Source organism: Paenarthrobacter sp. GQ52 (assembly GCF_059759005.1).
In genome coordinates, this window is the sequence record NZ_JCAXEJ010000024.1 from 1 (window position 1) to 57,671 (window position 57,671).

Annotated in this window: 48 protein-coding genes and 3 tRNA genes (1 of these 51 running past the window's edge); 35 read left to right on the forward strand and 16 right to left on the reverse strand. The window is 62.1% G+C overall.

Annotated features, from left to right (window positions below):
• Positions 1 to 54: 54 nt before the first annotated feature.
• A tRNA-Ser gene (locus AC6CH8_RS20965) sits at positions 55 to 142 on the reverse strand.
• Positions 143 to 206: 64 nt separating this feature from the next.
• Positions 207 to 2,417, reverse strand: a complete 2,211-nt coding sequence (locus AC6CH8_RS20970) for a prolyl oligopeptidase family serine peptidase (RefSeq protein ID WP_420180181.1) — start codon at positions 2,415 to 2,417, stop codon at positions 207 to 209.
• 59 nt (positions 2,418 to 2,476) lie between these two features.
• Here AC6CH8_RS20970 and AC6CH8_RS20975 point away from each other — a divergent pair, with 59 nt between their 5' ends.
• A complete protein-coding gene (locus AC6CH8_RS20975; RefSeq protein ID WP_498192206.1) occupies positions 2,477 to 4,426 on the forward strand; it encodes an FAD/NAD(P)-binding protein in 1,950 nt (649 codons plus the stop codon).
• Positions 4,427 to 4,538: 112 nt separating this feature from the next.
• Here the strand turns inward: AC6CH8_RS20975 and AC6CH8_RS20980 are convergent, their stop codons facing one another.
• The 3 genes from AC6CH8_RS20980 to AC6CH8_RS20990 all read right to left on the reverse strand — a co-directional run bounded on the left by AC6CH8_RS20980 (position 4,539) and on the right by AC6CH8_RS20990 (position 10,347).
• Complete coding sequence (locus tag AC6CH8_RS20980) at positions 4,539 to 9,068, reverse strand: ExeM/NucH family extracellular endonuclease (RefSeq protein WP_498192208.1); 4,530 nt, start codon at positions 9,066 to 9,068, stop codon at positions 4,539 to 4,541.
• A 190-nt stretch (positions 9,069 to 9,258) separates the two neighbouring features.
• Positions 9,259 to 10,044, reverse strand: a complete 786-nt coding sequence (locus tag AC6CH8_RS20985; protein ID WP_420180184.1) for a VOC family protein — start codon at positions 10,042 to 10,044, stop codon at positions 9,259 to 9,261.
• Between the two features lie 215 nt (positions 10,045 to 10,259).
• Positions 10,260 to 10,347 (reverse strand) — tRNA-Ser (locus AC6CH8_RS20990).
• A gap of 101 nt (positions 10,348 to 10,448) precedes the next feature.
• Between AC6CH8_RS20990 and AC6CH8_RS20995 the strand changes: the two genes are divergently transcribed.
• The 8 genes from AC6CH8_RS20995 to AC6CH8_RS21030 all read left to right on the forward strand — a co-directional run bounded on the left by AC6CH8_RS20995 (position 10,449) and on the right by AC6CH8_RS21030 (position 17,921).
• Positions 10,449 to 11,432 (forward strand): NAD(P)H-quinone oxidoreductase, encoded by a 984-nt coding sequence (locus AC6CH8_RS20995; protein WP_420180185.1) that lies wholly within the window; start codon positions 10,449 to 10,451, stop codon positions 11,430 to 11,432.
• A gap of 48 nt (positions 11,433 to 11,480) precedes the next feature.
• Positions 11,481 to 12,029, forward strand: a complete 549-nt coding sequence (locus AC6CH8_RS21000; RefSeq protein ID WP_420180186.1) for a PadR family transcriptional regulator — start codon at positions 11,481 to 11,483, stop codon at positions 12,027 to 12,029.
• 145 nt (positions 12,030 to 12,174) lie between these two features.
• Complete coding sequence (locus AC6CH8_RS21005) at positions 12,175 to 14,445, forward strand: carbon starvation CstA family protein (RefSeq protein ID WP_498192211.1); 2,271 nt, start codon at positions 12,175 to 12,177, stop codon at positions 14,443 to 14,445.
• Between the two features lie 15 nt (positions 14,446 to 14,460).
• On the forward strand, positions 14,461 to 14,652 hold the full coding sequence (locus AC6CH8_RS21010; RefSeq protein WP_091465449.1) for a YbdD/YjiX family protein: 192 nt from the start codon (positions 14,461 to 14,463) through the stop codon (positions 14,650 to 14,652).
• A 91-nt stretch (positions 14,653 to 14,743) separates the two neighbouring features.
• Complete coding sequence (locus AC6CH8_RS21015) at positions 14,744 to 15,397, forward strand: bacterial proteasome activator family protein (protein ID WP_498192213.1); 654 nt, start codon at positions 14,744 to 14,746, stop codon at positions 15,395 to 15,397.
• 8 nt (positions 15,398 to 15,405) lie between these two features.
• Positions 15,406 to 15,846, forward strand: coding sequence for a hypothetical protein (locus tag AC6CH8_RS21020; RefSeq protein WP_420180188.1), 441 nt, complete (start codon positions 15,406 to 15,408; stop codon positions 15,844 to 15,846).
• Positions 15,847 to 15,984: 138 nt separating this feature from the next.
• The gene (locus tag AC6CH8_RS21025) at positions 15,985 to 16,824 is read left to right on the forward strand and encodes an aldo/keto reductase (RefSeq protein WP_498192214.1); all 840 of its coding nucleotides are present in this window, start codon (positions 15,985 to 15,987) and stop codon (positions 16,822 to 16,824) included.
• A 140-nt stretch (positions 16,825 to 16,964) separates the two neighbouring features.
• The gene (locus AC6CH8_RS21030) at positions 16,965 to 17,921 is read left to right on the forward strand and encodes an Lrp/AsnC family transcriptional regulator (protein ID WP_498192216.1); all 957 of its coding nucleotides are present in this window, start codon (positions 16,965 to 16,967) and stop codon (positions 17,919 to 17,921) included.
• On the opposite strand, the gene AC6CH8_RS21035 is transcribed toward AC6CH8_RS21030, so the two are convergent.
• Positions 17,902 to 19,350 (reverse strand): amidase, encoded by a 1,449-nt coding sequence (locus tag AC6CH8_RS21035; RefSeq protein ID WP_498192218.1) that lies wholly within the window; start codon positions 19,348 to 19,350, stop codon positions 17,902 to 17,904. The genes AC6CH8_RS21030 and AC6CH8_RS21035 overlap by 20 nt on opposite strands.
• 274 nt (positions 19,351 to 19,624) lie before the next feature.
• Here AC6CH8_RS21035 and AC6CH8_RS21040 point away from each other — a divergent pair, with 274 nt between their 5' ends.
• Genes AC6CH8_RS21040 through AC6CH8_RS21060 form a run of 5 tightly spaced genes read left to right on the forward strand, consistent with a single transcriptional unit; the run spans position 19,625 to position 25,169 of the window.
• Positions 19,625 to 20,371, forward strand: a complete 747-nt coding sequence (locus AC6CH8_RS21040) for a DUF5058 family protein (protein ID WP_498192219.1) — start codon at positions 19,625 to 19,627, stop codon at positions 20,369 to 20,371.
• Positions 20,372 to 20,421: 50 nt separating this feature from the next.
• Complete coding sequence (locus tag AC6CH8_RS21045; protein WP_420180193.1) at positions 20,422 to 21,153, forward strand: hypothetical protein; 732 nt, start codon at positions 20,422 to 20,424, stop codon at positions 21,151 to 21,153.
• 48 nt (positions 21,154 to 21,201) lie between these two features.
• A complete protein-coding gene (locus AC6CH8_RS21050) occupies positions 21,202 to 22,431 on the forward strand; it encodes an amidohydrolase (RefSeq protein ID WP_498192221.1) in 1,230 nt (409 codons plus the stop codon).
• 20 nt (positions 22,432 to 22,451) lie between these two features.
• Positions 22,452 to 23,669 carry a CaiB/BaiF CoA transferase family protein gene (locus tag AC6CH8_RS21055; protein WP_420180195.1) on the forward strand — a complete coding sequence of 406 codons (1,218 nt, stop codon included), beginning with the start codon at positions 22,452 to 22,454 and terminating at the stop codon, positions 23,667 to 23,669.
• The gene (locus AC6CH8_RS21060; protein WP_498192223.1) at positions 23,670 to 25,169 is read left to right on the forward strand and encodes a carboxyl transferase domain-containing protein; all 1,500 of its coding nucleotides are present in this window, start codon (positions 23,670 to 23,672) and stop codon (positions 25,167 to 25,169) included.
• A 301-nt stretch (positions 25,170 to 25,470) separates the two neighbouring features.
• Here AC6CH8_RS21060 and AC6CH8_RS21065 read toward each other — a convergent pair whose 3' ends face one another.
• Both AC6CH8_RS21065 and AC6CH8_RS21070 read right to left on the reverse strand, forming a co-directional pair.
• A complete protein-coding gene (locus AC6CH8_RS21065) occupies positions 25,471 to 25,728 on the reverse strand; it encodes a helix-turn-helix transcriptional regulator (RefSeq protein WP_498192225.1) in 258 nt (85 codons plus the stop codon).
• A 151-nt stretch (positions 25,729 to 25,879) separates the two neighbouring features.
• A tRNA-Thr gene (locus tag AC6CH8_RS21070) sits at positions 25,880 to 25,952 on the reverse strand.
• A gap of 233 nt (positions 25,953 to 26,185) precedes the next feature.
• On the opposite strand from AC6CH8_RS21070, the gene AC6CH8_RS21075 reads away from it, so the two are divergent.
• The gene (locus AC6CH8_RS21075; RefSeq protein ID WP_498192226.1) at positions 26,186 to 26,932 is read left to right on the forward strand and encodes an HAD family hydrolase; all 747 of its coding nucleotides are present in this window, start codon (positions 26,186 to 26,188) and stop codon (positions 26,930 to 26,932) included.
• Here the strand turns inward: AC6CH8_RS21075 and AC6CH8_RS21080 are convergent.
• Genes AC6CH8_RS21080 through tmk form a run of 3 tightly spaced genes read right to left on the reverse strand, consistent with a single transcriptional unit; the run spans position 26,929 to position 30,406 of the window.
• Positions 26,929 to 28,566, reverse strand: a complete 1,638-nt coding sequence (locus AC6CH8_RS21080; RefSeq protein ID WP_498192227.1) for an alpha/beta hydrolase — start codon at positions 28,564 to 28,566, stop codon at positions 26,929 to 26,931. The two genes, AC6CH8_RS21075 and AC6CH8_RS21080, sit on opposite strands and share 4 nt — an antisense overlap.
• Before the next feature lie 8 nt (positions 28,567 to 28,574).
• Positions 28,575 to 29,726 carry a DNA polymerase III subunit delta' gene (locus AC6CH8_RS21085; RefSeq protein WP_429331302.1) on the reverse strand — a complete coding sequence of 384 codons (1,152 nt, stop codon included), beginning with the start codon at positions 29,724 to 29,726 and terminating at the stop codon, positions 28,575 to 28,577.
• A complete protein-coding gene (gene tmk, locus AC6CH8_RS21090; protein WP_498192228.1) occupies positions 29,723 to 30,406 on the reverse strand; it encodes a dTMP kinase in 684 nt (227 codons plus the stop codon). Before tmk ends, AC6CH8_RS21085 begins: the two co-directional genes overlap by 4 nt.
• Before the next feature lie 73 nt (positions 30,407 to 30,479).
• Between tmk and AC6CH8_RS21095 the strand changes: the two genes are divergently transcribed.
• On the forward strand, positions 30,480 to 31,664 hold the full coding sequence (locus AC6CH8_RS21095; RefSeq protein WP_498192229.1) for a trans-sulfuration enzyme family protein: 1,185 nt from the start codon (positions 30,480 to 30,482) through the stop codon (positions 31,662 to 31,664).
• Between the two features lie 10 nt (positions 31,665 to 31,674).
• On the forward strand, positions 31,675 to 32,016 hold the full coding sequence (locus AC6CH8_RS21100; protein WP_017198060.1) for a DUF2516 family protein: 342 nt from the start codon (positions 31,675 to 31,677) through the stop codon (positions 32,014 to 32,016).
• A 22-nt stretch (positions 32,017 to 32,038) separates the two neighbouring features.
• Here the strand turns inward: AC6CH8_RS21100 and AC6CH8_RS21105 are convergent, their stop codons facing one another.
• A complete protein-coding gene (locus AC6CH8_RS21105; RefSeq protein ID WP_498192230.1) occupies positions 32,039 to 32,860 on the reverse strand; it encodes a class I SAM-dependent methyltransferase in 822 nt (273 codons plus the stop codon).
• A 96-nt stretch (positions 32,861 to 32,956) separates the two neighbouring features.
• On the opposite strand from AC6CH8_RS21105, the gene AC6CH8_RS21110 reads away from it, so the two are divergent.
• Positions 32,957 to 33,703 carry a phosphoglyceromutase gene (locus tag AC6CH8_RS21110; RefSeq protein WP_420180204.1) on the forward strand — a complete coding sequence of 249 codons (747 nt, stop codon included), beginning with the start codon at positions 32,957 to 32,959 and terminating at the stop codon, positions 33,701 to 33,703.
• A gap of 136 nt (positions 33,704 to 33,839) precedes the next feature.
• Here AC6CH8_RS21110 and phoU read toward each other — a convergent pair whose 3' ends face one another.
• Positions 33,840 to 34,493: a phosphate signaling complex protein PhoU gene (phoU, locus tag AC6CH8_RS21115; RefSeq protein ID WP_017198057.1), complete on the reverse strand. Its 654-nt coding sequence runs from the start codon at positions 34,491 to 34,493 to the stop codon at positions 33,840 to 33,842.
• A 199-nt stretch (positions 34,494 to 34,692) separates the two neighbouring features.
• Here phoU and AC6CH8_RS21120 point away from each other — a divergent pair, with 199 nt between their 5' ends.
• Positions 34,693 to 35,970 (forward strand): sensor histidine kinase, encoded by a 1,278-nt coding sequence (locus tag AC6CH8_RS21120; RefSeq protein ID WP_218649592.1) that lies wholly within the window; start codon positions 34,693 to 34,695, stop codon positions 35,968 to 35,970.
• Positions 35,967 to 36,647, forward strand: a complete 681-nt coding sequence (locus AC6CH8_RS21125) for a winged helix-turn-helix domain-containing protein (RefSeq protein WP_091465482.1) — start codon at positions 35,967 to 35,969, stop codon at positions 36,645 to 36,647. The genes AC6CH8_RS21120 and AC6CH8_RS21125 overlap by 4 nt, the downstream gene beginning before the upstream one ends.
• A gap of 200 nt (positions 36,648 to 36,847) precedes the next feature.
• Here the strand turns inward: AC6CH8_RS21125 and AC6CH8_RS21130 are convergent, their stop codons facing one another.
• On the reverse strand, positions 36,848 to 37,390 hold the full coding sequence (locus tag AC6CH8_RS21130) for a hypothetical protein (RefSeq protein WP_178993436.1): 543 nt from the start codon (positions 37,388 to 37,390) through the stop codon (positions 36,848 to 36,850).
• Positions 37,391 to 37,683: 293 nt separating this feature from the next.
• Between AC6CH8_RS21130 and AC6CH8_RS21135 the strand changes: the two genes are divergently transcribed.
• From AC6CH8_RS21135 to rlmB, 6 genes are all read left to right on the forward strand, one after another.
• Entirely contained in the window at positions 37,684 to 38,166 is a 483-nt protein-coding gene (locus AC6CH8_RS21135) for a CarD family transcriptional regulator (RefSeq protein WP_011690592.1), read from the forward strand.
• Between the two features lie 121 nt (positions 38,167 to 38,287).
• Positions 38,288 to 39,070, forward strand: coding sequence for a 2-C-methyl-D-erythritol 4-phosphate cytidylyltransferase (ispD, locus tag AC6CH8_RS21140; protein WP_420180205.1), 783 nt, complete (start codon positions 38,288 to 38,290; stop codon positions 39,068 to 39,070).
• Positions 39,070 to 39,627 carry a 2-C-methyl-D-erythritol 2,4-cyclodiphosphate synthase gene (ispF, locus tag AC6CH8_RS21145; RefSeq protein WP_498192231.1) on the forward strand — a complete coding sequence of 186 codons (558 nt, stop codon included), beginning with the start codon at positions 39,070 to 39,072 and terminating at the stop codon, positions 39,625 to 39,627. The genes ispD and ispF overlap by 1 nt, the downstream gene beginning before the upstream one ends.
• Positions 39,620 to 39,973, forward strand: a complete 354-nt coding sequence (locus AC6CH8_RS21150; protein WP_498192232.1) for a hypothetical protein — start codon at positions 39,620 to 39,622, stop codon at positions 39,971 to 39,973. The genes ispF and AC6CH8_RS21150 overlap by 8 nt, the downstream gene beginning before the upstream one ends.
• Positions 39,974 to 40,008: 35 nt before the next feature.
• The gene (gene cysS, locus AC6CH8_RS21155) at positions 40,009 to 41,463 is read left to right on the forward strand and encodes a cysteine--tRNA ligase (RefSeq protein ID WP_498192233.1); all 1,455 of its coding nucleotides are present in this window, start codon (positions 40,009 to 40,011) and stop codon (positions 41,461 to 41,463) included.
• An 80-nt stretch (positions 41,464 to 41,543) separates the two neighbouring features.
• The gene (gene rlmB, locus AC6CH8_RS21160; protein ID WP_091465492.1) at positions 41,544 to 42,533 is read left to right on the forward strand and encodes a 23S rRNA (guanosine(2251)-2'-O)-methyltransferase RlmB; all 990 of its coding nucleotides are present in this window, start codon (positions 41,544 to 41,546) and stop codon (positions 42,531 to 42,533) included.
• Between the two features lie 223 nt (positions 42,534 to 42,756).
• Here rlmB and AC6CH8_RS21165 read toward each other — a convergent pair whose 3' ends face one another.
• Positions 42,757 to 43,566: a carbon-nitrogen hydrolase family protein gene (locus AC6CH8_RS21165; RefSeq protein ID WP_420180209.1), complete on the reverse strand. Its 810-nt coding sequence runs from the start codon at positions 43,564 to 43,566 to the stop codon at positions 42,757 to 42,759.
• A 239-nt stretch (positions 43,567 to 43,805) separates the two neighbouring features.
• Between AC6CH8_RS21165 and glgX the strand changes: the two genes are divergently transcribed.
• The 7 genes from glgX (at position 43,806) to AC6CH8_RS21200 (ending at position 51,727) form a co-directional block, all read left to right on the forward strand.
• Positions 43,806 to 45,920: a glycogen debranching protein GlgX gene (gene glgX, locus AC6CH8_RS21170; RefSeq protein WP_498192234.1), complete on the forward strand. Its 2,115-nt coding sequence runs from the start codon at positions 43,806 to 43,808 to the stop codon at positions 45,918 to 45,920.
• A gap of 29 nt (positions 45,921 to 45,949) precedes the next feature.
• On the forward strand, positions 45,950 to 46,429 hold the full coding sequence (locus tag AC6CH8_RS21175; protein ID WP_454809647.1) for a guanyl-specific ribonuclease: 480 nt from the start codon (positions 45,950 to 45,952) through the stop codon (positions 46,427 to 46,429).
• A gap of 8 nt (positions 46,430 to 46,437) precedes the next feature.
• A complete protein-coding gene (locus AC6CH8_RS21180) occupies positions 46,438 to 46,797 on the forward strand; it encodes a barstar family protein (RefSeq protein ID WP_402936300.1) in 360 nt (119 codons plus the stop codon).
• Between the two features lie 348 nt (positions 46,798 to 47,145).
• Complete coding sequence (locus tag AC6CH8_RS21185) at positions 47,146 to 47,472, forward strand: hypothetical protein (protein WP_178993418.1); 327 nt, start codon at positions 47,146 to 47,148, stop codon at positions 47,470 to 47,472.
• Between the two features lie 138 nt (positions 47,473 to 47,610).
• A complete protein-coding gene (locus AC6CH8_RS21190; RefSeq protein ID WP_498192235.1) occupies positions 47,611 to 48,507 on the forward strand; it encodes a hypothetical protein in 897 nt (298 codons plus the stop codon).
• Between the two features lie 164 nt (positions 48,508 to 48,671).
• Positions 48,672 to 49,712 carry a hypothetical protein gene (locus AC6CH8_RS21195; protein WP_498192236.1) on the forward strand — a complete coding sequence of 347 codons (1,041 nt, stop codon included), beginning with the start codon at positions 48,672 to 48,674 and terminating at the stop codon, positions 49,710 to 49,712.
• Entirely contained in the window at positions 49,709 to 51,727 is a 2,019-nt protein-coding gene (locus tag AC6CH8_RS21200; RefSeq protein ID WP_498192237.1) for an ABC transporter ATP-binding protein/permease, read from the forward strand. The genes AC6CH8_RS21195 and AC6CH8_RS21200 overlap by 4 nt, the downstream gene beginning before the upstream one ends.
• Positions 51,728 to 51,846: 119 nt before the next feature.
• Here the strand turns inward: AC6CH8_RS21200 and glgP are convergent, their stop codons facing one another.
• A complete protein-coding gene (gene glgP / locus AC6CH8_RS21205; protein ID WP_429331316.1) occupies positions 51,847 to 54,471 on the reverse strand; it encodes an alpha-glucan family phosphorylase in 2,625 nt (874 codons plus the stop codon).
• A 125-nt stretch (positions 54,472 to 54,596) separates the two neighbouring features.
• On the opposite strand from glgP, the gene AC6CH8_RS21210 reads away from it, so the two are divergent.
• Together AC6CH8_RS21210 and treS are read left to right on the forward strand one after the other, a co-directional pair.
• Positions 54,597 to 56,681 (forward strand): alpha-1,4-glucan--maltose-1-phosphate maltosyltransferase, encoded by a 2,085-nt coding sequence (locus AC6CH8_RS21210; protein WP_420181122.1) that lies wholly within the window; start codon positions 54,597 to 54,599, stop codon positions 56,679 to 56,681.
• Positions 56,681 to 57,671, forward strand: partial view of a maltose alpha-D-glucosyltransferase gene (treS, locus tag AC6CH8_RS21215; protein ID WP_178993423.1) — the 5' portion only. 806 nt of this gene lie beyond the right edge of the window; the window shows 991 of its 1,797 coding nt (coding positions 1-991); its start codon is at positions 56,681 to 56,683; its stop codon lies beyond the right edge, outside the window. The genes AC6CH8_RS21210 and treS overlap by 1 nt, the downstream gene beginning before the upstream one ends.

Sequence of the window (57,671 nt, forward strand, 5' to 3'; positions counted from 1 at the left end):
CCGTGAAGCGGGCTTAACGCAAAAGGTCCCGGTTCGAAAACCGGGACCTATTCGCGGAGACGGGGGGATTTGAACCCCCGGTGGAGTTGTGCCCCACACTTCATTAGCAGTGAAGCCCATTCGGCCGCTCTGGCACGTCTCCCTTTGCTATTGCTAGCCCACCAAGGATACGCAGAAGGTGCCGTCTAGCGCAAAACAGCTTCTTGTCAGTTGCTTCCGGCCAAGGAACGCCACAGGAAGTGGTTGCTCCGGGCCTGGAGCGCTGCCGCCTGCCTGTTGTCGGAGGCGCCCGCGTGACCGCCTTCAAGAGCTTCATGGAACCAGACGTTCGGGATGCCCATGGCCTGCATGCGCGCCGCCATTTTGCGGGCTTGGACAGGTCCCACACGGTCATCGGAGGTGGCTGTCCAAATGAAAGTCTCAGGGTATTCCACACCGTCGTGTAGCAAGTGGTACGGCGAGAAAGTGCGGATGAACTCCCACTGGACCGGAACATCAGGGTCACCGTATTCGGCGATCCAGGAGTATCCGGCGGAGAGCTTGGTGTAGCGGCGCATGTCCAGGAGGGGCACCCCGCAGGAAACAGCCCCGAACAGTTCCGGGTACTGGGTCAGCATGTTGCCCACCAGGAGGCCGCCGTTGGAACCGCCTACGCAGCCGAGTCGACGGCGGCTGGTGACGCCTCGCGAGATGAGGTCCTTCGCCACGGCGGCGAAGTCCTCGTATGCACGGTGCCGGTTCTCCTGAAGTGCTGCACGGTGCCAGGACGGACCGTATTCGCCACCGCCGCGGATGTTGGCAACAACGAAAACACCACCGCGTGAGTGTGCGGCAGCTCCGTCGTCGGAGGATACGCCCAGGGTGCGGCGTTCCAGCCAGGCCCGCCCGATTGTTCCGCTGTAGGCCGGTGTCCTGGAAACTTCGAACCCGCCATAGCCGGAAAGCTGGGTGGGGTTTTGGCCGTCCAAGACCAAGTCCTTGGACGCAACCTGGAAGTAGGGAACCTTGGTCCCATCGTCAGAAACAGCGAAGTGCTGCTGGACTTCGTAGTCGGCCTCGTTGAAGAACGACGGCGACCGCTTCACCTCGGCGTGCCGGCTCGCCGCCCCGGCAACAAGTGTCCCCCTGGTCAGGGTGGTGGGCGTGGTGAAGCCGGTGGCCACCAGCCAGAAGTCGTTGCCTTCAGCGCCAGGGTCTTCGTCATCCACGGCATAGGCATTGACGTCATGCAGTGGAGGGCAGGCGTCCAGGACGGTGGAGGCCCAGCCGCCTTCAGAATCGGGACGGGCCGGGTCCAACACTCGGATTTCGGAAGACACATCGCGCAGGAGGTTCAGCAGGAGGTAGTCCTTGGTCCAGCTCCACGACTGCAGCGACGTGTGGGCATCCGGCGTGAACAGGACCAGCAATGACCGGGAACCCGCCAGGTAAGACTCGAAGTCCGCGGCCAGCAAGGACCCGGCAGGGTAGAGAACACCGGCAACATCCCAGTCCTTCTGCGGACGGAACAGCAGCCAATCCCGGTGGGCGCTGATGTTCACATCCGTGGGGACATCGATGACCACCCAGGAGTCGTCACGCAGCAGCGACGTACTCCGGTTATAGAAGTCGATGTAGTCCACGGCGAAGGTCCGCTCATAGCCCGGGGTGGAATCGTGGGCCACCATGGCCAACATGTGGTCCTCGGGGATTTCGAAGAGGCGCTCTGCCTGGGCCAGCGATTGGCCGCGGCGAAGCTTCACTCCGGTACGGGCGTAGGAGGACGTAGTTGCGGGGAGCCCGTCCGCCGTGCTGGACACCAGCAAAGTGTCGGCATCCAACCAGCTGACATTGCCTTTGGCTGTCGGCACGTCAAAGCCACCCTCCACGAAGGTGCGGGACTCGACGTCGAACTCGCGGTGGCGGTCAGCGTCGCCGCCGTCGGGGGAGAGCGAAACCATGGCCAGGCGGTACTCGGAGCCGTCGGCAGGACGGAGGAAGCCGACACCATGGAAGACCCACTCAACGCCTTCGGCAGCGGCAAGGGCGTCGATATCCAGCAGGACGTCCCACTCCGGCTCCTCAGTGAGGTAGCTTTCCCACGTAGTTCGACGCCACAGGCCCTTGGGATGTTCCTGGTCTTTCCAGAAGTTGTAGTAGAAATCGCCGCGTTTGGAGACCATAGCGATGCGATCGTTGGAGTCGAGGACCTCCAGGATGCCAGCCTCAACGGCCGCGTACTCGGCGTCCTCCAGTAACTCCTCGGTGCGGGCATTCTGCTCGCGGACCCACGCCAGCTGCTCTTCGCCGTGGATGTTTTCAAGCCAAACGTTTTCATCCGTCGGCTCAGGCGCGACGTCCGCTGCATGCCGCGGGCCGGGGGCCGGCGCGGTCTCATTCTCGGGAAGTGGCGACTGATCAGCTTCTGTGGTGGTCATCGCCCCATCCAAGCAACACTCTTCAACAGTAAGCAAGTCACAGGAAGTTAGGCTTGAGCGTGGCTAAATCGCAAACCAACCGTGTTGCCCTGATCGGGGCCGGCCCTCGGGGCACTAGTGTCCTCGAGCGGTTGCTCGCGAACTGGTCTGCGGACAGGACGCCAGGAACCACCCTTCTCATCGATGTTGTGGACCCTTATCCGGCCGGGTCCGGTCATGTGTGGCAGCCGGAGCAGTCACGCCTCTACTTGATGAACACCCAATCGTTCTATCCCACCCTCATTCCTGAGGACCCTCAACTCGCCCCACCGCTCGCGGGTGGTTCGTTCGATCAGTGGCGCGAGGCCCGGCGTCGTGACGGCATGGGACTGAACGATGCCGAGAAAGCGGAACTGGCCACCCTGGAATCGCACGACTTCCCCAGCCGCGCGCTGTACGGGCGGTACCTGCGCCAAACTTTGGCAGGGCTGCTCGAAAGGCTTCCCGACGGCGTCGAGGTCACCTTTCATGAGGCGCTCGCCGTCGCCGCGCAGCCTGTGAAGGGCGAAAAGGATGAGGGGTTCGACGTCGAACTCGACAACGGCGAGACGCTCACCGTCGGTTCCGTGGTCCTCGCTCTGGGCCACATTGAGTCCAGGTTGAACCCGGAGCAGCGGTCCTTCAAGAGCGCCGCGGAGGAGCAGGGCCTGAGGTACTTCCCGCCCGCACCGCCTGCCGACGTTGATTGGCAGGCCGTGCCTGACAACGAACCCGTGCTGGTCCGAGGCATGGGTCTGAACTTCTTCGATGTCATGGGCCAGTTGACGGAGGGGCGCGGCGGTAAGTTCGTCGAGGCTGGTACGCCCGGCACGGGTATCCTCGAGTACCGGGCTTCGGGCCGGGAGCCCAGGATCATTGCAGCGTCCCGCAGGGGCACCCCTTACCGCGCGAAGGCCGGGTTGGCGGGTTATTACCCCAGCAGCATCACCATGCGCTATCTGACAGAAGATGCCGTGGACCGCTTCCGTGCGGCCGGTATCCAGCCGGGGTTCGATCATGACCTCTGGCCGTTGCTTCACCGGGATGCACTTTGGGCCTATTACTCAACACTTGCGCGGTCCCAGCCCGCCGCGATCAAGGACCCCGCACAGTTCCTTGCCGACCTTGAAGATGCGCTCCAACCGCATGCGCACACCACCGCGAACTGGGAAGTCGAAGTGGGAAACGTCGTGGAAAAACACGTCGTCGCTTCCCGCCGGCTGAACCTGAGGGGGCTCGCGGCGCCGCTCGCTGGGCGGACCTTCGCTTCCCGCCGCGAGCTGGACGCCACCATCACGGCCTACCTTGATGATGATGCCCGACGATCGGCACTAGGCGAGGCGGACCCTGTCAAGATGGCGATCGGTGCCCTCCACACCGGGCGGGCGATCCTCAAATCCGTGGTAGCGGACGGGGGCATCACCGATGAATCGTGGCTGGGTGGTTTGCGCGGCTGGTTCGAGTCTTTTGTTGAAGGCCTGGCAAGCGGTGCGCCTGCACTGCGATCGGAGCAGTTGGCCGCTTTGGCGCGTGCCGGCGTCGTGAGTTTCGTGGGACCGGACCCGAAGTTCAGCGTGGACCGTGGAGCCAGGGTGTTCCGGGCGGTTTCGCCGTGGGTCCACGACGCTCCGGTTGAAGCAAGGACTCTTGTGGAGGCGATGTCGCCGGCCAACAGGGTGGGCATCAACCTGTCACCCCTTCTGGAACAGCTCATGGCCGATGGGCTGGTGCGCACCAAGATCATGATGAGTGTTGAAGGCACGCCCATGCAGACCACCGGCCTTGACGTTAAACCGCATCCTTACAGGCCTCTGGCGGCGAATGGTTCCATCACCAGGAACTTGTATGTCCTGGGCCTCCAACTGTCTGCGTCGCAGTGGGGGACAGCCATTGCCGCTGAGGCCCGTCCGCGCACCGGACCTGCCTACGCGAGCGGCCAGAGAACGCTCCGCGATGCCGATGAGATAGCGCGCAGCATTCTTGGCCGGTGACGCACACCAGCTTGGCCGGAAACCGCCAGCAAGTCAGAAAACGCAGGGCCCCTCACGAAGAAGATCGTGAGGGCCCCGCTGTTGCTTCCGGCAGGCCGGATGGCTCAGGGGGTTAGCCCCTCAGGCACCTCTGATACTCCACCCACGCAAAGGCGTACCGGAGCCATCCTGCGATGTCGTACCACTTGGACGGCTTGGTAGGCGCGGTGCACTGCGGCGGGTTCGGACCGCTCTCAGCCACTGTCACCAAGGCCTTCACCACGGTTCCACTTTCGACGGCGGTGAGCACCACTGTGCCGGTGCCTGCAGCCGCCGCGGCGGGAACCTTAAGGTCCACTGTGGCGGCCCCTGAGGTCACGGGGACGGAGCCGAGCGCCACGGCGGCGCCCTTAGCGTCCACGAAGACGGCGTTCAGCGTTGCGTTGGCGGGGCTGCCGATCGAGGTGAGGTTCAGTTTGGTGACGGCCAGGGTAATGGAGTCGCCGGCTTTGACCTCAGCCGCTGTGGTGTTGGCCACGGCAACGGAACGGCGTGCGAAGTCCGGTGAAACAGGATTGTGTTCGCGCAGGTACTTGATCCACGCATCGCGGTCCACCAGGCCTGTGTCCTTTGTGTCCGTGCCCTCCTTGAAGATCCGGAAATTGTCACCGCCGGTAGCCAGGAAGCTGAACGTCCCGATCCTGTACTGCTTGGCAGGGTCGATCACAGCGCCGTTGACCCAAATACCGGTGATGCGGTCACCAGCCGGGCGGGCGGCGTCATGGGTGTAGTTGACGTTCTTGGACACTCCAAGCTGCTGGTACGGGCGGCTGGGGATGGTCCCGTCAGCATTTGTCTGCCACTGCTGTTCCAGGAGTGTCTTGAACTGCGCACCTGTGAGGGAGGTGGTCCAGAGGTTGTTCACGAAAGGCAGGACCGCGTTGGCCTCGGCGTAAGTGATGGTGCCGTCCGGCGCGTAGTACAGCTCGTTACGCAGCCCGCCGGGGTTCACGACGCCGATCTCCGCGGAACCCAGTTCGGGCGCCTTGAGCGTATCCACCAGGGAGTCCGCCACCAGGTTGCCAAGCGTGGATTCGTTCGCGCGATCGTCCCGTTTGGGGGCGCCGCCGGCAGGATCCGGGGTGAAGGCTGTGGTGATATCAGCGGTCACTGCGCCCACCGGCTGATTGCCGATGACGGCAGCCTCGGCGAGTGCCTTGTCCACGATGGTCTTCACAGTAGCCACCCGTGGGTAGGCAGCGACGAGGCTTTCAGCGGTTTCTGTTGTCCGGTCCACGATGGCGGCCTTGTAAGCAGTGACTGATTTGCTTGCGGTATCCACGGTGAGGGTCACGCTGCCCACGTTCTCGCCGTAGTTGCCGGTCTGTACGATGGGTCGGGTCTTGCCGGTCGGCTGGCCGTTGGCGTCCAGTACCGGGGCGTCCCAGGCGTACTCCTTGTGCGTGTGACCCGTGAAGATCGCGGCGACGTCAGGAGTGGTTTCGTTGACCAGCTTCGCGAAGGGTCCGCCGGCTGCAACTTCCTGCTCCAACGTGGCGCCCTCAGGCGTTCCTGAAGCAGCTCCGTCGTGGTTTTCCACGATGATGAGGTCGGCCAGGTTTTCGGCTTTGATCTTCGCGGCCACCCGGTTGATGGCTTCCACAGGGTCGCCGAACTCGAGGTCGGTAATGCCGGCCGGCGTCACCAGGGAGGGAACTTCCTGCGTGACAGTACCGATCACTGCCACCCGCATGCCGTTCATGTCCAGGACCTTGTACTCCGGCAGGACCGGCGTTGTGGTGCCCTTCTGGTAGACATTCGCACCCAGATAGGCGAACTTCGCGTTGGCACCTCCGGCTGCGACGCGGTCGCGCAGGTCCGCCCAGCCGCCGTCGAACTCGTGGTTGCCCACTGCCGAAGCCTGCAGCTCGAGCGCGTTCAGGACGTCGATGGTTGGCTGGTCCTTCGCTACCGAAGAAGCGAAGAGGGAAGCACCGATGTTGTCACCGGCGGAAATGAAAGCGGTAGCGCCGGGGGCAGCTGCAGCGCGGAGCTTCTCAACCGTTCCGGCGAAGAGGACTGTGTTGGAGTCGATCCGGCCGTGGAAGTCGTTGATACCCAGGAACTGCAAGTCAACTGTCGCCGGCTGGTCAGCAGTAAGGTTCAGGCCCACCACCACAGGATCGTGGTCGCTGGCCCGGAACTCGTCCCCGGCATAGTAGTTGGTCACATTGTTGTTATACCTGCTGTACTCCAGCGCGACGGACTCCACGGAGTTGATGTTCCAGATGTCGGTTCCGGTGACCACTTTGTGGGCGGCCGGGGAAGCCAGGATGTGGTCCAGGGAGCCCACCATGCCGCCGAAGAGGTAGGAGTGCTTGCCTGTACCCGCCTCGAGGTCGGTGTAGCCGGCCGTGGTGAGGACGTTGATGGGGTCTTCCTTGGCGTAGGCGTTGAAGTCGCCGATCAGGAAGACCTTGTCCGTGCCCTTGGAGGCCTGGAGGTCCTTGGAGAACGCGAGGAGTGATTCAGCCTGCTTGGTGCGGGCAATGTTCGAGGCGCCCTGGCCCTTGTCCGTGTCATCCGGGGTGGCGGCGGAGCCCTTGGACTTGAAATGGTTCACGATCGCGATGAACTTCTTGTCATCGTCTCCGCCAACCGGCTTGAAGAGCTGTGCGAGGGGCTTGCGCGCACTGGCAAAGGCCACGGTGTCGTTGTGGATGATGGACTCACCCACGGGCTCGGCCACTGCCTTCTTGAAGATGAATGCAGTGCGAATCATGTCCTCGTCGCTGAGCGGGGGAGCGTTGGCGGGTGTGCGCACGTAGTCCCAGACCCCGGGGGTCTTGACGTTGAGGGCGTCCACTAGCTTGGACAGGGCGTCGTCGCGGTTCTTACCGAACTGTGCGGAGTTTTCGATCTCTTCAAGGGATACGACGTCGGCGCCGGACTTGGTGATAGCGGCAACGATCTTGGTCTGCTGGCGCTCGAAGTTCTCGGCGTTGGCAGCACCTCGGGCGTTGCAGCCTTCCTTGACCGTGATCGGGTTGCCGTCGCGGTCGGTGTAGAAAACGCAGCCAGCCAGCTGGTCACCGGTGGTGGGGAAGTAGTTCAGCACATTGAAGGAAGCCAGTTTGAGGTTGCCTCCTACCTCCGCGGGACCTTCGGGCCGGGTTGCAGTAAAGCTTGCCGGCTGGACGGACTCGGCGTTGGCCGGAGTGAGCGCGGTAAGGGGCTGGAACTTCCAGGAGTTGTTGCCATAGCCCAGAATGACGTCGGTCCGGAACCGCGCAGGTGAGCCAACACGTACAGGATCCGATGTGGTCAGATACGGCAACTGCTGAGCCTTGGTGGTGGCGTCCTTGAGGAAGTTGGTGGACGCGCCGTCGTCGAGTTTGATGCCGCGCAGCGCGTTGTCGGCAACCACCGCGGCGTATTCAGGCGAACCGTAGGTGGCCACCGCAGTCGGCTGCACCAACGGCGACGTGCCGGCCGCGAGGCCGATCTCGCCGTACTGGTTCAGGGAGTAGTTGTCCGTGACCGTGAAGTCACCCTGGGGAGCCAGGAGCATGCCCTCCAGACTTTCCCTCGCGGCCTCATTGGCAGGCAGCGTGAACGGCGTGGACTTTACCTCCGGCGCAGCCTCGGTGAGCTTCTGCAACCCCGCCGCCTCAACGGTGAGCTGGGTTTGGCTGGCGAACTCGCTGACGACACCGGTGAGTTGCACGTAGTCGCCGGGCTGGACCGCCGACGTCGTTGAGGGTGAGTAGACGAACAAAGCGTCGGACGCCGTCCTTGCCGCCCCCGCGCTTTCACCGCCGCTTCCGGCGGTCTGCACGTAGTAGCCGTTGAAGCCGCCGGTTGCGTAGACAGCGGTGACCTTGCCGTTGGTGGTCACGGTGCTGCCAACAAACGGACTGGCCGTACCGGTGCCCTGGATCTCGGCAATGGTCTTGACGCCGGGCTCCGGCTGGGGGTCAACCGGCGGGGTTCCGCCACCGTTGGAGGCAGTGGGGGTGATGGTTGCGCTGAGGCTGAAGTCAGCGGCGTTGGAGTCGGTGTCCACACCATTGGCGCGGTTCAAGCTTTTGACGTCCGCGTTGCTGGTAGGTGCGGTGGCAGCGGCGGTCTCAAAGGTGTTGGAGCTGCCATAGCCCAAGAGGTCAGCGATGGCGGCGTTGCCCGTCACCGACCCCGCCGGAAGCGGAGAGACAGCAGTGGCCTGCTTGGCCAGGACGAGTGTTCCAGTGGTTCCGCTGGGATTCAGCGTTCCTGTGGCCTGCACATCGGCCGTGGGAAGCGCCGGTGCCGTGGAAGTCCCGCTGTTGGTGGCACCCTGGACCAGGAAGTACCCCTTCGCGGGAATGCTGCCCGTCAGGGGAGTGATTCCTGTGGGTGCTGCTGTGGCCGTGGCTGCCCGGTATTGCAGCGACCAGCCCGCCAAGCTGACCGGTGCGTCCGAGGAATTGTAAAGTTCAACGAACTTGTTCTTGAAGGCGGCACCGCTGCTACCACCGCTGAGATAGGCCTCGTTGATCACCACCGGGGAAGGGCCGACGGCGAGCTCATCAGCTGCAAAGGCCGGCACGGCCGTCAACGGGGCGGTGATTAACCCAGCCGACAGGACAGTGCCCGCCAAGGATTTCCAATGCATAAGTTTCATCCGCTCGAACTTTCATCAGTGAGCCCTGTGGGGCTCCATGAATGGCGCCCACTGTCTTATGAAGTGGGCGGGTACCGGAAGTTACTCCCGGGTAAAGCTGCCTCGGGCCTAGCTGAACACGAACGGATGAATAGAGGGTTGACCCTGGGTCAACAATGAGGGTCCGGACAAGGACCCGGAAAGCGGCCGATTAGGCGGTCTGCCCCGAGTCCTGAATGACCTTGAAAACAGCTCCCGTGGGGTCGGACAACGTGGCCAAACGCCCGAACGGTGTGTCCTCGGCGGGCTGCATGACCGTGGCACCGAGGGCCGAGGCCTGCTCCACGGCGGCATCCGTATCCTCCACCGCGAAGTAAACGCTCCACATGGAGGGGACCTGTTCGGGCAGGAATCCGGAAGCGTCCATGATGCCTGCCTTGGCGTCGTCGCCGGCGCCGAGGGTCGTATAACGGAACTCGGGAGTATCGCTCATGACCTCCGTGTCCCAGCCGAAGACACGCTGGTAGAACGTGACTGCGGAATCGTAATCCTTGGCCAGTAGTTCATGCCAAGCGGGAGCTCCTGCCTCCGCCGCGATCTCGTAGCCCTTCATTTCACCGAACTGCCAGGCGCCTATAGCGGCGCCTGAGGCATCCCCGTACATGGCCATGCTGCCTTGCTCAGGGACCTCCATGGGTTCCAGGAACACCTGGCCGCCATTGGCGGCAGCGGCCTCAGTGGTCGCCTTGATGTCATCCGTGCGGAGGTAAGTGGACCAAACGTCCGGCATGGCTCCCATGTCCGCCTGCTTCTCCATGATGCCCGCGACCATCCGGCCGTCCTTGGAAGCCGTGATGTAGCCGCCGTACTTCTCCTGGTCTCCGGTTTCATAGGTCCAGCCGAAAAGAGCCGTGTAAAAGGCCTTGGCCTTCTCCGTATCGGACGTCATGAGGTCAATCCAGCAGGGGGAACCGGGAGTGATATCAGGCTTGGGCATAGGTGAGGCTCCTGTTGTTATTCCGCAGCCAAAGCTGCGGCCGATGTCAGCGGGGTGGCGACAGTCAGAACACTATGCGGGGCCTCTGACACTTTCAATGATCTTCCGGGTGTCAGTTCTCAGTTCCGGGCGACTTCGCCGCAGACACGCGTCCGCGGGGCTGGCTCCAAGAGACAAAAATGCCCCGGGTCCTGGAACCCGGGGCATTTCATTCGCGGAAGGTAAGGGATTTGAACCCTTGGTACGGGGTTACCGCACACTGGTTTTCAAGACCAGCTCCTTAGGCCGCTCGGACAACCTTCCTCGCCTAGTAGTGTTTCATAGGGAGTTGGCTGTTCCAAAACATCACGTATTCCAGCCCCTGCCCCGGGTCTGGAAAACACGCAAGAAACCGGGAGTTCTTCATGAAAGCCGTCTATATCTCAGAGCCAGGCGGACCCGAAGTCCTCGAAGTCCGTGAGGTCCCGTCACCAGTGCCGGGCGAGGGCGAGGTCCTGATTGACGTGGTGGCTGCGGGTTTGAACCGCGCCGACGTCCAGCAGCGGCGCGGCTTCTACCCGCCGCCCCCGGGAGCATCGGAAGTTCCCGGACTGGAAGTCTCCGGCCGCATTTCGGCTTTCGGCCCCGGCGTAACCAAAGCGTTCTCCGTCGGCGACAAAGTCGTGGCACTGTTGTCCGGCGGTGGCTACGCCCAGCAGGTCGCCGTTCCGGCGGAGCAGGTACTCCGTATTCCTGAAGGCGTGGACTTGGTTACAGCCGCTGCCCTGCCCGAAGTTGCCGCCACCGTGTACTCGAACCTGATCATGACCGCACAGCTGCAACCCGGCGAGACTGTACTCATCCATGGCGCCACCGGTGGCATCGGCACCATGGCTATTCAACTGGCCAAAGCCTATGGCGCGAAGGTGGCCACCACGGCCGGCACTGATGAGAAGGTCGGCACCGCCAAGGCCTTCCTCGGTGCCGATATCGCCATCAACTACACCGAAGAAGACTTCGCTGAAAGCCTCAAGGCGCACAACGGAGGCAAAGGCGCCGACGTGATCCTCGACGTCGTCGGTGCCAAATATCTGCAACAGAACGTCGAGGCGCTCGCCGAGTACGGACGACTCATCGTCATCGGCCTGCAAGGCGGAACAAAAGCGGAGCTCAACTTGGGTCTGCTCCTCAGCAAGAGGGCAGCCGTTATCGGAACAGCCCTCCGGCCGCGACCGGTCGCCGAGAAGGGAATCATCATGTCCGCCGTGCGCGAGTTCGTGTGGCCCATGCTGACCGACGGCAGGATCAGGCCCCTCGTTGCCAAGTCCTTCCCCTTGGAGAATGTTCGGGAAGCGCACGAGTACTTCGACTCCGGGGAGCATGTGGGCAAGGTCCTCCTGCTCCTCTGATCCGCCGGTTCAACTGTATTTATCCGCCCAACTGCAGCGAGGAGCCATATGTCCATCCGGCACAGCCTGCTGGCCCTGCTCCAGGACCAGCCGCGGTACGGCTATGAGCTGCGAGTCGAGTTCGAGGACCGTACCGGTGCCGCCTGGCCGTTGAACATCGGCCAGGTTTATACAACCCTGGACAGGCTTGAGCGCGACGGTTTAGTCAGCAAGGACGGCGACGACGGCGGCGGGCACGTCGTCTACAGCATCACTGACGCGGGGGCTGAGGAAGTTGAGGCCTGGTTCGCTGGTGCAGTGGACCGGGGCAATCCTCCAAGGAACGAAATTGCCATCAAGCTGGCGCTCGCAGTGACGCTTCCTGACGTGGATACTTCTGCGGTGATCCAGTCCCAACGCGAGGTCTCGGTCAAGGCTCTGCAAGAGCATACGCAGGCGAGAAAGGCCGTCTCCGCCAACCAAAGATCGTCGGATACTGCTTGGCTATTGGTGCTCGATTCTTTGATTTTCCAGGCAGAGGCGGAAGTTCGCTGGTTGGATCTCTGCGAGGCCCGCATGGTGCAAGGGCGCGGGAACGACGGGCGCGGCGTCGGTTAGACACCGCTGGTCGCACGATAGCTACCGTTCACCGCAGCCAATCCATGCTGCGGTGAGTTTCGCCACGCACCAGGGAACCTCTTTGCTAGCTTGCCCGTGACGCGCCTTCGTGCCACGGCAGCGCAGCAGTTCTCAAGGAGGAGATATGGGCAAGATTCCTGACCAGGCCGGACTCGTGGAAGGACTGGATCCTACGGTGCCTGCACCGGCTGTTGACGACTCGGTGCGCGAAGCGGAGGAACGCAGGTGGACCCCCGCCAAGATCGGTCTTTGGATTGCTATCTCCCTGCTGGGAGCAGTGGCGTGGTTCATGCTTGCCCTGGTGCGCGGTGAAACCGTCAACGCCATCTGGTTCGTTTTCGCCGCTGTCTGTACGTACCTGATCGGCTACCGCTTCTACTCCAAAGTCATTGAGCGTTACCTGCTCAAACCGGACGATCGCCGCGCTACCCCTGCCGAGTACAAAGCCGATGGCAAGGACTACGTCCGTACTGACAGGAACGTGTTGTTCGGCCACCACTTCGCCGCCATTGCCGGTGCCGGACCGTTGGTGGGACCCGTCATCGCGGCCCAGATGGGCTACCTTCCCGGCACTATCTGGATCATCATCGGCGTCGTTCTTGCAGGCGCCGTACAGGACTACCTGGTCATGTTCTTCTCCATGCGCCGCGGTGGCCGTTCACTCGGCCAGATGGCGCGCGAGGAACTCGGTGTCATTGGTGGTACGGCAGCCCTCGTGGCCACGCTGCTCATCATGATCATCATCGTGGCCATCCTTGCCCTGGTGGTGGTCAACGCCCTCGGTGAGAGCCCGTGGGGCGTGTTCTCGGTGGGCATGACCATTCCCATCGCGTTGTTCATGGGTGTCTACCTGCGCTTCATCCGGCCGGGCAAGGTGATGGAGGTGTCCATCATCGGCTTCGTGCTCCTGATGGCGGCCATCATTGGAGGCGGCGCCGTCGCCGGTACCGAGTGGGGTGCGGCCTTCTTCCACCTGGACAAGGTCACCATTGCCTGGGGCATCATCGTTTACGGGTTCATCGCCGCAATCCTGCCGGTCTGGCTGCTGCTGGCTCCGCGTGACTACCTCTCCACCTTCATGAAGATCGGCGTGATCGTGATGCTTGCGCTCGCCATCATCGTGGTGCGTCCGGAAATCACCGTCCCGGCGTTCAGTGAGTTCGCCAGCCGGGAGAACGGCCCGGTGTTCTCCGGCGCCCTCTTCCCGTTCCTGTTCGTCACGATCGCTTGTGGCGCCCTGTCCGGGTTCCACGCACTCATCTCGTCGGGAACCACCCCCAAGCTGATTGAGAAGGAACGGCAGACCCGTTTCATCGGTTACGGCGGAATGCTGATGGAATCCTTCGTGGCCATCATGGCCTTGGTGGCTGCGATCTCCATCGACCGTGGCATCTACTTCGCCATGAATGCGCCTCTGGCCCTCACCGGTGGGACGGTGGAATCTGCAGCCCAGTGGGTGAACAGCCTTGGCCTGGCCAATGTGAACATCACCCCGGACGTGCTGGCTCAAACAGCGAAGGACGTCGGCGAGGAAAGCATTATCTCCCGTTCAGGTGGCGCTCCCACGCTGGCAGTCGGTTTGGCTCACATCATGCAGCAGTTCATCGGCGGCCCGGGAATGATGGCTTTCTGGTACCACTTCGCCATCATGTTCGAGGCCCTCTTCATCCTTACCGCAGTGGACGCAGGAACGCGTGTTGCCCGCTTCATGCTGCAGGACTCCATCGGCAATTTTGTCCCCAAGTTCAAGGAAGCCTCATGGCGGCCCGGAGCCTGGCTGTGCACGGCAATTATGGTGGGTGCCTGGGGTGCTGTGCTGCTGATGGGTGTCACCGATCCGCTGGGTGGAATCAACACGCTCTTCCCGCTGTTCGGCATTGCCAACCAGTTGCTGGCAGCCATTGCACTGGCTGTTTGCCTTGCCATCACGGCTAAACGGGGAGTGTTCAAATGGCTGTGGATCGTGGCCGTTCCGCTGACTTTCGCGGCGGTTGTGACCATCACGGCCAGTTTCCACAAGATCTTCTCGCCAGTCCCGGCAGTTGGATACTTCGCCAACAATCAGGCGTTCTCCAAGGCGCTGGCTGACGGCAAGACGGAGTTTGGTACAGCCAAGACCGTTGCAGCCATGGAAGCCGTGGTCCGCAACACCATGATCCAGGGCGTGCTTTCGGTGATCTTCGTGACCTTGAGCATCATCGTGATCGTCGCCGCCCTACTGGCAACCATCAAGGCAATCCGCGCCGGCGGCGGTCAGGACCACGAAGACCCGCCTGTACCTTCCAAGGTGTACGCACCGGCGGGGCTCTTCCCGACGGCCGCCGAGAAGACGTTGCTCGCAGAATGGAACGCCCTGCCTGCGGAGAAACGAACACAGAAGGCCGGCCACCACTAATGAAGGCCGGCACTGATGAATACCGTCGTTAAGGGCCTTCGGGGCTTCGCCACCTACATGGGCTCGCTCATGGGTGCGGACGCGTACCGGAAGTACCTGGAGCATTTTGAAGCTACCGGCCATTCCGGTCCCGCCATGACCGAACGCGAGTTCTGGCGGGACCGGATGGACCGCCAGGACAGCAATCCCCAAGGAAGGTGCTGCTGAGGCGGCATGCGCGACGAAGTTTCGCTACGAACGAAGTCCAAAAACCGGTTGCGGCCTGAGCTTCGCGAGAAGCACGTGAGAGTATGAACGAATGAGCGATCTGAACAACATTCAGCCCACGGATGAGGCTTCGGACGACACCCCCGTGGAGGGAACCACGCTGGACGAGGGCCTGGAGAAGCCCGCGGCACAGCAACCTTTGGCGGAAGAGGTGGCGAAGGGCGCCAAACCCAAGGGAGGTAACCTTCACGAACTCGTTGATGAGCCGGCCAAGGTGATGCGGATCGGCACCATGATCCGCCAGCTCCTGGAAGAAGTTAAGGCAGCGCCGTTGGACGACGCCGCTCGCGGTCGCCTTGCTGAGATTCATGAGCGGTCCATCAAGGAACTTGAAGATGGGCTGGCTCCTGAACTCATCGAGGAGTTGGAACGGATCAGTCTGCCCCTCCCGGACGAAAAAGCCCCTTCTGATGCGGAGCTTCGCATTGCGCAGGCACAACTCGTTGGTTGGCTTGAGGGCTTGTTCCATGGCATCCAGGCGGCGATCGCCGCACAGCAAGCTGCCAAAGAGCACGCTGCCGCTCAGATGCAACTCCGTCAGCTCCCGCCCGGAACTGTGATTGCGCCGGGCATCGTCATCGGCGAAAACGGCCAACCGCAGCGGGCGGCTGCACCCGGTGCACCCGGCGCTGCCACCCAGGGCCGCAGGGAAGACCCCGACCACGGTCCGGGTCAGTACCTCTGAGTTCGCAGGTGGGTTTCTTTGGGGCCGTCCGGCAAGGGCGGAAAGACGATCTGGAGCTTGGCAAGGGGCTGTGGCGCCGTGCCCATGACCGTTTTCATCGGGGATTGGATCGGTACCACCAAGTCCTTGAGGGCGTGGATGATGAGCAGCTCTACAACGAGCTCGTGCAAATAGCCAACGAACTCGCCGAGTTGTCGCCTCGGGTCAGGACCATCTGCGTCGAAGCCCAGAAAAGGTCTCCCAGCGACGGCTTGGACGTCCCGGGAGGACTTTCCGGCGTTCACCGGGCCCTATCCAAAGCAGGAAATTCCCTGGCCACTACGGCTGAGGCCGCAGCTATGTTGAGGTTGGCCGTGGGACCCGTGCCAGTGGGCGCGTTGTCCGTTCGACGCCGGGCGGAATCAGTTTTCGAGCAGGTTGCGGATGCGGAGCGTCAACTGGGAGCCTGAAGCGCAACTGCGCTGAATGCAGCGCGTTAGCAACTACCAGCGCACGCCTTTATTCCCTGCATGCAAGAAGTTAATCGTATAGCTGATCTGCGTAACATTCGGCGCTTTTGGCGACCGCTTGCTGGCAGGATGGCAAACATGACTTCGTCACCAACACTTACTTTCAACGACGGCAACACCATCCCCCAGCTCGGCTACGGGGTGTGGCAAGTTGAAGACGATGTAGCCGAAAAGGTGGTGCGCCAGGCTTTCGAAGCCGGGTTCCGCCACATCGATACCGCCAAGATCTACGGCAACGAGGCAGGCGTCGGCCGTGCCATTGCTTCCTCTGGTCTCTCCGCCGAGGAAATCTTCATCACCACCAAACTCTGGAACGCCGACCAGGGCTACGAATCCACCCTCGCTGCCTTCGAGGAGTCCATGGATCGTCTCGGCCTCGAGACACTGGACCTGTACTTGATCCACTGGCAGCAGCCCAAGCAGGAAAAGTACGTGGACACTTGGAAAGCCCTCATCGAGCTCAAGAAGCGCGGCCGGGTCAAGTCCATCGGCGTCTCCAACTTCACCAAAGAAGGCCTGCAGCACATCATCGATGAGACCGGTGTTGTACCGGCCATCAACCAGGTTGAGCTGCACCCGTTCTTCAATCAGGCCGACCTCCGCGAATTCAACGCTTCCAAGGGCATCCTGACTCAGGCATGGTCCCCGCTGGGCCAGGGTGGCGAGCTGCTCGAAAGCGCTACCGTGGCTGAGATCGCCGCCAAGCATGAGGCCACTCCGGCGCAGGTCATCATCGCCTGGCACCTGGCTATCGGCAACGTCGTAATCCCCAAGTCCGTCACGGAGTCCCGCATCCAGGAGAACTTCGCAGCGCTCAACGTGACACTGGACGCCACCGACGTCGAGGCCATCAACGGCTTGGACCGCGGCGCTGAAGGCCGCATCGGTCCGGACCCGGCAGTCTCCGACTTCGCATAACCCTCGAGTTTTACCGCGGTGCCCCGTCCCCCTTGGGGGCGGGGCACCTGCCGTTAACGCTCGACGACGATACTCACCACAGTGACGAAGTGCGCCGAAGTCTGTGTTGAAATTGATCGACGCGGACGGACGGAGTTGGCATGGTGGCTTTTGACGCATTGGAGCGGCAGATCGTTGCGGCGCTGCAACTGGATCCGCGATGCCCTTGGCGGAAAATCGCTGCCGTTTTAGGGGAAGCGGAGCGCACTGTTGCGCGCCGGGGATCCCAGCTCCTGGAGTCCGGAGCGGTAGCAGTGGTGGGAATCAGGCCAAAGCAAGCGGTGGTGCTGGTGGAGATGCGGTGCATGCCGGGAACGGTGCGGGCAGCCGCCCACGCTCTGTCGCAACGGGCAGACACGACGTTTGTCTACACCACCACCGGAACCGGCGATTGCGTGGCAGAAATCCTCACTGAGCCGGCACGCATGGGTGACGTCTTGTCCGATGAGCTGCCATCTACCCTCGGCTTGCGGGATTCCACCAGCTACCCTGTGCTCCGCTATTTCCGGACCATCAGGGGGTGGCGGCCGGAGATTCTGCCCGCAGACAAGGCGGAGGCCCTCCGCTCGGGTCTCACGCAAGACTCCGGTGTCCTGGTCCCGCGGCAAGACCTGAGCCGGCAGGACAACGAGCTCGTTGATGCACTTTGTGCTGATGGCCGGATGAGCTTCGAAGCGCTGGGACGCAGAGTCGGAGTCTCGGAAGCCACTGCCCGCCGACGCAGTGAATGGTTGTTGGCCAATAACCAGGTTCATTTGAGGGCGATCGTTGAACCGTCATCTTTCGGCCTGGGTGTCGAAGCACTCCTTTGGATCCGGGCTTCGCCGCAGCATGTTGAGCACGTTGGGCAAAGTCTTGCCGAGCTTCACACTGTCCGTTACGCCGTGGCAATCGCCGGTGACTATCAGATCATGGCGGATGTGACCGTGGAGGACATGACGTCCCTCTACCGTTTCATCACCGACTCGGAGTGGGCTCAGGGCGCAGCCGGCGTAGACGTTTCCATCCTTCTCGACGCCCGCAAACGCGGGGGACGGGTTATGCGCTCGCCGTCGTAAGCGGCGCCGCTTCAGCCGTCATCACGGGGGCAACGGCCGCGTAGCCGGTCTGCTGCTCGAAGGCACGGCCATAACGGAGCAACTGCATATCCGCATAGTGGTTGGTGGCGAGCTGGAGGCCGATGGGCAGGCCTGTGGAGCTGAACCCGGCCGGAACGCTGAGTACGGGAAGTCCCGTCGCGGACAGGAGGCAAGCCGATCGCATCCAGTCCAGGTATGTCTCCGAAGGTACCCCTGCAATGTCAGAGGGGTACCTCAGCGTTGCGTCGAAGGGGAGTACCTGGGCGCAGGGGCTGGCGAAGAGATCGTACCGGCCAAAGAAATCCTGGACGCTCAATTCCAACCGGCTGCGGGCGGCTGCGGTTTCAATCAAATCCCGCGCCGTGAGGGCGAATCCCTTCTCCACGTTCCAGTGCACCTCAGGCTTGATGACATCGCCGGCTCGCTCCAGAATCGGCCCAAGGCCCGCGGCGAAGTCCAAGGCACGGGTGTTGCCGAACACCAGGTCCGCTTCGCTGAAGTCCGGGGTGGCTTCTTCCACGACTGCTCCAAGGCCCTCGTAGACCGCCAGTTGACGTTCCAAATGCTCCAGGATTTCGGCTTCCACGGGCACGCCGATGCCAAAGTCGCGGGACCAGCCGATCCGGACTCCCCGCATGTCTGTTTCCAGGCTGGCACGGAAAACTTCGGGATCCAGCCCTGTCGGATGCGGCACGCGCGGATCCTTGCCTGCCGTAACTGACATGAACAACGCAATGTCCTCCACGCTTCGGGCCATCGGTCCAGTCCTCCCCAGCCACGCATAGGCGTTGGCGTCGGACGGCATGGGGATCACCGCCGTCGACGGCCTGAAGCCCACCACATTGCAGAAGGACGCCGGGATACGGAGCGATCCGCCCATGTCGCTGCCGTCGCCGATGCTCTGGACCCGGGCGGCGACGACGGCGGCCACTCCGCCGCTGCTGCCGCCGGCACTCAGGGTGGGAGCGTAAGGGTTGGTAGTGGTTCCGAAGAGATCGTTGAAAGTGTGGGAGCCCGCACCAAACTCGGGAACGTTCGACTTTCCGGTGCTCACCACACCGGCAGCCTTCAAGCGCGCAATGATGAGGTCGTCGGCGGCGGGAACAAAGTCACGCAGGGCGAGTGAGCCCTGGGTGGTACGCATCCCGGCGGTGTTATTGGTGTCCTTGTGTGTCATGGGCAGGCCGTGGAGGGGTGGCAACGCGGCCCCGGAAGCCGTGAGTTGGTCGGCGCGAAGCGCCAGGGCCTGGGCACCCTCCGGGTCGAGGGTTACCACGGCGTTGATTGCGGGATTGACCTCGGAAATGCGCTCCAGGTGATCGGCCAGGGCTTCGCGCGCCGAAACCTTTTTGTCTCGGATGGCTGCGGAGAGTTCGACGGCGGACAGCTCGCCAAGGGTGTCAGGCATGGTGCTCCTTTGCTGGATTGCTACTGCCTGAAAGTGTGCCCGGTCACAGAAAGCGACGGAAGCCTCGAAGCAACCAAAGGCAAGCTTTGACTGATTCGGCCAAACTTGCGGCTGATTCCGTCAGCTATTGCTTGTGATGCGGCTCATAAAGGAGGGTGTTGGTAACCCATTGGCCGATCTGGTCGATGGTAAGGATTAGCCCCCTAGCATACCCAAGCCGCACAGAGTAGTCCGGTTAAGGACCTGTCGAGGGGCCAACACCTGGGAGGTTCCCTTGCACCAACCCCTGGCTCTTCAACCGCTCGCCAACGACGCCACCAACATCATGGCCATCGCCAACAACCCCGTCCTGTGGATCTGCGTGGCAGGCGTCTTCGGCGTGATCATCATTCAGTCCGTTATCTTCATGAAAGCCACCAGACGGGCTGCCCCCTCCGTGGACATGAGCACGCAGGACATCAAGACGTCCTTCCGCTCCGGCGCTGTATCGGCCATCGGGCCCTCCCTGGCGGTGTGCCTCGTTGCCATCGCTTTATTGGGCCTCTTTGGGGCGCCGGCAGTTCTTGTGCGGATCGGCCTCATAGGGTCAGCGGCCTACGAGGTGTCAGCGGCAAGCATTTCCGCGGGCACGATGGGGGCCAAGCTGGGAGATGCCAGCTACACCCAGAGCGTTTTTGCCGTGGCGTTCTTCGTCATGAGCATTGGTGGCGCCATGTGGATGCTCGCTACCTTGATCCTGACGCCGCTGCTCCGCAAGGGCGACGCCAAGATCCGCTCCGTGAATCCGGCCGCCATGGCGATTGTTCCAGCGGCGGCACTGATTGGAGCGTTCTCCTGCCTCGGGCTCACTGAACTGCCCAAGTCCGGGACACACGTCCTTTCCTTCGTTGTCTCCGCGGCCGTCATGGGGGTGTGCCTTCTGCTGGCCAAGAGACTCGGCAGGAGCTGGCTCCGGGAGTGGGGGCTCGGTTTTTCGATCGTCTTCGGACTGGTCGCCGCCTACTTCGCTGTCGGCGCCTGAGGCAAACGACTGCCGCCGTCATTTCCCTGAGCACGAAAGGAACATCCCCAATGTCTTCCATCACTTCCGCTCCCACCTCCAGCAGCACTGGCATGGCGGACTTCAACCGCACAACCTCCCGCTGGGGCCAGATCACCATGATCGCCGGGCTCTTGATCTCCCTTGCAGGTCCGTTGTACTTGGTGTTCTTCGGCGGCCTGGACATAGGTGCCGCCCAGTTGTGGATCGCTTTCGCCGCCGTTGCCGCCACTTTCGGCATCATTTGGATCGTGGAACCCCTCACGTACTACCCGATTTTGGGACCCGCCGGTATGTACCAAGCGTTCATGATCGGCAACATTTCCAGCAAATTGCTCCCCGCGGCACTGATCGCACAAACCAATATCGGTGCAAAGGCAGGCAGCAAACGAGCCGAACTTGCCGCCGTCGTTGCCATCTGCGGAGCAGCAGTGGTGCACCTGTTTTCACTGGCACTCTTCGTGGGATTGTTAGGCACCTGGCTGATCAGCGTCATCCCGCCATCGGTACTGCTCGTCACGCGTCTTTACGTACTGCCCGCCGTGCTGGGCGCTGTCCTGGTGCAGGCCATCGTTTCCATGAAGCAGCCCCGCACCACTGTGTTCGCCCTGGTGGTTTCGGCAGTCGTCGTCTTCGTAGTGCTGCCGCTGGTGCCGTCGCTCGCCATGGTATCCACCGCCATCGCTGTCCTCGGCACCATCCTGCTGGCGTGGTTCTTCCGTGGGGCTCAATCCCCTGCGGCACCTGCAATCCGTGAAGAGTAGCCAATTCACGCCAGCCTGAATACAGAATTCAAGAGGAAGACAAGACCCATGACTTCAACAGTGACCGCCCTCCGACTCGACTCAGACCAGACCACTAAGCTCCATGCCCTCTACCGGCACCTCCACGCACATCCGGAACTGTCCATGCAGGAGTTTGCCACCGCCAAGCTGATCGAGGAACAGCTGGACGGCCTTGGCATTGAGCATTTCCGTTGCGGGGGCACCGGCGTTGTGGGGATCCTGCGCAACGGCGCTGGTCCCGTGGTGGCCTTCCGGGCCGACTCGGATGGCCTGCCCATTGAAGAAGCCACCGGCTTGGAATATGCCAGCACCGACACAGGCACCCTGCCGGACGGCACTACGGTCCCGGTGATGCATGGCTGCGGCCATGACACCCATGTGGCCAGCCTGCTGGGTGCCGCCGAAGTGCTTGCCGGCAACCTGAACGCATGGTCGGGGACGCTGGTGTTGATCTTCCAGCCCGGTGAAGAGACTGCCGCCGGTGCACTTGCGATGCTCGACGACGGGCTGTGGGACAAGGCCCCGCGGCCGGAAGTGGTCTTCGGCCAGCACGTTATGCCCCGGCCTGTGGGTACGGTCGCCATTTCCAGCGGACCGGTGGCCGCGATGGCGGATTCGCTGAGGGTCACCGTCCACGGCCAGCAGTCGCTCGGCTCGCAGCCGCAGGATTCCATCGATCCCATCGTCATGGCCGCGCATATGGTCACCCGGTTGCAGGGCATCGTGTCCCGTGAGCTGGACCCGCGGAAGTCCGCCGTCGTGACCGTAGGGACTTTCCACGCTGGTCTTAAGGAGAACATCATCCCGGCGTCGGCCGAGTTCACCCTCAACATCCGTACCTTCGACGAGGACGTCCGCAGCCAGGTTCTCGCCGCAGTCCGCCGCATCATTGTGGCAGAAGCCGCCGCCTCCGGAGCGCCGCAACCGGACATCGAGGAAATGTACCGCTTCCCGCAGTGCTTTAACGATCCCGACGCCGTTCCTTCCGTTGTGGAGGCCCTGCGACTTGCACTGGGGACCGAAGCTGTCGAAATCACCCCACCGATGATGGGCAGCGAGGACTTTGGGCACTTGGGCACCGCCATTGGAGTGCCTTCCGTGTTCTGGATGTTCGGCGGCACCCCCACAGCCGGCCACGAAGGGCCGGGCCCCGTCCCCGTCAACCACTCACCGTTCTTCGCTCCCGAGCTGGAAGGGTCGCTGGCAGGAGGAGTCTCTGCCGCCGTCGCCGTCCTTCTGTCCCGGCTGGGCAACTGAACTACATATCAAGGAACTCCATGACTTCAGCACTGACAGAAACAGCCCCTGTTCTCCAGGCAGCCGACGGTCCCCTCGCAGGGAGGTTGGTGGTGGACCTCAGCCGGGCGCTCGCAGGCCCGCACGCTGCCATGATGATGGGAGACCTCGGAGCGAGGGTCATCAAGATAGAAAACCCAGGCTCCGGCGATGACACAAGGGGCTGGGGACCGCCCTTTGTGGGACCCGAGGACGAGCCGCAGGCCACGTACTTCATGTCCTGCAACCGCAACAAGGAATCCCTGGCACTGGACCTCAAGAGCGAGGACGGCCAAACCGTCCTCCGCCAGCTCCTGGAGCGGGCCGACGTTGTGGTGGAGAACTTCCGGCCCGGTGTCCTGGAACGGCTCGGCTTCAGCACTGATGCCATGCACAGCATCAACCCGCGCCTGGTCATCTTGTCCATCACGGGCTTCGGCCACGACGGCCCGGAGTCGCACCGCAGCGGCTACGATCAGATTCTTCAAGGCGAGGCCGGGCTGATGTCGCTGACGGGATCCGGTCCTGACGATCCACAGCGCGTTGGGGTGCCCATCGCAGATCTGCTCTCCGGCATGTATGGGGCGTACGGGGTGGTGGCCGCCCTGTTGGAGCGTGAACACACCGGCCGGGGGCAAGTGGTTCGAACCTCGCTGCTGGCATCGCTCGTTGGGGTTCACGCGTTCCAAGGCACCAAGGTCACAGTCGCAGGGGAGGAACCTGAGGCTCAGGGCAACCATCACCCATCCATCGCACCCTACGGCCTGTTCCGATGCCGGGATGGGAGTGTCCAGATCAGTGTCGGCAGCGAAAAGCTATGGGCTGCTTTTACCTCCGCTTTCGGCATCGACACCAACGGCCTCAACACCAACGCCGACCGGGTCCGTAACCGGACCCGCATCATTGAAGTGGTGGAGACCGCGTTCGCAGACTACGACGCAGAGCCGCTGCTCGCCAAGCTTGAAGCCGCCGGAGTTCCTGCCGGTAAAGTGCGCACCCTCAAGGAAGTCTATGAATGGCCGCAACTGGTATCCCAAGGGTTGTTGGTAGACGTCGAGCATCCACGCCTGGGATCTGTGACTTTGCCGGGGCCACCGCTTCGCTTCTTCGACAATGCCGCCGGTGCCGAATCCACCCGCCGCTCCCACACCGCCCCGCCGCTACTGAACCAGCACGGCGACGGTGTCCGGGAGTGGCTGGCCTCAACGGAGGTGGGCTGAATGGCGGCCACTGCCACGCACCGGCGGCTCGGTGCCCACGAACTGCTGGATCACGTCCTCGACGCCGGGACATACGTTTCCTGGGATGGTCCGGTTCGGGGGGTGGCTGGCTCTGCCAACGCCGGGTACGCTGCCGACCTGACCACGGCCCGGGAGAAATCCGGCAGTGACGAATCTGTCCTCACAGGCGAAGGACGCATACGGAACCATCGCATCGCCGTCGTGGTGTCCGACTTTGCTTTCCTTGCCGGGTCAATCGGGCGGGATGCAGCGCAAAGGCTGGTAGCCGCCGTCGAACGCGCCACGGACCTTGGGCTGCCGTTGGTGGCAATGCCGGCATCCGGAGGGACCCGCATGCAGGAGGGAACCAATGCGTTCCTGGCCATGGTAGAAATCGTGGCCGCAGTGCAGGCGCATCGCACTGCAGGACTGCCGTACCTGGTGTACCTGCGGCACCCGACCACCGGCGGGGTCATGGCGTCGTGGGGATCACTGGGACACGTCACCGCTGCGGAGCCGGGGGCACTTTTAGGATTCCTTGGACCGCGTGTCTATGAGGCCCTGCACGGTGAAGCCTTCCCCTCCGGGGTCCAGATCGCGGAGAACCTGTTCGATCATGGGCTGGTTGATGCCGTGGTTCCGCCCGAAGGGGTCCGGGACTACTTCGGACGGGTGCTGGACCTTTTGCGGCCGACTGAGGACTTCGTTGGTGCGCAGACAACCAGCCTCGGCGAACTCTCCGAACCCGCCGAGGGAACTGCCTGGGACTCCGTAGTCCGCTCGCGGGACACTCAGAGGCCATCCACAAGCGAACTCCTTCAACACTCCGCTCGCAGCGTGGTGTTGCTGCGCGGTGCGGGGGATGGCACCAAGGACGACGGAATGCTGGTAGCTCTTGCCCGATTCGGGACCACATCCTGTGTGGTGGTGGGCCATCAACGGAACAATGTGATGGGGCCGGCGTCATTGCGCGATGCCCGACGCGGGATGCGTTTGGCCAAGGAACTCCGCATTCCACTTGTTACGATCATCGACACGCCTGGAGCGGCGTTGTCCAAGGACGCCGAAGAAGGTGGGCTCGCCGCCGAGATCGCCCGGTCCCTATACGACCTCCTCGGCTTGGCAACCCCTACGCTGTCAGTCCTGCTGGGGCAAGGGACCGGGGGAGGGGCACTCGCCCTCCTGCCCGCCGACCGGACCATCGCCGCACGGAACGCCTGGCTCGCCCCGCTCCCACCCGAAGGCGCCAGCGCAATAGTGCACCGGACTACTGTGCACGCCGCAGCGCTCGCAGAAAGTCAGGGCATTACCGCAGCTGCGCTCGCGGCCAGTGGCGTGGTGGACATGGTGATGGAGGAGGGCCCTGATGCTGCGGCCGAACCGGTTGAGTTCTGCCGCCGCCTGGGTGACGTGATAGCCGTCGAACTTCACGTCCTGGCCAACCGGGGCAGGACGGATGGCCAAGGGCGCCGCTCCCGGTACCGGGCCCTGGTTGGCTAGGCTGCTGGGGTCATTGCCGCCTTGCCGGGCCGCCGCTCAATAGACTGCTGTTTGTCGCGAGTCCTCATCGTGCATGCCCCAAGCCACACCCTCACGAATCAAGTGTTCCAGAGTTATATAGCCCAGCCGGATCTGCCCGCCAACGGTGTGGCCCGCGTTGTTGCTTGGTGCATATAGCAGCAAGGTGGGAGCCACATCGTATAGCGGGGCAAGGCGCACTTCACCGCCGTCGAGGAGCGTGAGGGAATAGTAGGCGCGAGCGTACCTGTCCCTCCGGCGACGTTGAGTTTTTTCCTTGGATTCATGGGCGGATCTGAAGCTTCGAGAACCGGGGTACCAGTGCCACGTCCCGGCCGAGAGTCCTGATGGCGTTCATGGCGACCACGAGGGATACGGCTTCTCCTCGCTCCAGCCGGACGATCGTTCCCCTAGTGACCTTTAGCCGCCCGGCAAGCTCCTGCTGGGTCAGTCCGGCTTCTTTGCGTGTCTCGCTGATCGCGCGCCCCAGGGAAGGCCCGTCGACAGCGCGGTAGAAGGGGGTCGCCTCAGCGTGTTCCATATATCGATCATATGGCAAGAATTCCCAGTTGTTCAATATTTCGCACATATCGCGGAATTCCGGCAATGTTCGCTATTTCGACTACAGCAGGCGTATGAGCACAGAAAAGAAGAACCCCCGGAAATCCTTGATTTCCAGGGGTTCTCTACCGAGCTTCCTATCAGAATCGAACTGATGACCTTTTCATTACGAGTGAAACGCTCTACCGACTGAGCTAAGGAAGCACCGCGTTCATCACCGGTTTCCCGGGCGATCACGCAAGACATAACTGTAATAGAGGCACCGCGCCCGGGTCAAAACGAGGGCAGTGGCGGCCGTTGCGGGGATGTTCACCCGCGCGTCGGACCGGGTTCAGGCAGTGGTTTCCCGGCAGCCGGAAGCTGGGGAATCAACTGTGGTGAGATCCATCCGCCATGCATACAAGCGAAGTCGCGTAACAAGCTGAAGGAGCCGCTCCATGACCGGGGACGCGTTGAACGGGAACGAAATTAGCAGGGACGACAGCCATGCACCGAACCGACTGAGGCTAGCCGTCGTGGACATGGTGGGAACCACCATCACCGATGATGGCCGCACAGAGCGGGCCATGTCCAAGGCACTTGTGGAGCACGGCATCGAACCGGGTAGCACCCGGTTCGAGAGCATGCTCGGCTATGCCCGGGACACCATGGGCTTCTCGAAATTGACTGTCTTCAGCCACCTCTTCGAGGATCCCGCGGTGGCCGAAAGCGCAAACAAAATCTTCGAAAAAACCTATGACGAGCTCATTGAGGACGGCGGTATACGCGCCATTGCCGGGGCGGAAGACGCCATTCTGTGGATGCGTGAGTCCGGCATGCAGGTTTGCCTGGCTACGGGATTCGGCCGCCACACACAAAACATGGTGCTTGAATCGCTCGGGTGGATGGGCCTGGCGGACCTTAGCCTCTGCCCTGCCGATGCCGGGCGTGGGCGTCCGTACCCGGACATGATTCTGACAGCCGTGCTGGCACTGGACCTCGATGATGTGCGGGAGGTGGCAGTGGTGGGCGATACCAGCTCTGACATGCTTTCGGGCGTTCGTTCCGGAGCGTCTCTCGTGGCGGGCGTCCTGACCGGCTCGCACTCGGAGGCGACGCTACGCGCGGCCGGAGCCACCGTCGTCGTGGATTCCATCAAGCAGCTCCCGCTCCTGGTGGAGAAGCGGGAAGCCAGGATCCTCTAACATGTGAGGCCGTCCTGCGGCAGCTTTCCGTCTACGAAGTAGTCGTCGACGGCGGTGCTGACGCACGTGTTCGCGCGGCCGTAGGCTGTGTGCCCCTCACCTTCCCACGTGACGAGGGAAGCATTCTCAAGCTGCTTGCGCAGCGACTGGGACCACTCGAGCGGGGTGGCAGGATCACCAGTGGTTCCCACCACCACAATGGGCGCAGATCCGTTGTATTCCACCGGGGCCGGGGTGCGGGTGCTGGGGTAGGGCCAGTCCTTGCAGGTGACACCGCCGTAGGCGAAGAACGCACCGAATGTGGGGGAGTCCTGCAAAAGACGGACTTCCTCCGCCCGCATGCCGGCAGTGTCCGTAACCATCGGATAGTCCAGGCAGTTGATGGCCTGGAACGCGAAAGCGGAATTGGAGCTGTATGTGCCGTTGGGGTCGCGGTCTGCACCCAAGTCCGCAAGCCGCATCATCTGGGAGACGTCACCGGAGAAGGCGCTCTCCAGGGCCTGGGTCAGGGCCGGCCAGCTTTGATCGTTGTAGAGGGGAAGAATGAGGCCGTTGACGAAGTCGTTGGCCGTCACCAAACGCCCGTCCTTGGCGGTTTGGGGATTCTGGTCAACGGCGTTGATGAGATCACGGATTTCCTGAACACCGTTGTCCACGGATCCGCTCAAAGGACACTGTTGTTGTCCCTGGCAGCTGGCCACATAAGTGCGGAGGGCCCTTTCGAAGGCGCGTGCCTGGCCGGCTGTCAGTTCCTCGTTGCTGTTGGCTGGATCCACGGCGCCGTCAAGGACCACGCGGCCCACGTTGTCCGGGAAGAGCGAAGCGTAGGTGGATCCGAGGAACGTGCCGTAGGAGAAGCCCAAGTAGTTGAGTTTGGCATCGTTCGCTACGGCGCGCAGGATGTCCAGGTCCTTGGCGGCGCTCACGGTATCGATATGGCCCAAGACATCACCGGTCTGCTGGGCGCACTGCTCAGCGAAGGCTTTGTTAAAGGCAAGTGCGGCAGCCAGTCCTTCGTCGGTGTTCTTGCGGAACACTTTTTCGCGCGCGGCGTCACGTTCGGCGTCGGTCATGCAGGTCACAGGAGCGGAGCGGCCCACGCCCCGGGGATCAAAACCGACCACATCGTAGTTTGCCCGCAGCTTCTCGGTGAAGTGGGTGTTGCCGGCATCCTTGATGAAATCGACGCCGGAACCACCAGGTCCGCCGGGGTTGACCAGGATGGACCCTTGCTTGTTCCCGGTGCTGGGCAACTTGATGACGGAAAGCGTGATGTCCCCGGAAGCCGGATTAGCGTAGTCCTTAGGCACCTGGACCTTGCCGCAGTGGTAGCCATCCTCGCACGAGTTCCACTCCACGGATTGCGAGTAGAACTTTTCCAAGCCTTCAGGAGCTGAGGCAGCGATGGACGGATCAACTGTGCTGGTGGAGGGCTTGGCTGTTGGGGTTGGCAGGAACGGAAGGGTGCAGGCGCTGAGTACCAGCATGGAAGCAAGGGCAACGCATAGCGCCGCAAACCCGCGGCGGGGCCCACGCCCCGCAACACCCCGGCTTGCCGAACCACCACCCGCATCAAGCTGGGCAGACCGGTCCCTTGAAGGGGTACCGGCGGACCGGCGGGGTGCGGACTTCATGCATTCTCCTATTGCTGGATGAGGCTCGTGGCCATGGACTCGACCGCCAATAGCGGCGCCACGTTGGTGGTGGTGATTCGGACACGGGCCTTGTTGATGGCGTCCATCCGGGCCAGGGTGGTTTCCGGCGTTGAATGGCCCGCGAATTCTTCCAGTTCGCTCTTGAGTTCAACGTTGACCAGTTCCACTGCGTTCCCCAGTTGGATGATCAGGACGTCCCGGTAAAAGGACAGCAGATCCGTCAGCGTGCGGTCCAACGAGTCAGTGATGGAGCGCTTGGCGCGCCGTTTCTGGTCGTCCTCAAGTTGCTTGACCTGGCTACGCATGGACGGTGGGAGGGTGCCGGATTCGGGAGCGCCCAGGCTCGCCAGGAGTGCGATCTTCTCTGCGGCGTCGCGTTCGTCGTTGGAGCTGTTGGCTTCTTCGGTGGCGATCTTGACCAACTTTTCGGCCATCATCACGGCAGCGGTGACGCCTCGCAGGCCAAGCGGGATACGAACGGTATCCATCCGACGTTGCCGCGCATCGGCGTCGCGGGCCAAGCGCCTGGCAATCCCTATATGGCTTTGCGCGGCCCGCGCCGCACGGTCGGCGAGTTGGCGTTCGACGCCGTCGCGCCTCACCAAAAGGTCAGCGACGTCGGAAGCTGGCGGCAGTCGCAGGCTCACGGGACGGCATCGCGAACGGATGGTGACCAGGACGTCGGCGGGGGAGGGCGCACACAGCATCCAGATAGTCCTGGGAGTGGGTTCCTCGATGGCTTTCAGCAGAACGTTGGTGGTGCGCTCGGCCATGCGGTCAGCGTCCTCCACCACGATGATCCGCCACCGTCCCGTTGCCGGCCGGTCGCCTGCTTTGGACACGAGTTCGCGGGCTTCATCGATGGTGATGGTGACCTTCTCGGTGCGCACGAACGTCACGTCAGAGTGCGTCTCACCGAGGATCGTGTGGCATGCCGCGCAGTCGCCGCAGCCACGCATGGTGACGTCGTCCTGCTCGCAGTTCAAGGCGGCGGCGAAGGCCTTGGCAGCGTTCGAACGGCCGGATCCGGGCGGTCCGGTGAAGAGCCAGGCATGGGTAAGTCCGGTCTCGCCCTGCGCCGCCTGCTTGAGTTGGGCAACCACTGGCGCTTGCCCTTGGAGGTCGTCCCAGACGCTCACGGGCGGTCGCCCGAAGTCGTTTCGCCCACTACTAGCACGCCGTTGTCAACGATCAGCGACTCCACCCGCTCCAAAATCCGGGCGGCCAACGTTTCAATGTCGGCCTTGGCGGGCAGCACCAGATAGCTGGTCGGTGAAGCTGCTGCAAGGTCCAGGAAAGCGTGCCGGATGGCGGAATGGAACTCGTCAGGCTCAGACTCCAGCCTGTCCTCGGTGGCGTCCCCTGCGGTGCGGCGTTGGCGGCCATCGGAGGGGTCGACGTCGAGCAGTACCGTCAGGTCCGGATGCAGGCCTTCGGTGGCCCATTCGTTGAGTGACAAAACGCCCTCGGCGCCGAGGCCGCGGCCAGCACCCTGATAGGCAACGGACGAATCAATGTAGCGGTCCGTAATGACAACGGTTCCGTCGGCCAGTGCTGGACGAATCACCTGGCTGGCATGGGCTGCGCGGGCGGCCGCGAACATGAGGGCTTCGGTGCGGGGATCGATGGTGCCGTGCCCGTGGTCCAGGACAAGCGAACGCAGTTTCTCTCCGATGGGGGTGCCGCCTGGCTCGCGGGTGCGCAGCACGGAAAGCCCCCGTGACTCGAGGGCGTCCGAGAGCCGGGCTGCCTGCGTGGACTTGCCCGCTCCGTCTCCGCCTTCAAAGGCAATGAAAAGGCCTGGGCTCTTAATACTCACTCGACTAGCCTACCGATCACCGGCATACGAGACGCCTTTTATCCACAGCATTGCCCACGACTACGCTGAAACCATGAGCCTTTCCGATCAGCACGCCGCCGATTTGTCTCCGGAAACCGTCGTAGTTGCAGCCGGCCGCCCTGACCGCGCCCATGACGAGCCGGTGAATCCTCCCATCGTCCTGTCCTCCACATACTTCGGAACAGGCTCGTTAGGCGAAGGAGACCGCGGTTACGGGCGCTACGCGAACCCCACCTGGGATCCCTTCGAGGACGCGCTGGCCAAACTGGAAGGCGCCACCCTACCGGGCCTGCTCTATGCGTCCGGCCTGGCAGCGGTCAGCTCAGCGTTGTCGCTTGTTCCTGCCGGCGGTGTGGTGGTAATGCCCTCGCACAGTTACGCAGGTTCCCTGGTCATGGCCACTGAATTGGCCGAGAAGGGTTTCCTTGAACTTCGCACCGTGGACATCACGGATACGGACGCAGTGAAGGCGCTCATCAGCCCTGAAAATGGCAAGAACGCGGACCTGCTCTGGCTGGAAAGCCCCACCAACCCGATGCTCGGCATCGCCGACGTCCGCGCGCTCACTGAGGCCGCACACGCAGTTGGCGCGATCGTGGTCACGGACAACACCTTCTCCACGCCTTTGGTGCAGCAGCCCCTCAGCCTGGGTTCCGACGTCGTGCTTCACTCGGTGACCAAGTACCTGGCCGGGCATTCGGACGTTGTCCTTGGTGCGTTGGTGACGTCCAATCCGGAACTGCGCGCCACCCTGCTACACCACCGGATCATCCACGGGGGTATCGCCGGACCCTTCGAGGCCTGGCTGGCACTGCGCGGCCTCCGTACCTTGGCGCTGCGGATCGAGCGTTCCCAAGCCTCCGCATCAACCCTCGCCGAACGTCTCAGCAGCCACCCCCGCGTGGAAGCCATCCGGTTCCCCGGCCTCCCGACGGACCCGGGCCATCAACGTGCCAAGGAGCAGATGAAGGGTTTCGGTTCCATTCTCTGTATCCAAATCGCCGGCGACGAACAACGCAGCGGTGCCGAAGCCGCAGACGAATTGGTTCGCGCATTGCAGCTCTGGCTTCCGGCGACGTCCCTGGGTGGGGTCGAATCGCTGATTGAACGCCGACGCCGGCACACGGCCGAGCCGCTCAGCGTTCCGGAGAATCTGGTCCGGTTGAGTGTCGGGATCGAGAACGTGGAGGACCTCTGGTCCGACCTTGAGCAAGCGCTGAAGTCGCTGGACGGTTAGGCTGGAGAGCGTGGACGGAAAATTCTTGATCGCGATTGTCACCAACGCGGTGTACTTCATCCTTGGCTTGGTTGCCCTTGCCTTGGAACTTTGGGCCTTCGCGGACTGCCTGCGCCATAAGCCGACGCTCTTCGTGGCGGCTTCCAAGCGCACCAAGACCTTCTGGCTTGCCCTCACCGGAGTGGCGCTTGCGATCGGCGCCCTGACCGTCCTCACCGGCGGCAGCGGCTTGGGTTTGTTCGGCATTGCTGCCGTCACCGCAGCCTGCGTCTACCTTGCCGATGTCCGTCCCGCCGTGCGTGAGGCCGGCAGTGGCGGCAACCGAAATGTCGGTCCGTACGGCCCCTGGTAAAGGCACTACTGGTAAATCGGCCTTAGCTTGGCGCTACGGCGTCCCATGCCACGGTAACTTCGCCTAGACGCCACCTTGCCGGACCATCCTGGAGCGGCCATCCGGCGTCGCGCAGTGAACGGCACATGCCCGTCCAGCGCTGCCGGTTTCCGAACGACGCCAAGGGTGCCGCTTCCAGCCACGCCTTATCCATGGCCTGCAGGAACGCATTGATCGGTTCGCCCGGCACATTCCTGTGAATCAGGGCCTTGGGCAGCCGCTCTGCCACCTCCGACGGCAGCTCAAAACTGCCGAACCGCACGGAAAAACTGAGGCTCAACGGGCGCTCCGCATCCAAAGCGACCCATGTGACGCGCCGTCCGATTTCGTCGCAGGTGCCGTCAATGAACAGACCGCCGGGTGCCAGGCGCGACTGCACCAATCGCCAAATCCCGGCGACGTCCGCTTCCTCATATTGCCGCAGCACGTTGAATGCCCGCACCAACACCGGGTCACCGGGTACAGGGACTTCGAAGCCGCCTATATGGAAGCTCAGCCCGGGCCGCTCCAGTGACTTGGCAGTTCGTACGCGCTCCGGTTCAATCTCGATTCCGCAGACCCTGACATCCGGCCGCACGGCTTGCAGCCGTTCGAAAAGCTCGACGGCGGTGGTCGGCGAGGCACCATAGCCAAGGTCCACAACAAGGGGGTCGACGGCGGCGCGCAGCCGCCATGCCTGGGGTCCCGCCAACCAGCGGTCCAAGCGGCGCATGCGGTTGGGATTCGTGGTGCCCCGCGTGATGTTGCCAACGGGCTTTCCGCCCCGACTGCGGGGAGAGCCCACCCGTTCCGCTTTTTGCACCACGGCCCCCACTTTATCCCTGCCTGCTTCAGTCCGCGGCGTTCGTTGCCGGACGTAACGCCGGGCAGGGCATGTAACTGCTCGGCTAGGATGAAAACCATGACTTACAAGCTGATTCTGCTGCGCCATGGCCACAGCGAATGGAACGCCAAGAACCTGTTCACCGGTTGGGTGGACGTTGACCTGAACGATCAAGGCCGCGAAGAAGCAGTGCGCGGTGGAGAGCTCCTGGTTGAGAATGCGATCCTCCCGGACGTCCTCTACACCTCGCTCCTGAAGCGTGCCATCAACACTGCCAACATGGCCTTGGACAAGGCCGACCGCGGTTGGATCCCCGTCAAGCGCGACTGGCGCCTGAACGAGCGCCACTACGGCGCCCTGCAGGGCAAGGACAAGGCCCAGACCCTGGCCGAATACGGCGAAGAGCAGTTCATGGAATGGCGCCGCAGCTACGACACCCCGCCGCCGCCCCTGTCCGACGACAGCGAATTCTCCCAGGCACACGACGTCCGCTACAAGGATCTTGGCGACGCCCTGCCGCGCACTGAGTGCCTCAAGGACGTCCTGGTACGCCTGCTCCCTTACTGGGAATCGGACATCAAGGAAGACCTCAAGGCCGGCAAGACCGTCCTGGTCACCGCCCACGGCAACTCCCTGCGTGCCCTCGTGAAGCACCTGGACGGCATCAGCGACGACGCCATCGCCGGGCTGAACATCCCCACGGGCATCCCGCTGGTCTATGAACTGGATGAGGACTTCCAGCCCATCAACCCGGGCGGAACCTACCTGGACCCCGACGCAGCGGCACAGGCCATCCTCGCAGTGGCCAACCAAGGCAAAAAATAAGGCTTCGCGGTTCTTCGCCGGATGCTCGGTCGTTCCTCCCTTAGACGCATTCCGGCCGAAGAACGCGCTGCGCCGCAGTTAAAGGCAGGCGGCCGGTCACCAATGGTGACCGGCCGCCGTCGTAATTAATTCAGGGCTAGAAGCCTTCAGGCTGCCATTCGCCCGTCACCAGGTAGGTGACCTTGCGGGCGACCGAGACGCCGTGGTCGGCGAAGCGCTCGAAGTAGCGGCTTGCAAGGGCAACGTCCACGGTGGTGGAGGGGCTCTCATTCCACTCGGGGGAGGCGATGGCCTTGAAGACGCTGAGGTGGAGGTCGTCCACTGCGATGTTGATCTTGAGGATGTCGCGGGCAACCTCAAGATCGCGGGTCTCCAGAAGTTCAATCACCTTGGCGGTGATCTCGATGTCGTGCTGGGCCATGGCCTTGAAGGTCTGGGTCAGCGAAGCGGGGATCACGGTGGCCGGGTAGCGCAGGCGCGCCAACTGGGCAACGTGGCGGGCAAGGTCACCCATGCGTTCCAGAGACGCGCTCATACGCAGCGAACCCACAATCATGCGGAGGTCGCTGGCGACAGGACCCTGCAGGGCAAGGATGTCGATGGCGCGCTCGTCGAGGCTGTTCTGCAGGAAGTCGATCCGGGCATCTGCCGCGATGACGTCCTGGGCAAGATCCACGTCGGCACCTTCGAAAGACGTAGTAGCCTTCGTGATTGCTTCGTGAACCAGCTTGGAGATCTCGATGAGGTCGTCACCTACCTGGGTGAGCTCCTCCTGAAAAACCTTGCGCACTAAGGCGTCCTTTCCTTGGAAATCCTGTTCCCATGATGGGGGTCGGATCTCAAAACCATTGACAGTCCAACCAGTAACTGTGTCAGGGGCCAGTGAACTGTTCGGCTCCTTTAGATGAACGTTAGTTGAACCGTCGGCGTTTGGCGCCGGATCACTGCTTGCCCGTGTTTCCACAGCATAAGCTGGACACGTGGATCCATTGCTCATAGGTGTCGTCGCAGGTCTCGTAGGCCTGTCGTTGGGCGTCTTTGGCATGCTCGCATTCAGGATCAGCGAGCGGCAACGCAGCATCGTGGACCTGGACGTTACTGAGCCCCTGCTTCCTGAGGGCGCGGCGGAAGTACTTGCCGTCGTCGGGCGCGCCTTTGTCGTGGTGGACGCCATCGACGGCGTTGTCCGTGCGAGTCCGGCAGCGTATGCGTATGGCCTGGTGCGTGGCCACACAGTGGTGCATAAGCAACTCCTGGACATGACCGCGAAGGTCCGCCGGGACGGCGTGATCCTGGAGGAACAGTACGAACTCCCGCGTGGCCCGCTGGGCAAGGGCACTATTGTGGTCCAGGTCCGGGCAGCCATGCTCGGTTGGGAATACATCGTGCTTCTGGCCGACGACCGCACTGAGATCACCCGTACCGAGGAGATCCGCAACGACTTCGTGGCCAACGTGTCCCACGAACTCAAGACACCCGTCGGCGCCATCTCGCTCCTGGCCGAGGCCTTGGAAGCGTCGCCTGATGACGAGGAAGCCGTGCGCAGGTTCGCCAAGCGCATGCACAAGGAGTCCGGCCGGCTGGCGGCCTTGGTCCAGGACATCATCGAACTTTCCCGCTTGCAGGGCGCCAACGTTGCCCAGCAAGGTCACGCGGTGGATATCAATACGGTGATCACCGAGGCCGTGGACCGCTCGCAGCTGCCGGCTGAGAGCAAGAATATCCAGATCGTGGTGGGCGGGCACTCTGAGTCGCTGGTTTTCGGCGACCGCGACCTCCTGGTGACGGCCCTCCGCAACCTGATCGACAACGCCATTCGCTATTCACCGGAAAACACGCGTGTAGGTGTCGGCATCCGAACCCGGGAGGGCGTCGTCGCCATCTCCGTCACGGACCAAGGTGAGGGACTAACGCCGGAGGACCAGGAGCGCGTGTTCGAGCGCTTCTACCGGGTCGACGCGGCACGGTCCCGGCATACCGGTGGCACGGGCCTAGGGCTCAGCATCGTCAAGCACGTGGTGTCCAACCATGGCGGCGAGGTAACCGTGTGGTCCCAGCCCGGCCAAGGATCCACCTTCACCATCCGCTTGCCCGAGATGGAAGGACAGGACGACGACGCCGGCCTTCCGGCTTCCGCTGCGGCCGCCTCTTCCGAACTTCCGGCGGCTGCTGCCGCCGTCGAGCCTCATCACGCGATTCAACAACCCCATCACGTGAATCATCAAGGGGGCGCCAGCGGCGCCCAAGAGCAAGGAGCCAGCGCTTGAGCCGGATTTTGATAGTGGAGGACGAAGAGTCCTTCAGCGACCCCCTGTCCTATCTCTTGGGCAAAGAGGGTTTTGACGTCGAGGTAGTGGACAACGGCAGCGACGCCTTGGTGGAATTCGACCGGAACGGTGCCGACCTTGTCCTCCTGGACCTGCAGTTGCCGGGAACGCCGGGCACGGAAGTGTGCCGACAACTTCGCCAGCGTTCCAGCGTCCCCGTCATTATGCTGACGGCCAAGGACTCGGAAATCGACAAGGTTGTTGGCTTGGAGCTTGGCGCGGATGACTATGTCACCAAGCCCTATTCTTCCCGGGAGCTCGTGGCCCGCGTCCGCGCGGTGCTGCGCCGGCAGGGTGAGCCGGAGGAACTTATTACGTCCACCGTGCAGGCCGGTCCTGTCCGCATGGACATCGAACGCCACGTGGTGAGCGTCAACGGTGAGCAGGTTTCGCTGCCGCTCAAGGAGTTCGAGCTGCTGGAGATGCTGCTCCGCAACTCAGGCAGGGTACTGACGCGCGGACAATTAATCGACCGTGTCTGGGGTTCGGACTATGTGGGGGACACCAAGACGCTCGATGTCCACGTGAAGCGGCTTCGCAGCAAGATCGAGCCGGACCCTTCAGTGCCGCGATACCTGGTCACAGTGCGCGGCTTGGGTTACAAGTTCGAGCCGTAAAGCTTTCCTTACCGGCGACGCGCATATTCGTTGGCGCCACGGAAAGCGGCTGACGCGACCCGGATTTGGGTGTCGTCCGCCCGGCAGGGTGGCCCGGGCAAATTTGGGTGTCGTCGGGGTCGGCAGCTACACACACATAAGGAAGGGTCCCGCCGCGGCGGGACCCTTCCTTATGTGTATCGCTTGTGGCTTGCTGCCTGCTAGTGGCCGGCGGCCGGAGCCTCCGAGGACGTAGCCGTGGAAGTCGACGTCGGCGTTGCCGTCGGGGTCGGCGTGGTGGGCAGGTACTTGGCGTACTCGGGCAGCGTGCCGTCAAGCACCGGAACGTTGACGGTAGCTGAGTCGGAACCGCTGCGGACGGTGATCGGGACCAGGCCACCGGGGATGACACCGGCGGTGCTGAGGATTGCTGCGTCCGCTGTGTCGTTCAGGAATGTCTCCCCATTGGCCTTGACCGGGATTTCAGTCTGTGCGCCGTTGGCACCACTCATGGTGAGGGTCGCGTCGGTGGCGGAGGTGTTGAATACGGCGCCGATAACGCGGCCGGGCTCGTTCTCGCCCGAGGCAACAATCAGGATGTTGCGCAACTGCAGGGGACCGAGATCAGCTTTGATCCCGTCCGATGCCGAGTACTGGTGGGTAGTCTGCTGGGCGTTGACGAATCCACAGCCGGTGACGGACAGAAGACCGACGCCGATTGCAGCCGCCGCAATTGCCAGCTTGCCGCGCTGGACAGGGTTCATCGCAGTATTGCGCACGACACCTACTCCTCAAGAGTCATTGGAACACTTTTCAGCCATAGCCTATCGGCAAACCCCCGGAAATATGGATTCGGGAAGGCTATGTGGCGCCACCAACGAAGGAGATCTTGCTCGCACATTGCTTGCTCCAAGCATCTTTCCCCGAATACGTCAAGACCTTGGAGGAAGTCGTTTAAGGCCTTATTCCCTTTATTGGCGCGGGAGAAGGCCCTGTCCGATGCCAGTCGTATGCCTTAATCGTGATAGACTAATCTGCGGGAAAGGGGAAAGTCCACATGGTTTTTGAGGTCGGCGAGACAGTAGTTTACCCTCACCACGGTGCAGCAAAAATTGAGGAAATCAAGATGCGCACCATCAAGGGCGAAGAGAAGATGTATCTCAAGCTCAAGGTGGCTCAGGGTGATCTGACCATTGAAGTTCCAGCAGAGAATGTTGACCTTGTTGGGGTCCGGGACGTAGTGGGCAAAGAAGGCTTGGAGCACGTATTTGACGTTCTCCGCGCCGAGTTCACTGAAGAGCCTACCAACTGGTCACGTCGTTACAAGGCGAACCTGGAGAAGCTTGCTTCAGGCGATGTCATCAAGGTGGCAGAGGTCGTTCGCGATCTTTGGCGTCGTGATCACGATCGCGGCCTTTCCGCAGGTGAGAAGCGGATGCTGGCCAAGGCGCGGCAGATTCTGATTTCAGAACTGGCCCTGGCTGAGAAGACAGACGAAGAGAAGGCTGCAAGCGTTCTCGACGAGGTCTTGGCTTCCTAAGAATTGAGCCCGGTGGTGCGAAAGCGCCGCCGGGTTTCTTTTTGCCCGAATACTGCCGGAGATACCTGGAAATCGAGTATGTTGGGGCGTCTTCAAGTACTTTCCCAGTAATCTTGGGCGCATGAGTATTCCTTCCAAGCGCGCCGTCACGGCCGTGATCGTGGTTGCTGCCGGCTCCGGTGAACGCCTCGGTTACGGCATGCCCAAAGCCCAGGTTCCGCTGGGTGGTGAAACCATCCTGATGCATGCCCTCCGTGGGGTGGTTGCATCTGATGTCGCGCGCCAGATCTGCGTCGCCGTGCCCAAGGGGGACACGGCGCTGCGCGAATCAATCTCCGAGTTCACCATTGACCTGGTGGACGGCGGCCCCGAAATTTCGGTGGTCGACGGCGGTTCCTCCCGCGCGGATTCCGTCCGGGCTGCCATGGCTGCTTTGGAGGACGGAACCGAACTGGTCCTGGTCCACGACGCCGCACGTGCCCTTACCCCCGAGCGGGTTTTCCAGCGCGTCGCCGATGCCCTGGCCTCGGGCGCCAAGGCCGTCATTCCCACCATGCCTGTGGTGGACACCATCAAAACTGTTGCCGAGACGAACGGCTCAGACTCCTCCATCGCTCCGGAAATTGTCACGGGAACAGCTCCCCGGGAGCATCTCCGCGCCGTTCAGACCCCGCAGGGTTTCGAATTGGCGGTCCTGCGGAGGGCTCACGAAGCTGCCGGTCTCTTCGACGACAAGCAATCCGCAGCTGTCACCGACGACGCCATGCTGGTGGAGCTCCTCGGGGTTCCGGTCCATGCTGTCCGCGGGGCCAGCCAGTCGCTCAAGATCACCACGCCCTTGGATCTCATCATTGCCGAGGGATTGCTGGAAGGGCCGCTGGGAATTCGTTGGGTGGAAGGCTGATGACTCCTAACCAGAACATGGTGCTTCCCCGCACGGGCGTTGGTATCGATGTCCACGCATTTGCGGCAGAAGATGACCCCCAGCCGCTGTGGTTGGGCGGGCTTTTCTGGGAAGGCGAACGGGGGCTTTCAGGGCATTCCGACGGCGATTGCGTTGCTCACGCCGCTGCCGACGCACTCTTTTCCGCGTGTGGCATTGGTGACCTGGGCACCCACTTCGGCACTGACCGCCCCGAGTTCGCAGGTGCCTCAGGGGTCAAGCTCCTTGGCGAAGCGGCACGCATTGTGCGCGCGGCCGGATTCGAGATCGGCAACGTGGCAGTGCAGTTCGTGGCCAACCGTCCCAAGTTTGGTCCGCGCCGGGAAGAATCCCAGAGGGTCCTGAGCGAAGCTGCCGGCGCGCCGATCAGTGTCACGGCAACCACCAGCGACGGACTCGGCTTCACCGGTCGCGGCGAAGGTATCTCCGCTGTTGCCACGGCCCTGGTGTACCCGGTCTCCGGACACGAGACGACGGCAACCGAGCCCGGTCCCGCAAAAGGTGCGCCACATGGTTAAGCCACGTTCCGGCGTCGTGCGTTCCGCTATGGTGTCCGCAGGCTTGGCGGCATCGCTCCTGCTGAGCGGCTGCAGCGGGACCCAAACGATGGACGTGACAGCCAGCTGCGAGTTCCTGAACAACGACACCTTCAAGCCCGACGGCAACCAGCAGCAGCAGTCCAAACAGATCGCTGAGCACTACCACGAGATCGCGGGCAAACTCGCTCCGGAGATCGGCAACCCCATCAAAGAGATGGCTGCGATCATGGACGAAGCAGCGTCGTCGTCCCTCGGCGCGGCCACCCAGGACCAGCAGGAGAAGCTCAAGGTGCAGTTCAACAAGATCGGCGAATACTGCAACTAGGCAGGTCACGCCGCGTCATCGGCTAATCTGGAGCGGTGACCCTGCGCTTCTATGACACCGCCTCCGCCGAAGTCCGCGACTTCGTTCCCCTCGAAGACGGCAAGGCCAGCGTGTACTACTGCGGGGCCACCGTCCAAGGAATGCCGCACGTGGGCCACGTCAGGTCGGCCATCGCCTTCGACCAACTGACCCGCTGGCTCGAATTCCGTGGCCTCCGGGTTACAGTGGTGCGCAACGTCACGGACATCGACGACAAGATCCTGGCCAAATCCGCTCAGTCGTTCGGTCCGGACTGGGACGCTGAACCGTCGGCGCGCCAAGCCGAAGAGTGGTGGGCCCTGGCGTACCGTTACGAGCAGGAGTTCGAGAACGCCTATGAATCCCTTGGCGTCCAACGGCCCACTTATGAACCCCGCGCCACCGGCCACATCCCGGAAATGCACGCACTCATCCAGCGCCTCATAGACCGCGGCCATGCCTACCCCGCACTGGACGATTCCGGCGACGTCTACTTCGACGTCCGTTCCTGGAGCAAGTACGGTTCGCTGACGCGGCAGAATATCGATGACATGCAGGGAGCGCCCGACGCCGACCCCCGCGGCAAGCGTGACCCTCGCGACTTCGCGCTGTGGAAGGGCTTCAAAGACGGCGAACCCGTCACCGCAAAGTGGGAGTCCCCGTGGGGCGCTGGCCGTCCCGGATGGCACCTTGAGTGCTCAGCCATGGTCACCAAGTATTTGGGTCCGCGGTTTGATATCCACGGTGGAGGACTGGATCTTCGCTTCCCGCACCACGAGAACGAGATGGCCCAGTCCCAGGCTGCCGGTGACGAGTTTGCCAACTTCTGGATGCACAACGGCATGGTCACGTACCAGGGCGAAAAGATGTCCAAGTCCATTGGCAACACTGTGAGCCCGGCGGAGATGCTGGAGCTCGCCTCACCGCGAGTGGTTCGCTACTACCTCGGTCAGGCACACTACCGCTCCATCCTGGACTACCGGCCTACCTCGCTGCAGGAAGCTGCAGCCGCCGTCGAGCGCATTGACGGTTTCATTCACAAGGCATCCGCCAAGGTGGGTACGGAGGCCTCGGACGTTTCCCCGCAGGCCAACATGCCCGCTGCTTTCATCGCGGCCATGGATGACGACCTCAACGTGCCCCAGGCCCTCGGCGTGCTGCACGAAACCGTGCGGGCAGGAAACACGGCGTTGGCTGGCGGCGACCTGGAGCGTGCGAAGACCGCTCTCTACAGCGTGCTGTCAATGACCGAAGTTCTAGGCCTGGATTCGGTGAAACGCCCGGAGGCTGTACAAGGGCGCGAGCACGCCGCTCTGGAAGTGCTGATCGAAGCCCAACTCGAAGCCCGTGCCGCTGCCAGGGCCAACAAGGACTGGGCAGCATCCGATGCTATCCGCGACACACTCGCCGCGGCCGGCGTCGTCGTCGAAGATGGTGCGGATGGCGCCAGCTGGAGCCTCAAACGCGACTGACGAACCGGCGCGGCGGCCGAATTGCATCGGGTCAGTAGACTTGATTCCAGACTTACTCACAAAATCAAGGATGGAATCTCATGGCCAACAATGGTCGCCGGTCGGTCAAGCAGAAGAAGGGCCCCACCACCGGAACTGGTGGCCACGGCCGCAAGGCCCTGGAGGGCAAGGGTCCCACGCCCAAGGCGGAGGAACGCACCTACCACAAGGCATACAAGAACAAGCAGCTGGCTGAGCGCTCGGCTGCCAAGCGCGGAACGGGCACCCGTCCCGGTGGCGCCGGCGCCCGCTCGGGCCCCAAGGGCCGTGCCACTGAAGAACTGGTGACGGGCCGTAACTCGGTTGTCGAAGCGCTCCGCGCCGGCATCCCAGCCAAGGCCCTGCACGTCGCCATCCGCATTGAGATGGACGACCGCGTCAAGGAATCCCTCAAACTCGCGGCTGAGCGTGGCATCCCGCTTCTCGAAACCGGCAAGGCTGAGCTGGACCGCATGACAGAGGACGCCGTCCACCAGGGCCTCGTTCTGCAGATTCCGCCGTACGAATACGAGGACGCTTACGACCTCGCCGAGCAAACCCTCGCCAAGTGGAAGAAGGGGCACATCTCCAACGCCCCCATCTTCGTTGCGCTGGACGGCATCACCGACCCCCGCAACCTCGGCGCGATCATCCGCTCCGTTTCGGCCTTCAGCGGCCACGGCGTCATCGTGCCCGAGCGTCGTTCCGTCGGCGTCACAGCCTCCGCGTGGAAGACCAGTGCCGGCGCCGCTGTCCGTGTCCCCGTTGCCCGTGCTGCGAACCTCAACAACGCGCTCAAGCAGTTCAAGAACATGGGCATCTACGTCCTTGGCCTGGACGGCGACGGCGACGTCTCGCTGCCCGACCTCACCGTTGCCACCGAACCCGTCTGCATTGTGGTCGGTTCCGAAGGCAAGGGCCTCAGCAGGCTGGTCCGCGAGAACTGCGACCAGATCGTCTCGATCCCGATCGACTCCGCCATGGAGTCCCTCAACGCATCCATGGCCGTTGGAATCTCGCTGTACGAAGTGTCGAGGCAGCGCGCTAGCTAGTTCTCAGCAAAGGCGCCGCAAGCGCCATCCTCCTCGCTAAGGCGCCGCGAGCGCCATCCTCCGCGTGCTGCTCCTTCGTCGCTTTGACGCACGCTTCCGGATGGCCCTCGCGGCGCCTTTCGCGTGCCGTTTTTCTTTTGGGCTACGTATACCGGGTGACGCCACCTATATCCGGGTAGCGCCCATCGGTTTGGGTGACGCCGGCGAATATGAGTGGCGTCCGTTAGAAGTCGCGGCGGTTGGCCAGCACTGGGAGTTTGGTACGGGCTTCTTCCACGACTGCGGGGTCGAGATCGTAGAAAATGACGCCCGGTTCCCCCTCCAGGGCTTCCAATACCTGGCCGAACGGGGACACGACGGCGGAGTACCCCACTCCGGTGGGCGCGGTGCCTTTGACCTCAACGCCCTGAGTGGCGGGATCGCCCTGGCCGCAGGCGAGCACGAACGTGGTGGTGTCCACTGCGCGGGCGCGGGCCAGAAGTTGCCACTGCTCGGCCTTACCCGGCCCGGATCCCCACGAGGCGGAAACGATATTCACAATGGCTCCGCGCTGTGCGTTAGCCGTAAACAAGGCAGGGAAACGGATGTCGTAACAGGTGGCCAACCCAAAGGTGAGGCCACCGGCGTCGAACGTTACCGGATCCGTGCCGGCCTCAACGGTGTCCGATTCCGCGAAGCCGAACGCGTCGAAAAGATGTATTTTGTCGTAGCTCGTTTCCACGCCGGGTCCGGTGGCGAGGAGCGTGTTCCGCACGCGCGGGGATCCCGAATCGGAGGGAGTGCCCGGCGTGAACATGCCAGCCACGATCACCAACTGAAGTTCGTCAGCGAGGGACCGCACCCGGCTCGCCCACGGCCCAGCCAGTGGTTCGGCGATGTCCAGCAGCGAGTTTCCGAATGCGCGCATCATCGCCTCGGGGAAGACCACCAGCTCGGCTCCGCCGTCCTTGGCCCGGCGGGCGTACTCCTCAAGGAGCCGCAGGTTCTCGGCCAGATCCCGGCCGGTGATGACTTGGGCGAGTGCCACGCGCACGATAAAACCTCCAGTTGTTTCCGTCCCAGTATGCCAAGCGGACTGATCCGGGGCAGTAGAACGCGACACAATCGATGCGAACCAGCTCAATCGCGGAGAGTGCGAAGGCAGCATTCCAGCACGTGAGCGGCGGATGAAATCCCGCCAGTATCGGGCAAGTAATGAAATCACGACGCCGAACGTCGTCACATGGCAGGTCCGCGCGGTACATACTTGGCGTGGAACTAAACTTGCAAGCAATGGTTATGCCTATTTTTGACACAGAAGCTGCCCTGGACGCGTCGCAGCCCAGGCCCCTCGGACTGAGCACGCCCCAGCCCGGGGTTTTCGACGCCGAAACCACGCAGAACCATTCGGTGAACGTGGCCGTTTTCGCTCCCGACCTGGAACGGGTGGAAGTGGTGTTCCAAGCACCAGGCGAACCTTGGCGCGCGCATATTCTGTCCAATGTGCAGGACGGCGTGCACTTCGGCCTTGTGGACGGCATGCCGCCGGGCACCCGCTACGGCTTCCGCGCTGCCCCCAGCGAGGGCGGCCTCCCTCTGTCCATCCCGGCTTTGGACCTGGACGACGACGGCGACCAGCCGCTGCTGCTCGATCCCTACGGCCGCGCCGTGGACCAGCGGGGCGAGTTCCTCACAAGCGTCCACGTGGAGACAGGCTTTGACTGGGGCGATGACCAGGCGCCGCGAACGCCTATGCGCACTTCGGTGATTTATGAGGCACACGTCCGTGGCCAAACGATGCTCCACCCCGACATCCCGGAGCATCTTCGCGGAACGTACGCTGGCATGGCCCACCCGGTGATGATCCAGCACCTGACTGAACTTGGCATCACTGCCGTCCAGCTGCTCCCCATTCATTTCCACTTGGATGAGTCGCACCTCCAGGACCTGGGCATGACCAACTACTGGGGCTACAACACAGCAGCCTTCTTCGCTCCACACTCGGACTACGCAACGGAAGCGGCGCGGAATGCGGGCCCCCACGCGGTGCAGGATGAGCTCAAGGGAATGATCAAACTGCTCCATGCGGCGGGGATCGAGGTCATCCTGGATGTGGTGTACAACCACACCGCCGAAGCAGGGCCTGACGGACCGCCGCTGAGTTTCCGCGGACTGGCAGAGAAGCGTTACTACCGGCACGATGCCCATGGACGCTACCTGGACACCACCGGATGCGGCAACACCCTGGATTTCAGTGATCCCGTGGTGGTGGATCTCGCACTGGATTCCTTGCGGTACTGGGTAAATGACTTCCATGTGGACGGTTTCCGCTTTGACCTGGCCGTTACCCTATGCCGGGATGCCGGCAACACTTTCGATCCCCAGCACCCTTTCTTGCAAGCCATTGCCGAGGACCCGGTGCTCTCTGAGGTCAAGCTGATCGCTGAACCTTGGGATGTTGGCTACGGTGGCTGGCAGACCGGCCGTTTCCCGCAGGGATGGTCCGACTGGAATGACCACTTCCGCGATGGCGTCCGAAGCTTCTGGCTGTCCGACCGTGCTGCCATGGAGGCGGGTGGCCAAGGTGGCTCGGTGGCGTCCTTGGCTGAGCTCATGGCGGGCTCTGCCAATCTCTTCGCATCATCCGGCCGCACCCGCCTTGCCAGCGTCAACTTCATCACCGCCCATGACGGCTTCACGCTGAAGGACCTGGTCAGCTACGACCGCAAGCACAACGAGGCCAACGGCGAGCAGAACCGCGACGGACACGGCGACAACCGAAGCTACAACCATGGTTTCGAGGGCCGCAGCGAGAACGAGGCCATCGTGGCTGCCCGGTCACTGTCCATCCGTAACCTTATGGCGACGTTGCTGCTGTCCTTTGGCGTTCCGATGATCACAGCCGGTGACGAGATCGGCCGTACACAGCAGGGCAACAACAACGCCTACTGCCAGGACAACCCCACGGCATGGCTGGACTGGAGCCGGACCCAGGAAGCCAACGCCATGTTCAGGACTACTCGTGAACTAGTCCGGCTCCGACGCTGGTTCCTACGTCACCAACCTGAAAGCTTCCCGGGCCAGGCCAACGACTCGAGCCTTCAGTGGTTTGACGATAAGGGTAAGAAGATGACTCCGGCGCGCTGGAATGATCCCAACGTCCGCTCGGTCCAGCTGCTCATGGGTCACGAGGACAGTGAGATCCGTGGCTTGATCTCGGTGAACGGCAGCAATCAGGACGTCAAAATGGTCTTGCCGGAGATCCTGAGCGAGTCGGGCATCGGAAAGCGAATGTTTGAACTTCGCTTCACAACTTCGGTGTTGCACGACCGTCGAAAAGGCGCTTTGGTGGCCTCGGGCGAGCGGGATATCCTGCAAGCCAACACCATCAACATCTACCGCACGTAGCCAGCCGAGCATCGAGGGGAGCCCACCGGATGAACCGCAACCGCAACAAACTGGTGGCCTTCGCGGGACTGGTGATCGCCGTCGTCGTGCTGGTGGTCGCCATGGTCGGCGGCGGCTCACTGACGACGCAAAGCACGACGCCGGCACCTGGCTCTACGCCAGCGTCACCAGCTGTTGCTGTTACCAATCCGGCAGTTACTAGCCCGGCTGTCGCCAACCCTTCCACGCTGCCCACCATCAATGCTTCGCAGTTGCCCAAGGAAGCGCGTCAAACCCTTGCCCTGATTGCGAAGGGCGGCCCCTATCCCTATGACCGGGACGGCGTGAACTTCGGCAACTTCGAGGGTTTGCTGCCTAAGAAGTCCGGCGGTTTTTACAAGGAATACACCGTGCCCACACCGGGGGAGTCGGACCGGGGTGCCCGCCGGATCATTGTGGGCAAGGACTCCGCCAAGTACTACACCCCTGACCATTACGAGTCGTTCATGTTTATCGTCGAAGGCAAATAGAGGAGCCCATGAAAATCTACTCAGCGGACACCTGGACGCTCGAAGAACTGCAAGAGCAGATCTCCGACGCCGGCCGACGGACCCTCCTGGTCCCACCGGCAAGCACAAAGCAGGCAGTCCTCGAGGTCTTCGGCCAGGTCCTCGATTTCCCTGAGTACTACGGCGTGAACCTCGACGCCCTGAACGATTCCCTGCACGACTACGCTGATGCCCTCTCGGAGGATGATGGCAGCCCCGTCACGATGATTTGGCAGGTCCCCGCGGCCTACCGTACGGACCGGTCCTTCGGCGTCGTCTGCGAAATCCTCCAAGACGCAGAGCGCTACGCCGGCCGGGACCTGGCAGTTATCGCAGTCTTCGAGAATTAGTCGGCCCAGCGGGCCCTAACTGCACCGGCTCCTACCCGTGTGGGCAGGTGCCCGAAGAGGCAACTTCAGTGGCGGGTCTTACGGGCAACTGAGATGTAATCAGCGTTGGTTCGCACGTGAGCTATGACTACCGCCGAAACCCGCTTAAGTGGCGCATGCAACTCATTCGTGACGCGAAACATTGAATATTTCTATATCCTCTCGGATTATTTCAAAAACTTGAAATTAAATGAATCGAGCGATACGTTCTTGGCGAGGCACATTATCTGCCTCGCCACTTGCGTATTGGGGAATATGCGGAGTTAATTGCTTGCCTCAAGTCGCACCAGCCAAAATGAGGACCAAGATATGAAAAAACTCACACGGGCTGCTGCTGTCGTTGCATTGTCCACTGCTGCACTTTTTGCTGCGAGTCAATCTGCGAATGCCAGTATTTTCTATGACAACAATAACTACAGCGGCGCTACGTACGGAGCTGACAATTCGACTTGGATGGGATCGTTTGACAACAAGGCAAGTTCGGTAAAGAACTTCGGCTACTACGTAACTTGGTGGGAAAACATCAACTACGGCGGTGCTGGATTCGGAAGCGCTAACGATTACAGCGCCATGGGTTGGTACGTGCCCTTCCTGGGAACGTGGAATGACAACATCAGCAGTTTTCACCGTGGCTAAACATAGCATGCGCTTCGATTAACTCTAACTGAGCGCGGTTGTGCTTTGACCTGCCGACTAAAGTTTCGGCAGGTCAAAGTTGCTTTCCGGGACAGGCCCGGGTACCCAATCGAGGCAAAAAAAGATTGGACGCGAAAAGTGTCGATAAGAATTCCTGAACGACGGGCACGCTGGAATAGCTACATCGCTCCCGCTCTTGCCATAGGCGTAACCCTGGCTATCTCATCTTGTTCCGGAACTCCGGATGCATCAATCACGCCGGATCCATCTGGGAAAGTGAAGCTGGATTATGAGAACTCCCTGATAATTTTCCCAGTTGATGTATATAGAATTTCGGCCAGTGATCGCTCGCAAATTCTCCTTGCGAGAGAAGTCATCATGACTACATGCATGAAGAAATTTGGCTTCATAGATGATCCGAATGCAGCTTATCCAAAGGCGGAAAATCGGAACTTCGGGGTGTGGAACGTTGACCGTGTGAGGCAGTACGGCTTCCGGCTTATTGGAGAAGACGGTCCATCGAACCAGAAGCATGATGAGGCGGGCGAGTGGGGGGACGCCCGATATGAGTGTCTCGCCAGCGAAAAGAGCAGGATCGAAGAAATCACTCCCCCCGACGATCTGATGAATGGCGGGGCAGCGGCTGAGATCGCGTTGAAAAGCCTCAGCATGGCATCAGAAACTGATGCTTGGAAGGATGCCAAGGACAACTGGGACAAGTGCATCTCAGCGGCAGGCTTGACGCCGGGGCGGGACGCCGATAAAGCCAAGTGGTCGAGCCAGCAGTCCTTTGACCTGCAGATGAGGGCAGATCAGCAAAACCCGTCGACATCGGATGCCGCCGAGGGCATCCGAATCGCTACGGTTGAGGCCGAATGCAATCAAAAAGTCCGGCTAACCCAAACGCTTGGTGATATTCAGGCAAGCTACCAGCTGCCCCTCATCAGACAGAACGAGGCAGTTCTTACTGAACTCAAGGAGAAGAGCCAGAAGTACGTGGACGTCGCTCAGAAGTTCTTGAAAGAGACGCAGTGATCCATAAACAACCTCGGCAGGGGGCGGCAGCCGTCGGCTTATCTCGAATCTCGCGACGGTGGCTTGTCGTCCTGTTGGCAGTCACCGCAGCCATGTCCGCCGGAGTGGGCTTGCTGGCTGGAGGAATCTTTGGTCGTTCAGAGATCATTCGGCCAGAGGACTCGATGGCTGACGTCCCGGTCTATTCAAAGGTTGAGAACCGCATCGTCGATGACCGTCTTGCATTCTCCGGAGTTATTAAATCCGGCCCGGCAGTGCCAATCCAGATCGATCTGGAGGGACAAGAACCGATTGTCGTGCGCCAGACACTTCAGGCTGGGGAGGCCCTAAAGTGGGGCGACCTGGCTGGTGTAGTCTCTGGCAAGCCCTATTTCGTGCTGCCAGGTCCGCTCCCGTTGTATCGTGATCTCTCACTAGGCGATGAGGGAGATGACGTCTCGGCTTTGCAACGGGCGCTGATGCAGGTGGGGTATCTCTCTTACGAAACTGGTCGCATGGACAGCGCAACCATGGAAGCTGCATCCTCGTTCTTTGCTAGCGAGGGATTCACCTTGAGCAGCGGAAGAAAAACTGCCGTGAAAAATCATCAGGTCGAACCTAGTGCTACACCCGAATCCCCTGCACTAGACGACTCGAAAACCCCTGAGGTGACGATCCCGTTCAGGCAACTGATAGTCCTCCCCGTCGCCAGTACGACCGTCGTCTCCTCTCTGGAGGTAGGGCAGAAGGTTACGGCCGAAAGCCCTCTCGCCAGGTTCCAGGCCGAAGACAACTTCGTCGAGTTCATCGCTGAGGTCCAGCAGGCTGGATTCCTCAAGACTGGGCAGGAAGTCTCTGTCAGGGTCGTTGAGAAGCTAGTGACGGGACGGATAACTTCAGTAGGTCCATTCACGGATGTGGGGAATGGCCAGCGTGCGGGACATGCCGTGATGGTGGAGCCTACGAACAAGGCAGATCTTGCCCTATTGACTCCCAACCTAAGCGTCACTGTGGCTGGTCAGGGTACTGCGGAGCAGGCCCTCGCTGTACCGTTATCTGGCATTCGACAGGATGCCGAAGGGACCTACGTTCTGAGAAGCTCGCCGGACGATAGAGCTTCGAAGGTGTCTGCAACGCGTGTCCCTGTAACGGTTCTTCGGTCAGGGGGAGGTTTCGCCGCAGTCTCTGGCGACCTCGCCCAAGGAGACGAGGTCCAAATATCGTGACGGTTTTACGACCGAAGCGACTAGCTGGTACTGCGGAATCTACGGACTCGGATGACGCATTGGCCATCAGCCTGCAGGGGGTTTCCCGCACCTTTCCCGGCGCCGAGGCTCCGGCTCTATTGGACGTCTCACTGGCTATTGAGTGCGGTGAGTTCGTTTCCATTGTGGGCCCTTCAGGCTCTGGGAAATCGACACTTTTGAACATCATGGGCTTGTTGGATAGAGCAAGCTCGGGGAGTCTCGCTATTCGTGGGCAAGCCGTCGAGACCGCATCGGAACGAAGCCTTGACACGGTGCGGCTGCATCGGATTGGGTTCGTTTTCCAGTCCTCGAACGTCATCGGTGACGACAGTGTGATCAGTAACGCAGCAATCGGATTGCGTGTCCAAGGTGTGCCGATGGATGAACGGGCCGTGGCTGCCTTGGACGCGCTGGAGTTCGTTGGGCTGGTGCATAAGCGCAAGGTCCAAGCGAAGCTTCTCTCAGGCGGTGAGCGACAACGACTTGCCATTGCACGAGCGATTGCGACGCACCCGCAGATCATCCTTGCCGACGAACCGACAGGCAATCTTGATTCCAACAACAGCAGTCGGGTCATCGAATACCTTCGGAAGCTCAACTCCGGAGGCGTCACAGTGATCATCATCACCCACGATTTGGATGTGGCGAACCAAACAGATCGTCAGATTGAAATCCGGGACGGTCAAATCAGCCGTGATGTCCAAAACGATTCTCACATAAGACGGAATCTTATGGTCCCGTCCGCCCCAGAGGCCTTCGATGCATCAAGACAGCAGACTTGGTTATCCCGCGTCGCGCGCTCCCTACTGGATGATTGGGGCGATGCAGTTACCGCCCTCTCCGCTCGTGCTCTCCGAACAATGCTTCTTATCACCGCGTTCGCGATTGCTATTGGCGGGATGACGGGTGCCCTTGGCATCAGTTCGACGACTTCGAATGCCATAAATAATCGGCTGGCAATCGCGTCACAGGATCGGCTGTCCATCTCCGTCGGAGGCGGACCTGCTGTGCTTCGAGACGATTTCGATGGACTTCGTTCCGGGGTAGATCGAATCGCCAGCCTTCCTCATGTAGTTGGCGCATCCTATGTGTACTCAGCTGTACCGGCAGACGTCCGTATTACGCGAGTTGGACCCACCGACCTGGAACCCGAAACACCTTTGTCACTTCATTCCTCCTCGAAGACCTACTTCGATGACTTCGAAATGCAGCTAATTCCCCACAACAGCCGAAGTGCCCTCGACGACCCACGAGCGGGTCCGCTCGCAGTAGTCTCGACCAAGGCAGCAATTGCGCTAGACGTCGCGTACAGCAAGCAAACCGGACCGTCGGCAGGGGCGAGCATTTGGATCGATGACCGACTTGTGCCGGTTGTTGGCGTATTCGAGCCCGGCTCAAATTTTCCTGAGTACACTAACTCCGTATTCGTGGATGCCAGTGTCATGAGTGCTGTCTCCAGAGCAGAACTAAAAATTCAAGTTCGAACCGAAAAGGGCTTCTCCGCTGCGATCGCGCGAGTAGCTCCGCTGGCATACTCGCCGAGCGACCCAGGGCAGGCAAGGGTAGACGTCACGGCCGATATTCAGTCAATCAGGCAGGGTGTCTCAAATGATCTAGGGTCACTCATCGCATTGCTGTCCCTTGTCCTGATGCTCCTGGCTGTCATCACTGCGGCGTCCGCGATGTACCTGACCGTTCAGAACCGATCGGAGGAGATAGCGCTGCGACGAGCGATCGGTTCAAGTCGATGGCTAATTTGCCGCTCCTTTATCTTGGAGGGCTTAATCGTGGGAATTACAGCAGGCTCACTTGGCGGCATCATCGGAAACTTGACCACGCTTTATGTCTCTTGGATCCAGGCTTGGCCGCCCGTGCTGCCCCCAGAGCTTTGGCTGGTAGGACTCTCCCTCGGGGTGACCACCGGCATTCTAAGCGCCATATACCCTGCGTGGGTCGCCAGTCGTAAAGATCCCGCTATTGCCATTCGCGGCTAGAGAATGAGGGTGAAAAGGAGTCATGCTGCCCTGAGCCAGGCTCCGACGTCGCTGGCCCGCTTATCCGTTGTTGGGCAACAACGGATAAGCGGGCCAGGAACGTCCGGGCGGACAACGGGCTAGGCGTTCGCGATCAACCCCAGTTCAGCCTTGGAAGCCAGCGCAGAGTGCTTCGGGAACACGCGGACGGTGTAGCCGAAGGACCCTGAGCGGTTGATCACCAGGGAGCCGCTGAACAGGTGGCGTCCGCCGCCGAGGTCTTCCAGGGAGTCCAGTTCGGCCACCACGATGTCCTCGAGCTCGTCGGTGTCTTCCGCGCGGCCGAAAGCCACTTCCACGGAGACGTCGTCCGGGGTGAGGTTGTTGAGGGCCACGTAGGCGTTGACTTGGAGCGAGTCGCCCACCTGGGGTTCCTCAGAGACGCCTACGGAGTCAACGTGCTCCACCACTACCTCGGGCCACGCGTTACGGACCTTGGTGGTCCACGCCGCGAGTTCCTTGGCTTCCTTGAAGGACTCGGCAACAGCGCGCCGCCCGGACACAGCGGCCGGGCAGTAGAGGTTGTTGACGTAGTCGTGGAGCATGCGTTCGGCCGAGACTGCAGGGCCAAGGTTAGCCAGGGTGTGCTTGATCATGGACACCCAGTGCGTGGGCACGGTTTCCCGGCTGGATTCCGACGGTCCTGCTGCTCCGGCGCCTTGGGCAACGGTGGTGCCGTAGAAGCGCGGTGCCACCTGGGTTTCCAGCAGCTCGTAAAGTGCGGAGGCCTCGATGTCGTCGCGTTCCTCGGAGGATGCATTGTTGTTGGCTGTGGGAATTGCCCAGCCGTTTTCGCCGTCGTACATCTCGTCCCACCAGCCGTCCAGGACGGAGAGGTTGAGCGAACCGTTGATGGCGGCTTTCATGCCGGAGGTGCCGCAGGCTTCCAGCGGTCGGAGGGGGTTATTGAGCCAGACGTCGCAGCCGGGGAACAGTGTCCTCGCCATGGCGATATCGTAGTTGGGCAGGAACACGATCCTGTGCCGGACCTGGGGGTCGTCCGTGAACTTGACCAGATCCTGGATCATTTTCTTGCCGGCGTCGTCTGCCGGGTGCGACTTGCCGGCAATGACCAGCTGGATGGGGTGTTTGGGGTCCAACAGCAGGGCCTTCAAACGGGCAGGGTCGCGCAGCATGAGCGTGAGCCTCTTGTAGGTGGGCACACGGCGTGCGAATCCGATGGTAAGGACGTCCGGGTCAAGTACGGAGTCGGTCCAGCCGAGTTCGGCATCGGCAGCGCCACGCTTCTTCCATGAGGCCCGGAGCCGGCGTCGAACGTCTTCTATGAGTTGTGCGCGGAGCTCCCGGCGGAGGGCCCAGACGTCTTCGTCGCTGACGTTGTACGCGAGGTCCCAGCGTCCCAGGGCTTCGGCTTCCGCGCCGAACTGGTTTCGCGCCAGGGAGGAAATGCGGGGGTCCACCCACGTGGGCACGTGGACGCCGTTGGTAACGGAGGTGATGGGTATTTCAGAGTGGTCGAATCCCGGCCAGAGACCGGCGAACATTTCGCGGGAGACCACACCGTGCAGCTTGGCCACACCGTTGGCACGCTGCGCCAGGCGCAGGCCCATGACTGCCATGTTGAACACGGACGGGTTGCCGCCGTCGAAGTTTTCACGGCCGAGGTCCAGGATGCGGTCCGTGGGCACAGCGGGCGCGAGGCCGGCTTCGAAGAAGTGCTTGATCTGCACGGTCTCGAAACGGTCGATGCCGGCGGGTACGGGCGTGTGCGTCGTGAAGACAGTGGACGCGCGGCCGGCGGCGAGGGCCTCGTCCCAGCTGAGGGGCGAGTTGGCGTCAGACATGGCTTCCTGGATGCGTTCGATCCCCAGGAACCCTGCGTGGCCTTCGTTAGTGTGGAACACTTCCGGAGCGGGCGTACCGGTGAGCTCCTGATACACGCGCAGGGCCTTGACGCCGCCCATGCCCAGGAGGAGTTCCTGCTGGAGACGGTGGTCGCCGCCGCCGCCGTACAGGCGGTCGGTGATGCCGCGGGCGGCTTCGTCGTTGGAGGGGACGTTGGAGTCCAGCAGCAGCAGCGGAACGCGTCCGACGTCGGCACGCCACACGTGCGCGTGGAGCTCGCGGCCGTTGGGCAGCGGGAGGGAAATGTGGACTGGCTTGCCTTGGGCGCCGTCCTTGGCCGGGTGGCGCAGCAGCGTCAGCGGCAGGCCGTCAGGGTCCAGTACAGGGTAGGTTTCCTGCTGCCAGGCGTCGCGGGAGAGCGACTGCTTGAAGTATCCGGCCTGGTACAGAAGCCCGACGCCGATCAGCGGCACACCGAGGTCGGAGGCGGCCTTGAGGTGATCGCCGGCGAGAATGCCCAGGCCCCCGGAGTATTGCGGGAGTACTTCGGTGATGCCGAACTCGGGGGAGAAGTACGCGATGCAGGCCGGAGCGTCTTCGCCGAGGCCTTGGTACCAGCGCGGTTCGCTGAGGTATCGGTCCAGGTCGGCTGCGGCGTGCTGCACGCGCTCCACAACCTCGCCGTCATTCGCCAGGTCCTGTAACTGCTCGCGGCTGATCGACCCCAGCAGGGCTATGGGGTCGTGCTGCGATGCCTCCCAGAGAGCCGGGTTAAGGCTCGCAAAAAGTTCCCGTGTGGGCCGGTGCCAGGACCAGCGCAAGTTGGTTGCCAGACGGGCCAGGGGCCTGATGGGCTCGGGGAGGACGGTACGGACTGTAAACCTTCGAATAGCCTTCACGAGCGCCACACTAACGGACTCACATGGCAGCCGGAACTGGATTGGGTTTCTTTTAGGTAAAAGTCATCTTGCGTCGAGGAGATAGGTCGTGTGCTTAGCATTCTGTGATTTTTGTCGCTAACGTCGTGGTTGTGACGAAAACCGCGCGAACCATCACCGCTCTGAAATCCAAGACGACTACGGACATCACCGAGGGACTTCGCTTCGGCCGGTTCCCCATCACGGCCGTGCAGCCGGTGGTTGAGGGTGGCCGTTTCCCGGCGAAGGCCTTGCCAGGCGAGGATCTGGTTGTCGGCGCCACGGTCTTCCGTGAAGGCCATGACCAGCTCGGCGTCTCCGCTGTGCTGCTCGATCCCAAGGGCAAGGAGCGTCAGCGAGTCCGCCTGACCCCGGCCCAAGGCGAGCAATGGAAGGGCCTGGACCGATGGGAAGGCCTGATCACCCCCACCGGTACCGGCGCCTGGTCCTTCGTCATTGAGGCCTGGCATGACCGGTACGGCACCTGGCATCACAACGCCGAGGTCAAGGTAGGGGCCGGCATTGACGTCGAGTTGATGCTCGCCGAAGGCGCAGCCCTCCTCGCGGAAGCCGCCGACGACGCCGGGCGCAGCGCCGTGGAGAAGCGCACCTTGCGTGCCGCTTCCGTCGTGCTGGCCGACACCACCAAGACTGCCGAGGAGCGCCTTGGCGCCGGTTTCAGCCCCGAGGTGCTGGCCGCCGTCGGACGCGTTCCGATCCGCGAACTGGTGACCGTTTCCGAACGTTTCCCGCTACAAGTGGAACGCGACCTCGCGGGCCGCGGTTCCTGGTACGAGTTCTTCCCCCGCTCAGAGGGCGCCGTCCTGGACCACTCCACTGGCGTGTGGACCTCCGGCAACTTCCGCACGGCGGCCAACAGGCTCGACGCCGTCGCGGAGATGGGCTTCGACATCATCTACCTGCCGCCCATCCACCCGATCGGTTACCAGCACCGCAAGGGCCGCAACAACACGCTGACTCCGGGGCCGCAGGATCCGGGTTCGCCGTGGGCTATCGGTTCCAAGGACGGCGGACATGACGCCATCCATCCGGAACTGGGTACGTTTGAGGACTTTGATGCGTTCGTGGCGCGCGCCAACGAGCTGGGACTCGAAGTTGCCCTGGACCTGGCGCTGCAGGCAGCTCCGGACCACCCCTGGGTGACGTCCAACCCTGAATGGTTCACCACGCGCGTTGACGGTTCCATCGCCTACGCAGAGAACCCGCCGAAGAAGTACCAGGACATTTATCCCCTGAACTTCGACAATGACCCGGCCGGCCTTTCCAAGGAAATCCTGCGGATTGTCCAACTGTGGATCAGCCACGGCGTCAAGGTATTCCGCGTGGACAATCCCCACACCAAGCCTGTGTGGTTCTGGGAATGGCTGATCGGCAAGATCAACAAGAAGAACCCCGAGGTTGTCTTCCTGGCGGAGGCCTTCACACGCCCGCCAATGATGCATGCTTTGGGCCGCGCAGGATTCCAGCAGTCCTACACCTACTTCACGTGGCGGAACACCAAGACCGAGCTGGAGGAGTACTTCCACGAGGTCAGCCACGAAACAGCGGCGTTCTTCCGGCCGAACTTCTTCGTGAACACCCCGGACATCCTCACCGAGTACCTGCAGTACGGTGGTCCGGCCGCGTTCCGCATCCGGGCCGTATTGGCTGCTACGGCAAGCCCGTTGTGGGGCGTCTACGCCGGTTATGAGTTGTACGAGCACGTGGCCCGTCCGGGCGCCGAGGAGTACATCGACAACGAGAAGTACGAGTACAAGGCAAGGGACTGGGAGGGTGCGGCTGAGTCAGGGCGTACCTTGGCGCCGTACATCACCAGGCTTAACACCATTCGCAAGAACCACCTGGCCTTGGGCGATCTGCAGAACCTGACGCTGCACAGCAGCACCGATGACGCCACGATTGTGTACTCCAAGCACAAAACGCTCCCGGACGGCACCAAGGACACTTTGATCATTGTGGTCAACGTGGATCCTCACAGCACCCGTGAAAGCACGGTGTCCCTGAACTTGGAAGCCCTGCAACTGGCCCCCTCGGACTTCAACGAGGACGGCCGGTTCCGGGTGGACGACTTGATCAGCGGCGAGAGCTGGGAATGGGGCGAGCACAACTACGTCCGCCTGGATGCCCACGTTGAGCCGGCACACGTACTTAGCATCCGGAGGCAGCCTTAGTGAGTTTTTCTCCGCAGAACCCCAGCCAGTACTTCACTCCGAAGAACACCTTCGAGTTGAACGCCCCAGGTCTCCAGCACGATCCGCACTGGTACCGCAAGGCAGTCTTCTATGAGGTACTGGTGCGGGCCTTTGCGGATGCCAACGGGGATGGTTCCGGTGACTTCCACGGCCTGATCGAGAAACTGGATTACCTCCAGTGGCTGGGCGTTGACTGCCTGTGGTTGCCGCCGTTCTTCCATTCCCCGTTGCGCGATGGCGGTTATGACATCGCCGACTATACGTCCGTGCTGGACGAGTTCGGCACCATCAGCGATTTCAAGCGCTTGGTTGCCGAGGCCCACGCCCGTGGCGTCCGGGTGATCATCGATCTGCCTTTGAACCACACCTCGGACCAGCACCCCTGGTTCCAGGAGTCGCGCAAAGATCCAACTGGTCCCTACGGTGATTTCTATGTGTGGAGCGATACGGACGAGAAGTACCAGGACGCACGCATCATCTTCGTTGACACCGAAGAGTCCAACTGGACGTTCGATCCCATCCGCCGGCAGTTCTTCTGGCACCGCTTTTTCAGCCACCAGCCAGACTTGAATTTCGAGAACCCCAAGGTGATTGAGGCCCTCTATGACGTGGTCCGCTTCTGGCTGGACCAGGGCATCGATGGCTTCCGCGCGGACGCCATTCCCTACCTGTTCGAAGAAGATGGCACCAACTGCGAGAACCTGCCTGCCACGCACACCTTCCTGCAGGACCTCCGCCGGATGGTGGACTCGAACTACCCCGGCAGGGTGATCATTGCTGAGGCAAACCAACCTCCGCATGAAGTGGTGGAGTACTTCGGCACCGAGGAAGCCCCGGAATGCCATATGGCCTTCCATTTCCCCATCATGCCGCGGCTGTACTATGCCCTGCGGGACCAGAAGGCAGCTCCCATTATTGAGACCCTGCGGAACACGCCGGAGATTCCGAAGGGTGCGCAATGGGGGACCT

Bases quoted from the DNA above. Each gene is read 5' to 3' on its own strand.
- AC6CH8_RS20970 (WP_420180181.1), bottom strand. From the start codon at position 2,417: ATGACCACCACAGAAGCTGATCAGTCGCCACTTCCCGAGAATGAGACC.
- AC6CH8_RS20980 (WP_498192208.1), bottom strand. From the start codon at position 9,068: ATGAAACTTATGCATTGGAAATCCTTGGCGGGCACTGTCCTGTCGGCT.
- AC6CH8_RS20985 (WP_420180184.1), bottom strand. From the start codon at position 10,044: ATGCCCAAGCCTGATATCACTCCCGGTTCCCCCTGCTGGATTGACCTC.
- AC6CH8_RS20995 (WP_420180185.1), top strand. From the start codon at position 10,449: ATGAAAGCCGTCTATATCTCAGAGCCAGGCGGACCCGAAGTCCTCGAA.
- AC6CH8_RS21000 (WP_420180186.1), top strand. From the start codon at position 11,481: ATGTCCATCCGGCACAGCCTGCTGGCCCTGCTCCAGGACCAGCCGCGG.
- AC6CH8_RS21005 (WP_498192211.1), top strand. From the start codon at position 12,175: ATGGGCAAGATTCCTGACCAGGCCGGACTCGTGGAAGGACTGGATCCT.
- AC6CH8_RS21010 (WP_091465449.1), top strand. From the start codon at position 14,461: ATGAATACCGTCGTTAAGGGCCTTCGGGGCTTCGCCACCTACATGGGC.
- AC6CH8_RS21015 (WP_498192213.1), top strand. From the start codon at position 14,744: ATGAGCGATCTGAACAACATTCAGCCCACGGATGAGGCTTCGGACGAC.
- AC6CH8_RS21025 (WP_498192214.1), top strand. From the start codon at position 15,985: ATGACTTCGTCACCAACACTTACTTTCAACGACGGCAACACCATCCCC.
- AC6CH8_RS21030 (WP_498192216.1), top strand. From the start codon at position 16,965: ATGGTGGCTTTTGACGCATTGGAGCGGCAGATCGTTGCGGCGCTGCAA.
- AC6CH8_RS21035 (WP_498192218.1), bottom strand. From the start codon at position 19,350: ATGCCTGACACCCTTGGCGAGCTGTCCGCCGTCGAACTCTCCGCAGCC.
- AC6CH8_RS21045 (WP_420180193.1), top strand. From the start codon at position 20,422: ATGTCTTCCATCACTTCCGCTCCCACCTCCAGCAGCACTGGCATGGCG.
- AC6CH8_RS21050 (WP_498192221.1), top strand. From the start codon at position 21,202: ATGACTTCAACAGTGACCGCCCTCCGACTCGACTCAGACCAGACCACT.
- AC6CH8_RS21055 (WP_420180195.1), top strand. From the start codon at position 22,452: ATGACTTCAGCACTGACAGAAACAGCCCCTGTTCTCCAGGCAGCCGAC.
- AC6CH8_RS21060 (WP_498192223.1), top strand. From the start codon at position 23,670: ATGGCGGCCACTGCCACGCACCGGCGGCTCGGTGCCCACGAACTGCTG.
- AC6CH8_RS21065 (WP_498192225.1), bottom strand. From the start codon at position 25,728: ATGGAACACGCTGAGGCGACCCCCTTCTACCGCGCTGTCGACGGGCCT.
- AC6CH8_RS21075 (WP_498192226.1), top strand. From the start codon at position 26,186: ATGACCGGGGACGCGTTGAACGGGAACGAAATTAGCAGGGACGACAGC.
- AC6CH8_RS21080 (WP_498192227.1), bottom strand. From the start codon at position 28,566: ATGAAGTCCGCACCCCGCCGGTCCGCCGGTACCCCTTCAAGGGACCGG.
- AC6CH8_RS21095 (WP_498192229.1), top strand. From the start codon at position 30,480: ATGAGCCTTTCCGATCAGCACGCCGCCGATTTGTCTCCGGAAACCGTC.
- AC6CH8_RS21110 (WP_420180204.1), top strand. From the start codon at position 32,957: ATGACTTACAAGCTGATTCTGCTGCGCCATGGCCACAGCGAATGGAAC.
- AC6CH8_RS21130 (WP_178993436.1), bottom strand. From the start codon at position 37,390: ATGAACCCTGTCCAGCGCGGCAAGCTGGCAATTGCGGCGGCTGCAATC.
- AC6CH8_RS21135 (WP_011690592.1), top strand. From the start codon at position 37,684: ATGGTTTTTGAGGTCGGCGAGACAGTAGTTTACCCTCACCACGGTGCA.
- ispD (WP_420180205.1), top strand. From the start codon at position 38,288: ATGAGTATTCCTTCCAAGCGCGCCGTCACGGCCGTGATCGTGGTTGCT.
- ispF (WP_498192231.1), top strand. From the start codon at position 39,070: ATGACTCCTAACCAGAACATGGTGCTTCCCCGCACGGGCGTTGGTATC.
- AC6CH8_RS21150 (WP_498192232.1), top strand. From the start codon at position 39,620: ATGGTTAAGCCACGTTCCGGCGTCGTGCGTTCCGCTATGGTGTCCGCA.
- rlmB (WP_091465492.1), top strand. From the start codon at position 41,544: ATGGCCAACAATGGTCGCCGGTCGGTCAAGCAGAAGAAGGGCCCCACC.
- glgX (WP_498192234.1), top strand. From the start codon at position 43,806: ATGGTTATGCCTATTTTTGACACAGAAGCTGCCCTGGACGCGTCGCAG.
- AC6CH8_RS21175 (WP_454809647.1), top strand. From the start codon at position 45,950: ATGAACCGCAACCGCAACAAACTGGTGGCCTTCGCGGGACTGGTGATC.
- AC6CH8_RS21180 (WP_402936300.1), top strand. From the start codon at position 46,438: ATGAAAATCTACTCAGCGGACACCTGGACGCTCGAAGAACTGCAAGAG.
- AC6CH8_RS21185 (WP_178993418.1), top strand. From the start codon at position 47,146: ATGAAAAAACTCACACGGGCTGCTGCTGTCGTTGCATTGTCCACTGCT.
- AC6CH8_RS21195 (WP_498192236.1), top strand. From the start codon at position 48,672: ATGGCTGACGTCCCGGTCTATTCAAAGGTTGAGAACCGCATCGTCGAT.